The organism is Streptomyces sp. NPDC018045 (assembly GCF_044327445.1).
In the GTDB taxonomy this organism is placed as follows: Bacteria; Actinomycetota; Actinomycetes; order Streptomycetales; family Streptomycetaceae; genus Streptomyces.
Window position 1 is genome coordinate 1 of sequence record NZ_JBIRFL010000037.1, and the last position, 52,554, is coordinate 52,554.

Annotated in this window: 55 protein-coding genes and 2 pseudogenes; 40 read left to right on the top strand and 17 right to left on the bottom strand. The window is 70.5% G+C overall.

Annotated features, from left to right (window positions below; all coding sequences use genetic code 11):
- A partial coding sequence (locus ACH4EB_RS35855; protein WP_398352633.1) for a transposase occupies positions 1–444 on the bottom strand: 444 nt, incomplete at its 3' end.
- A gap of 165 nt (positions 445–609) precedes the next feature.
- On the opposite strand from ACH4EB_RS35855, the gene ACH4EB_RS35860 reads away from it, so the two are divergent.
- Positions 610–1,221, top strand: coding sequence for a class I SAM-dependent methyltransferase (locus ACH4EB_RS35860; RefSeq protein ID WP_398352568.1), 612 nt, complete (start codon positions 610–612; stop codon positions 1,219–1,221).
- Between the two features lie 123 nt (positions 1,222–1,344).
- Here the strand turns inward: ACH4EB_RS35860 and ACH4EB_RS35865 are convergent.
- From ACH4EB_RS35865 to ACH4EB_RS35875, 3 genes and pseudogenes are all read right to left on the bottom strand, one after another.
- Positions 1,345–1,791, bottom strand: a pseudogene (locus ACH4EB_RS35865) (transposase).
- Positions 1,792–1,853: 62 nt separating this feature from the next.
- Positions 1,854–2,408: pseudogene (locus ACH4EB_RS35870) on the bottom strand (winged helix-turn-helix domain-containing protein).
- 29 nt (positions 2,409–2,437) lie between these two features.
- Complete coding sequence (locus ACH4EB_RS35875) at positions 2,438–2,584, bottom strand: hypothetical protein (RefSeq protein ID WP_398352570.1); 147 nt, start codon at positions 2,582–2,584, stop codon at positions 2,438–2,440.
- Between the two features lie 601 nt (positions 2,585–3,185).
- Between ACH4EB_RS35875 and ACH4EB_RS35880 the strand changes: the two genes are divergently transcribed.
- Entirely contained in the window at positions 3,186–3,524 is a 339-nt protein-coding gene (locus tag ACH4EB_RS35880; RefSeq protein ID WP_398352571.1) for a hypothetical protein, read from the top strand.
- A gap of 5 nt (positions 3,525–3,529) precedes the next feature.
- On the opposite strand, the gene ACH4EB_RS35885 is transcribed toward ACH4EB_RS35880, so the two are convergent.
- The 4 genes from ACH4EB_RS35885 to ACH4EB_RS35900 form a co-directional block, all read right to left on the bottom strand.
- The gene (locus ACH4EB_RS35885) at positions 3,530–4,783 is read right to left on the bottom strand and encodes an MFS transporter (protein WP_398352572.1); all 1,254 of its coding nucleotides are present in this window, start codon (positions 4,781–4,783) and stop codon (positions 3,530–3,532) included.
- A gap of 536 nt (positions 4,784–5,319) precedes the next feature.
- A complete protein-coding gene (locus tag ACH4EB_RS35890; protein ID WP_398352573.1) occupies positions 5,320–6,027 on the bottom strand; it encodes an ANTAR domain-containing protein in 708 nt (235 codons plus the stop codon).
- A gap of 581 nt (positions 6,028–6,608) precedes the next feature.
- Positions 6,609–7,385 (bottom strand): glycosyltransferase family 2 protein, encoded by a 777-nt coding sequence (locus tag ACH4EB_RS35895; protein WP_398352575.1) that lies wholly within the window; start codon positions 7,383–7,385, stop codon positions 6,609–6,611.
- A gap of 188 nt (positions 7,386–7,573) precedes the next feature.
- The gene (locus ACH4EB_RS35900) at positions 7,574–8,152 is read right to left on the bottom strand and encodes a hypothetical protein (protein WP_398352576.1); all 579 of its coding nucleotides are present in this window, start codon (positions 8,150–8,152) and stop codon (positions 7,574–7,576) included.
- Positions 8,153–8,254: 102 nt separating this feature from the next.
- Here ACH4EB_RS35900 and ACH4EB_RS35905 point away from each other — a divergent pair, with 102 nt between their 5' ends.
- Both ACH4EB_RS35905 and ACH4EB_RS35910 read left to right on the top strand, forming a co-directional pair.
- Positions 8,255–8,887 carry a hypothetical protein gene (locus ACH4EB_RS35905; protein WP_398352577.1) on the top strand — a complete coding sequence of 211 codons (633 nt, stop codon included), beginning with the start codon at positions 8,255–8,257 and terminating at the stop codon, positions 8,885–8,887.
- Between the two features lie 341 nt (positions 8,888–9,228).
- Positions 9,229–9,438, top strand: coding sequence for a hypothetical protein (locus ACH4EB_RS35910; RefSeq protein WP_398352579.1), 210 nt, complete (start codon positions 9,229–9,231; stop codon positions 9,436–9,438).
- Between the two features lie 344 nt (positions 9,439–9,782).
- Here the strand turns inward: ACH4EB_RS35910 and ACH4EB_RS35915 are convergent, their stop codons facing one another.
- The 4 genes from ACH4EB_RS35915 to ACH4EB_RS35930 form a co-directional block, all read right to left on the bottom strand.
- Positions 9,783–10,265, bottom strand: coding sequence for an SAM-dependent methyltransferase (locus ACH4EB_RS35915; protein ID WP_398352580.1), 483 nt, complete (start codon positions 10,263–10,265; stop codon positions 9,783–9,785).
- Positions 10,266–10,334: 69 nt separating this feature from the next.
- Positions 10,335–11,765 carry a Tat pathway signal protein gene (locus ACH4EB_RS35920; RefSeq protein ID WP_398352582.1) on the bottom strand — a complete coding sequence of 477 codons (1,431 nt, stop codon included), beginning with the start codon at positions 11,763–11,765 and terminating at the stop codon, positions 10,335–10,337.
- Between the two features lie 268 nt (positions 11,766–12,033).
- Entirely contained in the window at positions 12,034–13,209 is a 1,176-nt protein-coding gene (locus ACH4EB_RS35925) for a helix-turn-helix domain-containing protein (protein ID WP_398352583.1), read from the bottom strand.
- A 24-nt stretch (positions 13,210–13,233) separates the two neighbouring features.
- Entirely contained in the window at positions 13,234–13,668 is a 435-nt protein-coding gene (locus ACH4EB_RS35930; RefSeq protein ID WP_398352584.1) for an NUDIX domain-containing protein, read from the bottom strand.
- A gap of 168 nt (positions 13,669–13,836) precedes the next feature.
- Here ACH4EB_RS35930 and ACH4EB_RS35935 point away from each other — a divergent pair, with 168 nt between their 5' ends.
- From ACH4EB_RS35935 to ACH4EB_RS36055, 25 genes are all read left to right on the top strand, one after another.
- Entirely contained in the window at positions 13,837–14,619 is a 783-nt protein-coding gene (locus ACH4EB_RS35935; RefSeq protein ID WP_398352585.1) for a TauD/TfdA family dioxygenase, read from the top strand.
- A gap of 158 nt (positions 14,620–14,777) precedes the next feature.
- Entirely contained in the window at positions 14,778–15,194 is a 417-nt protein-coding gene (locus ACH4EB_RS35940; protein WP_398352586.1) for an ATP-binding protein, read from the top strand.
- 52 nt (positions 15,195–15,246) lie between these two features.
- Positions 15,247–16,044: a hypothetical protein gene (locus ACH4EB_RS35945; RefSeq protein ID WP_398352588.1), complete on the top strand. Its 798-nt coding sequence runs from the start codon at positions 15,247–15,249 to the stop codon at positions 16,042–16,044.
- A 3-nt stretch (positions 16,045–16,047) separates the two neighbouring features.
- Complete coding sequence (locus ACH4EB_RS35950; RefSeq protein WP_398352589.1) at positions 16,048–16,665, top strand: hypothetical protein; 618 nt, start codon at positions 16,048–16,050, stop codon at positions 16,663–16,665.
- Positions 16,666–17,124: 459 nt separating this feature from the next.
- Complete coding sequence (locus ACH4EB_RS35955) at positions 17,125–17,556, top strand: LuxR C-terminal-related transcriptional regulator (protein ID WP_398352590.1); 432 nt, start codon at positions 17,125–17,127, stop codon at positions 17,554–17,556.
- A gap of 216 nt (positions 17,557–17,772) precedes the next feature.
- The gene (locus ACH4EB_RS35960; protein WP_398352592.1) at positions 17,773–20,013 is read left to right on the top strand and encodes a nitrate- and nitrite sensing domain-containing protein; all 2,241 of its coding nucleotides are present in this window, start codon (positions 17,773–17,775) and stop codon (positions 20,011–20,013) included.
- Positions 20,010–20,492 carry a roadblock/LC7 domain-containing protein gene (locus ACH4EB_RS35965; protein ID WP_398352593.1) on the top strand — a complete coding sequence of 161 codons (483 nt, stop codon included), beginning with the start codon at positions 20,010–20,012 and terminating at the stop codon, positions 20,490–20,492. Before ACH4EB_RS35960 ends, ACH4EB_RS35965 begins: the two co-directional genes overlap by 4 nt.
- Positions 20,489–20,851 (top strand): DUF742 domain-containing protein, encoded by a 363-nt coding sequence (locus tag ACH4EB_RS35970; RefSeq protein WP_398352594.1) that lies wholly within the window; start codon positions 20,489–20,491, stop codon positions 20,849–20,851. Before ACH4EB_RS35965 ends, ACH4EB_RS35970 begins: the two co-directional genes overlap by 4 nt.
- Positions 20,835–21,425 carry a GTP-binding protein gene (locus ACH4EB_RS35975; RefSeq protein WP_398352595.1) on the top strand — a complete coding sequence of 197 codons (591 nt, stop codon included), beginning with the start codon at positions 20,835–20,837 and terminating at the stop codon, positions 21,423–21,425. The genes ACH4EB_RS35970 and ACH4EB_RS35975 overlap by 17 nt, the downstream gene beginning before the upstream one ends.
- A gap of 21 nt (positions 21,426–21,446) precedes the next feature.
- Positions 21,447–22,682, top strand: a complete 1,236-nt coding sequence (locus tag ACH4EB_RS35980) for a cytochrome P450 (protein ID WP_398352597.1) — start codon at positions 21,447–21,449, stop codon at positions 22,680–22,682.
- Positions 22,683–22,786: 104 nt separating this feature from the next.
- The gene (locus tag ACH4EB_RS35985) at positions 22,787–24,100 is read left to right on the top strand and encodes a GntR family transcriptional regulator (RefSeq protein WP_398352598.1); all 1,314 of its coding nucleotides are present in this window, start codon (positions 22,787–22,789) and stop codon (positions 24,098–24,100) included.
- Between the two features lie 13 nt (positions 24,101–24,113).
- Positions 24,114–27,209 carry a lantibiotic dehydratase gene (locus ACH4EB_RS35990; RefSeq protein WP_398352599.1) on the top strand — a complete coding sequence of 1,032 codons (3,096 nt, stop codon included), beginning with the start codon at positions 24,114–24,116 and terminating at the stop codon, positions 27,207–27,209.
- On the top strand, positions 27,206–27,664 hold the full coding sequence (locus ACH4EB_RS35995; RefSeq protein ID WP_398352600.1) for a hypothetical protein: 459 nt from the start codon (positions 27,206–27,208) through the stop codon (positions 27,662–27,664). Before ACH4EB_RS35990 ends, ACH4EB_RS35995 begins: the two co-directional genes overlap by 4 nt.
- Before the next feature lie 52 nt (positions 27,665–27,716).
- Positions 27,717–28,205, top strand: coding sequence for an NUDIX domain-containing protein (locus ACH4EB_RS36000; RefSeq protein ID WP_398352601.1), 489 nt, complete (start codon positions 27,717–27,719; stop codon positions 28,203–28,205).
- A gap of 93 nt (positions 28,206–28,298) precedes the next feature.
- Positions 28,299–28,799 (top strand): hypothetical protein, encoded by a 501-nt coding sequence (locus ACH4EB_RS36005; RefSeq protein WP_398352603.1) that lies wholly within the window; start codon positions 28,299–28,301, stop codon positions 28,797–28,799.
- 88 nt (positions 28,800–28,887) lie between these two features.
- Entirely contained in the window at positions 28,888–29,112 is a 225-nt protein-coding gene (gene tgmA / locus ACH4EB_RS36010) for a putative ATP-grasp-modified RiPP (RefSeq protein WP_398352605.1), read from the top strand.
- Positions 29,106–30,158, top strand: coding sequence for an MvdC/MvdD family ATP grasp protein (locus ACH4EB_RS36015; RefSeq protein WP_398352607.1), 1,053 nt, complete (start codon positions 29,106–29,108; stop codon positions 30,156–30,158). The genes tgmA and ACH4EB_RS36015 overlap by 7 nt, the downstream gene beginning before the upstream one ends.
- A complete protein-coding gene (locus ACH4EB_RS36020; RefSeq protein WP_398352609.1) occupies positions 30,155–31,144 on the top strand; it encodes a hypothetical protein in 990 nt (329 codons plus the stop codon). Before ACH4EB_RS36015 ends, ACH4EB_RS36020 begins: the two co-directional genes overlap by 4 nt.
- A 353-nt stretch (positions 31,145–31,497) precedes the next feature.
- On the top strand, positions 31,498–32,022 hold the full coding sequence (locus ACH4EB_RS36025) for a DUF6879 family protein (protein WP_398352610.1): 525 nt from the start codon (positions 31,498–31,500) through the stop codon (positions 32,020–32,022).
- 33 nt (positions 32,023–32,055) lie between these two features.
- Positions 32,056–32,904, top strand: coding sequence for a helix-turn-helix domain-containing protein (locus ACH4EB_RS36030; RefSeq protein ID WP_398352611.1), 849 nt, complete (start codon positions 32,056–32,058; stop codon positions 32,902–32,904).
- 62 nt (positions 32,905–32,966) lie between these two features.
- The gene (locus ACH4EB_RS36035; protein WP_398352613.1) at positions 32,967–33,368 is read left to right on the top strand and encodes a hypothetical protein; all 402 of its coding nucleotides are present in this window, start codon (positions 32,967–32,969) and stop codon (positions 33,366–33,368) included.
- Positions 33,365–33,532, top strand: a complete 168-nt coding sequence (locus ACH4EB_RS36040) for a hypothetical protein (RefSeq protein ID WP_170251608.1) — start codon at positions 33,365–33,367, stop codon at positions 33,530–33,532. Before ACH4EB_RS36035 ends, ACH4EB_RS36040 begins: the two co-directional genes overlap by 4 nt.
- Before the next feature lie 68 nt (positions 33,533–33,600).
- The gene (locus tag ACH4EB_RS36045; RefSeq protein WP_398352614.1) at positions 33,601–35,172 is read left to right on the top strand and encodes an asparagine synthase; all 1,572 of its coding nucleotides are present in this window, start codon (positions 33,601–33,603) and stop codon (positions 35,170–35,172) included.
- A gap of 29 nt (positions 35,173–35,201) precedes the next feature.
- Positions 35,202–35,753, top strand: a complete 552-nt coding sequence (locus ACH4EB_RS36050) for a GNAT family N-acetyltransferase (RefSeq protein ID WP_398352634.1) — start codon at positions 35,202–35,204, stop codon at positions 35,751–35,753.
- A 181-nt stretch (positions 35,754–35,934) separates the two neighbouring features.
- Entirely contained in the window at positions 35,935–37,935 is a 2,001-nt protein-coding gene (locus ACH4EB_RS36055; protein ID WP_398352615.1) for an ABC transporter ATP-binding protein, read from the top strand.
- Between the two features lie 107 nt (positions 37,936–38,042).
- Here ACH4EB_RS36055 and ACH4EB_RS36060 read toward each other — a convergent pair whose 3' ends face one another.
- The 3 genes from ACH4EB_RS36060 to ACH4EB_RS36070 form a co-directional block, all read right to left on the bottom strand.
- On the bottom strand, positions 38,043–38,669 hold the full coding sequence (locus tag ACH4EB_RS36060) for a ScbR family autoregulator-binding transcription factor (RefSeq protein ID WP_398352635.1): 627 nt from the start codon (positions 38,667–38,669) through the stop codon (positions 38,043–38,045).
- A gap of 283 nt (positions 38,670–38,952) precedes the next feature.
- Positions 38,953–39,357 (bottom strand): hypothetical protein, encoded by a 405-nt coding sequence (locus tag ACH4EB_RS36065; protein ID WP_398352616.1) that lies wholly within the window; start codon positions 39,355–39,357, stop codon positions 38,953–38,955.
- On the bottom strand, positions 39,282–40,334 hold the full coding sequence (locus ACH4EB_RS36070; RefSeq protein ID WP_398352617.1) for a helix-turn-helix transcriptional regulator: 1,053 nt from the start codon (positions 40,332–40,334) through the stop codon (positions 39,282–39,284). The genes ACH4EB_RS36065 and ACH4EB_RS36070 overlap by 76 nt, the downstream gene beginning before the upstream one ends.
- Positions 40,335–41,519: 1,185 nt before the next feature.
- Here ACH4EB_RS36070 and ACH4EB_RS36075 point away from each other — a divergent pair.
- The 10 genes from ACH4EB_RS36075 (at position 41,520) to ACH4EB_RS36120 (ending at position 49,854) form a co-directional block, all read left to right on the top strand.
- Entirely contained in the window at positions 41,520–42,410 is an 891-nt protein-coding gene (locus tag ACH4EB_RS36075) for a helix-turn-helix domain-containing protein (RefSeq protein ID WP_398352618.1), read from the top strand.
- 7 nt (positions 42,411–42,417) lie between these two features.
- The gene (locus tag ACH4EB_RS36080) at positions 42,418–43,125 is read left to right on the top strand and encodes a hypothetical protein (RefSeq protein ID WP_398352619.1); all 708 of its coding nucleotides are present in this window, start codon (positions 42,418–42,420) and stop codon (positions 43,123–43,125) included.
- 147 nt (positions 43,126–43,272) lie between these two features.
- On the top strand, positions 43,273–43,911 hold the full coding sequence (locus ACH4EB_RS36085) for a WhiB family transcriptional regulator (protein ID WP_398352620.1): 639 nt from the start codon (positions 43,273–43,275) through the stop codon (positions 43,909–43,911).
- Complete coding sequence (locus tag ACH4EB_RS36090; protein WP_398352621.1) at positions 43,908–45,413, top strand: hypothetical protein; 1,506 nt, start codon at positions 43,908–43,910, stop codon at positions 45,411–45,413. The genes ACH4EB_RS36085 and ACH4EB_RS36090 overlap by 4 nt, the downstream gene beginning before the upstream one ends.
- Positions 45,410–45,601 (top strand): hypothetical protein, encoded by a 192-nt coding sequence (locus ACH4EB_RS36095; protein ID WP_398352622.1) that lies wholly within the window; start codon positions 45,410–45,412, stop codon positions 45,599–45,601. Before ACH4EB_RS36090 ends, ACH4EB_RS36095 begins: the two co-directional genes overlap by 4 nt.
- Before the next feature lie 87 nt (positions 45,602–45,688).
- Positions 45,689–45,922, top strand: coding sequence for a hypothetical protein (locus ACH4EB_RS36100; protein ID WP_398352623.1), 234 nt, complete (start codon positions 45,689–45,691; stop codon positions 45,920–45,922).
- Between the two features lie 104 nt (positions 45,923–46,026).
- Positions 46,027–46,551 (top strand): plasmid mobilization protein, encoded by a 525-nt coding sequence (locus ACH4EB_RS36105; protein ID WP_398352625.1) that lies wholly within the window; start codon positions 46,027–46,029, stop codon positions 46,549–46,551.
- Between the two features lie 279 nt (positions 46,552–46,830).
- Positions 46,831–48,549, top strand: coding sequence for a relaxase/mobilization nuclease domain-containing protein (locus ACH4EB_RS36110; RefSeq protein ID WP_398352626.1), 1,719 nt, complete (start codon positions 46,831–46,833; stop codon positions 48,547–48,549).
- An 83-nt stretch (positions 48,550–48,632) separates the two neighbouring features.
- The gene (locus tag ACH4EB_RS36115; RefSeq protein ID WP_398352627.1) at positions 48,633–49,079 is read left to right on the top strand and encodes a hypothetical protein; all 447 of its coding nucleotides are present in this window, start codon (positions 48,633–48,635) and stop codon (positions 49,077–49,079) included.
- 79 nt (positions 49,080–49,158) lie between these two features.
- Positions 49,159–49,854, top strand: a complete 696-nt coding sequence (locus ACH4EB_RS36120) for a hypothetical protein (RefSeq protein ID WP_398352628.1) — start codon at positions 49,159–49,161, stop codon at positions 49,852–49,854.
- Positions 49,855–50,216: 362 nt separating this feature from the next.
- On the opposite strand, the gene ACH4EB_RS36125 is transcribed toward ACH4EB_RS36120, so the two are convergent.
- Together ACH4EB_RS36125 and ACH4EB_RS36130 are read right to left on the bottom strand one after the other, a co-directional pair.
- A complete protein-coding gene (locus tag ACH4EB_RS36125; protein WP_398352629.1) occupies positions 50,217–50,489 on the bottom strand; it encodes a hypothetical protein in 273 nt (90 codons plus the stop codon).
- A gap of 157 nt (positions 50,490–50,646) precedes the next feature.
- Complete coding sequence (locus ACH4EB_RS36130) at positions 50,647–50,982, bottom strand: cupin domain-containing protein (RefSeq protein WP_398352630.1); 336 nt, start codon at positions 50,980–50,982, stop codon at positions 50,647–50,649.
- Positions 50,983–51,053: 71 nt separating this feature from the next.
- Between ACH4EB_RS36130 and ACH4EB_RS36135 the strand changes: the two genes are divergently transcribed.
- Positions 51,054–51,989 (top strand): GlxA family transcriptional regulator, encoded by a 936-nt coding sequence (locus ACH4EB_RS36135; protein ID WP_398352631.1) that lies wholly within the window; start codon positions 51,054–51,056, stop codon positions 51,987–51,989.
- Positions 51,990–52,554: the final 565 nt, after the last annotated feature.

Genomic DNA, 52,554 nt, shown 5'->3' on the forward strand with positions numbered 1-52,554 from the left:
CCATCGCCGGCCTCGTATCCGACCGCAGCGTCCCCCTCTGATACCAGCGACCGCGCGGCCCGGCACGTCCCACCCGCTATCACGCACCAACTCGTAAGCGAAGTCGATGTCGTCCGCGCTGACGCCGATCGCGGAGGACCACAGCCAGACCGGCGGGGCGTCGTGGTCGCCGGGCAAATGATCGACATCGAGGCGAATCAACGTGCCTTCGATGACGGGCAGTTCCTTGGCCTTGCCGTAGCGAGGCGTGTCGTTCACCGTGACCACGGACGGTTCCGGCCACGAGGCGGGGCGGGCCAGGCTGAACTCCTTGCCATGCCGGGCCGGCCGGCCGCCCTCGGGAGCGTAGACGTGTGGCGGCTTCGGCAGCCGCAGCACGCGGTCCGAGCGCAGGCGCCCGACCAGCTCGACGGGCAGGTCACGCAGGAGCCAGGCCAGCCGCATCACGTCGTGGCGGGTAGTCGTTACTGACCTCTGCGCTTCAGGGTGACGCTTATTGTGTCCTTCGGCGCACTGTCGCCTGTATGGGTGAGGTGCGAGCGTATGAGCTTGATCCCTTTTCGTTCTGGCCACTGGATACTGATGCAGCGGCAGGTCAGGGTAGGTGGAATGAAGTCACGCACCACATCCGGCAGGGGACAGTTGGACCCAGTAGCTGAATCAGTCGCCGTCTACAGCGGCCATGCCGACGACTACGCGGCGGTGCACGCTCCGAAGATGGCGGATCGTGTCGAGCGGTTCGCGGTGTCCTTGCCTGCGCCTTCGCTGATCCTCGACGCCGGGTGCGGTCCGGGCCGCGACCTTGCGCGATTCCAGAAGTATGGGCATGTGGTGCGTGGTGTCGACCTCAACCCGGTGTTCGTGGCGATGGCCAATGCCCACGCGCCCACCTCACAGTGCGACCTGCGCGAGGTCGCGACGCGGTTCCCGACCGGAACGTTCGATGGGATCTGGGCCTCCGCCTCGCTTGTCCACCTCGACAGGGCGGACGCGACGGACGCGCTGGGGCAGTTCGCCGGGCTACTGCGGCCTGGGGGCAGGATGTATGTGTGTCTCAAGGCCACAGGCCGCACGGGATGGCTTGACGAACCTGACGGCCGACGGTGGTACACGGTCTGGGACCCCGACGAGTTCGCCTCCGCTGTGGCCGGTGCGGGATTCGCGGTCGACTCTGTGGACCGGGGCCCGTACGTCGAGGTCTGGGCCGCCCGCAGCCGCTGACCTCCAGGATCGGGCGGTGCCGGGAGGACGGGCAGCATATCCAGGAGATGCGCTGTCCGGATGGGCGGCCTGAGCGCCCGACAGCGGTGCTAGCGTGAGCAAGCACGCTTCGAGATCGCCGAGTTACTGTCCTGGTCCCAGGGGCGAAGGCCCGGTGTCTGGGGTGAGGCCGGTTCCGGCGATGAAGCCGTCGAGGGTGCCAGGCCGGTACTGGAGGCGTTTGAGCCGGTTGCGGACGAGTGTCTCCAGGCGGTCGAGGGCGACGACAGCGAGGTTGGCCAGACTGCGTTTGACGTGCGCCCATACCCACTCGACCGGATTCAGGTCGGGCGAGTAAGCAGGCAGCAGGAACACCGTCAGCCACTCGCGCTCGTCGATCAACTTCCGCATTGCCCGGGAGACATGGGTGTTGAGCCGGTCCCAGACCAGCACGATCGGCGCCTAGAGGAGCTGGTGGGCGCCGTCGATCAGCGCGATGAAGTCGCGTTCGCCCATGCTGCGGCGCTTGCCCTTGCCCGACGGGTGACAGATCAGCCGGTGGCACAGTCGGGTACGCGAGCCCGGCCGCATCGCGATCAGCCCGGCCACCGACAACCGCCCCGAGCGGCGTCCGCTGACCGTGGCGACCGGCGTCACGCCGCGCCGGCCCCAGGTGGTGCGTCCTTTGGGCGGCTTGCGGGTGAAGCCTGCCTTGTCCTCGAAGCAGAGGTAGTCCCCGCAGGCCGCCCGGGCCCTTTTACCTCGGCCCAGGTCGCCTCCTTCCACACGGTGACGGCCTGCTCGTCGCGCTCGGCCACCTTCCGGGCGGGCACCTGCGGGGAGAAGCCCAGCCGGTGCATCAGCCGAGTCGCGCCGGAGACGCTGTAGGAGACGTGGAACTTCCTGCCGATCAGCGTGGCCACCCGAGCGGCGGTCCACACCTGGTCCTCCACCCAGCCGTGGGCGGCCGGCCCCTCCTCGAGGTACATGGCCAGCTTCTCCAGGCAGCGCGGGGACAGACGGCACCGCGACCCGCTCGCTCCACGCGAGGCCAGGCCCTGCACGCCGCCCTCCCGCCACAGCTATTGCCTCCGGTAGGCCGATTTTCGGCTCACCCGCAGCCGCCGTGCGACCTCCGGCGGTTTGACCTTCTGCTCGAACATCTCAGCCGCCTGCATCCGAAGCGACTCCCGGCGCTGACGCCCCATGACAGTCAACCCACCCCCATCCGCGTATCTCACACACCCCGGAATACAGCCAACACCCCAGCCCCATCAGTAACTTCGACGAGATCACCCTGACGAGCCGAAGTCAGTAGTGCGGCGAGCCCTGGACCTGCCAGACCGGTAGCGAGCGCGCCGCGCAGGATGTCGCGGCGCTTCATGGGGTCGTCTCCTTCGTCCTCAAGGGCTTGTGGAGTTGGGGTCGTTAGTGCGGAGGTTCGTTCCCACGGTCTGTCGGCCAAGCCTAGGCGCTTGCCGGGGATTCGGAGGCCGTCGGCAACCCGCTCCAGCACCAGCAGCGAGGTGGCCTCTCCGGCGCCCCGTGCCATCTGGCTTACCCGCCGCGGGCGCATCCCGCACGCCTCACCGAGCCGGTTGTAGCTGATGCGCGCCTCCTGGTGGGCCACGGCGAAGACCGCTCCGATGTCGCGGCGGGACAGCGTCCGGGAGACACGCGGGTCGGCGAGCAGCGGCTCGGGAAGTGCTGCTGGCGACGATGGGTAATCCGTATCAGGTCCCCTTCCGGCTCCGGCAGGCCCCTCGGGGGAGGCACAGGAGGGGCCTGCCCTCGGGGGCTTACCGTGCGCTGGCTACGGGTGGGTGATGCGTTCACGGCCCGTGGAGTATCGGGCCGCGGCCGTCTACGGACGCGTGCGCGGTCATGCCTCCATACCCGGCCCGTGCCCGTACATCCGCTGCCTCACCCTCCTCGTCTCGGTGTCGGCGGCTCCGCGCCGGGACGGGGAGCCTTCGGAGGTTGCCGTGCACCTCGCTCCCCAGACCCTGGCCGAGGACACCACCGACTGGACGGCCCTGCGCAACTTTGCTGCTCTGCGCGGCCAGTTACGGGGCTCGTTGACGCCCCGCTGCAACCTGGCGTGCTGGTTTTGCCACAACGAAAGCGATGTGCCGCCGCCGCTGACCCGCCGCGACCGCACCCGCCAGCCGCGGGCCCGCTCGCTGTGCCCTGAGCACTACCTGCTGATCATTACCGCGCTTCCTCCTGGCCGCCCGGCTGGATGCACAGCCCCTGCACACCCTGTACAGCACGAGGGCAGGCCGTACCGCACCCTGGTCATCCGGGCCCGCCGCACCGGCTGAACCGCTCACCTCCGGACGAGGTCCGGGCCGGCCTCTTCCGTGAGGACCGGCCGCCGGACCCGGGCCGCCAGCCAGGCCACTGCACCGGCGCAGGCGGTGGCCGCTCCCGCCGCCGTGAAGGACACCTTCGGCGCACGCTCCAGCAGCGCGGGCAGCACCAGCATGCTGCTCATGCTCGTCACGTGCAGCTTGACGGAATCGGCGGTGAACACCCGCAGCCGCTGCGGCCCCGGCAGCGAGCCAATCTCCGCACTCAGACTGATCGAAGCCAGCGGCACCAGCGCGCTCGCCACTGCGGCGAGGGCCGCCACCTCCATCAGACTGCTGCTCAGCGCGAACGCAGCCAGCAGCAGCCCCCGACCCACCCACACCATGCAGTACGCCGCCGGAAACCGGCCCGGCAGAGCCACGAAAGTCACGTTCCCGGTCAGCAAGTTCCCGACGACCGCACCGATCCCCATCGCGGACAGCACCACCGCGTACGCCCCGGCCCCGGCGTGCAACTGGCTGGTCAGCCAGATCGGAACGCCGATGGTCCACGCGGTGGAGAAGAACTCTCCGACACCGCTGAGCGCGAGCGCGCATCCGATCCGCGGGTGGGCCCGCAGTACCGCCAGTGCCCGGGGCGCCTCCGACGTGTCGGCAGGCCCGACCTCTTCCTCTCGGGGCGGTGCCGTCGGCGAGAGCGGTGCGGCCGTACGGCCGAGCCAGGCGAACGCCACGGCGGAGACGGCGAAGGTGGCAGCGTCGATAAGGAACAGCTGCTCGGCGGGCAGGAAGGCCAGCAGCACCGCGGCCGACCCGGGACCGAGGAACCAGGTGAGCCGGTTGGAGACATCCATCAGGCCCGTCACCTGCCGTACCTGCTCCGTCTTCACCATCCCCGGCACCAGCGACGCAAGGGTCGGACCGGTAAGCGCGTCGCAGATCCCGACCAACACGATGACCACCAGCACGCCGGCCAGGCCGAGCGAAGGCCACAGCCAGGGCATCGCGCCCACGATGACCACCTGCACCGCCTCCACCACAGCGAGCGCGCGGAACGCGGCGAACCGTGCGATCAGCTTCCGGCCGAAGGTGCCGATCAGCAGGTGCGGCACCGACTCGACCACCACCAGCCCCATGGCGACCGCGCCGGAGCGCTGCCAGGCCGTCCACGCCAGCGCGAGGGTGAAGAAGCGGTCGCCGAAGACGGACAGCGTCTCGGCGAGCCACAGCACCAGGACCGGACGCTGCCGCAACAGGCTCAGGTAACTCACCCGCGCGACTGTAGGGGCCCAGTGAACATCGAGAAGCGTGTTCGGCCGCTTCTCCCCCCAAGTGACCTCACGGATACTCGCGGTAATGGACACTCGACCGGGTTCACCATGCCCCTGGATGCCGACCCGCGCCGACTGGCGCCGACGGCCGGGTGACGAACCTGGACGGGTCCGTGCTGGAAGGTCACATGATGGTGCTGGCCACCGGCCTGCTTCACGAAACGGTTGCGGACCTGGGTTCGCCTGTCGCCAGTGGTGCCGAGCTGGGCCCGCTTGGCCGAGCTGCCGACCCGGCAGGGTGCGTGCTACCGGATGGAACAGCAAGCTCTGCCGGTCTCGGGCGCGGTGCAGAGCCGGGCAGGGGGTCAACGCCCATGGTCGTCGGCCCCCGGCGCGCCGACCACTTCCAGGGGCTGGGGAAGCGGCTGCTTTGAGTATTGCCGCTGGCCGTGTCGGTGGCCTACCCCTGTACCGGACACGCGCCCTCCCCGCCCCCGGGTAGAGGGCACCGGCCGGGACGGGTGCTCGGTTGCGGGTCAGGAGTCCGGTTCGGGCCGAGGGAAGGGGCCGCGGTCGGCGGGCCCGAAGACGACCTGGTGCGCCACCGCAGTGAGCTTTCGCTGGTGGGCTCGGGCATAGGTGCGCAGCCGGGCGAACGCCTCCTGCGGGGACAGATGCAGACGCTCGGCCAGCAGGCCCTTGGCCTGTTCGATGATGACGCGGGAGTCCAGGGCCGTTTGCAGCTGGGCGTTCTGTTCGCGTACCCGGGCGAGTTCCTGTTCGCGGGCCAGGGCCCAGGCGGTGGTTTCGGCCAGTATCTGGCACGCGCCGATGTAGGCCGCTTCCAGGCGGTGGTGCTGGTGGAAGAGGTTGAGGGCTCCCAGCAGCCGCCCGTGGTGCTGCAACGGCACGGCGGTAGTGGCGGTGAAGCCTTCCGCCAGCGCCTGCGGGGCGAAGCGCGGCCAGCGTGCCTGGCTGCGCGGGTCGGCCAGCTGCACGTCGGCCAGCAGGGTGCCGGTGCGGCACGCGTCCCGGCACGGGCCTTCGGCCAGGTCGACCTGGAGCCGTTCAAGGCGGTCGGCGGCCGGGCCGGTGGCGACAACCTCCTGGCGCAGCCGCGGCCCGTCGGCCAGCAGGAGGCCGCTGGCCTGGACGCCGGGCAGGTGCAGGCAGTACTCGGCCAGCCGCCGTACCGGCGCGGCAGTCTGGTTCGGGTGGCGGCAGGCGGCGCCGGGCTCCGGCAAGTGGCCGGAAGGTGCAGAATCTGATCCAATCTCGGACATGGCGTAACACACCCACTTCAGCGGCCCGCGGGCCGCAGCCGACAGGCACTAACCCGCCACGAGTGCCCCGAAACCGGCAGCCTACCCGCGGCTACGGGAGCGCACCCGCCGCCGCGCGCCCCCTTGGCCCGCCGGTTCACTCCGGGCGGGGGAGACGACCCTGCATGCCAAGGTGTCTGCGGAATGAACTGACCCAGGCCAGGCAGACTCGGTGGTGCTCAACAGAGTGTGAGTGGCGATCCGCCGAACGGGGAGAGAGTGGAACACCGCGCACTGCGATTCCAGTGGGAGCACGGATTCCCGCGCGCGCCGGGCCCCGCAGACCGTGGCAAGAGCAACGCTGAGGCTCAGCACCCGCCTCTTACATGCCTTACGGACATCCACACGACGCCCATGCAGGACTCGGTGCGGGCGAGGACGGCCTTGGACAGTCACGCAGCGCGGTCGACACGCGCCGGCCCTTCAGTTTGTCCGTGTGCTGGACCGTACTGAAGTCTGCCTGACGTGGTCGGTGTTCGGCCCCGGAAACTACTTGGTGCTGGTCAGAAGATCGGTGGGCGGCCGGCGCGGGTCAGCCGGGCGACGGTGCGCCAGCTTATGGGCGAGCGGGTGCCGGGGTGGGTGTGCAGGCCCTCCTTGAGGCCGGTGAGCGTGGCGTGCCAGGCGTCTCGGCCGCGCACGCGCCATACCGTCAGGAGGGCCCAGGTGGCGAGGTTGGCGGGGATCAGCAGGGCGGGGAGGGTGCGGCGGGCGAGCCAGACGCGGTTGCGGGCGGTGAGGCGGTAGAACTGGGCGTGGCGGGCCGGGTGGGTCGCTGGGTGGTGGACGACGATTTCGGGCCGGTAGAGGCCCGTGTAGCCGTGCTGCCACAGCCGCCAGGCGAGGTCCAGCCCCTCATGGAAGAGATGGAACGCGCCGGGCCACTGCCCGGCCAGGTCGAACGCGGAGCGGCGCACCATGACGACGCCCTCGGCCATGACGGTCACGGTGCCCGGGCGCTGCGCGTCGGCGGCGAGCCGGGCCAGCACGTCGCCGGCGGGCAGGACGGCGTCGTTGTCGAAGAAGAAGAGCAGGTCGCCCTTGACGTGCGCGGCCCCGACGTTGCGGCCTTCTGGAATGCCCACGTTCTCGGGCAGGTGCACGGTGCGTACGTCCTCGGGGGTATGGGCCGGGGTGACGCCGTTGCCGACCACCACCACGTCGAGGTCGATTCCGTCTTGGGCCAGGAGCGAGGCCAGCGCCCGCGGTTCTCCGGCCGGGCGGTCGTTCATGGTCAAAACGATGGCTCCGACGGCCGGGCGGGGGGCTGCTGTGCTCACGAGGAAGAGGTCCTTCGGTAGCGGCGAGGTCACCTGCTGGCCACCTCACGGTAATGCACGTCGCGCACTCCTCAGGTGGTTCCGGGGGCGGCGGTCAGCGTGGCGAGTGCGGCCCCCACACCCGCTCAGCCCTCAGCGCCCCGGCCATACAGAGAAGATGCCCAGTTCATGGCCTTGTGCGACTCGCTTCAGGACGCGACGGCTCCGGTGCGCAGAGCGAACTCACGCAGCCCGGGAAGGTTTCGATGGCTGTACAGGAGGTCCGCCGTGAGGGCTTGGATCGCGGGGCGCCGGGCTTCTTCGGGGGCTTCGCGTTCGACGGCGCGCAGTGCGGTGTAGGCGCGGTGGGAATCGCCGATCTGGTGCCACATGCGGGCAGTGTCGGTGTGGAAGCGGGCACGGCGTTCGGCGGTGGGCAGTTGTACGGGGGTAACGCTGTTGACGTGGCGTACGCCTTCGTCGGGGGTGTGCAGGGCGGTGTGGGTGCTGATGGAGTACATCGCGCACTCGGCGAGGCTGGCCTGGATGGTGAAGAGTCCGAGCGGCCGGCCGGTGGGGATGCGTGCGGAGGTTTCGGTGGCTTCCTGGAGGAGGTCGAGTGCGGTGCCGCGCTGGTTCGTGGAGGCAGCGGTGTAGGCGGCGGTGAGCATCAGGCAGGTGCGGGCGGCCAGGGCTTCGGGGGCAGGGGTGCCGCGGTCGGCGCCGAGGGAGGTGGCGGTGTTGGTCAGGAAGTCGACGGCGGCGGGGCTGCGGCCGGCGCGCCGCATGGTGATGGCCGTGACCCGGGCGGCCTCGGCGATCGGAACGGGGTCGCCGCTGGCGCGGGCGGCGCGCAGGGCGAGGACGGAGGTAGCCCAGGCCGAATCAGCGTGCTGTTTGACGGCCAGTTCGGTGGCCAGTACGTACGCGCGGGCGACGAGGACCTGGACGCGTTCGCGGGCGCGGCCGGTGGCCGCATCCCGGGTGGCTTCGGCGGCGGCGATGAGCGGGGGCAGTGCCTGGCCGAGGGCGGTGTAGTGCGCCGCGGTGAAGTCGTCGCGGACGGCGGCGAGCGCGGCGGCGAGCTGCTTGTAGGGGGCGGGCTGCGCGTCCGGAGGGTTGAGCAGCGCGTGTTCGAGGGCGGCGGCCGGGTCCCGGGGGGGGCGGCGGTGGCCGCTGCTGGTTTGGTCATCAGCGAGGCGCCGATTCCCAGCGCGCTGGCCATCATGGTGCGGCGTCGCACATCGTCCTCCTGGGCCTGGGCTGCCAGCGTCAGCCTAGTCTCCTCGTCCGGTGCCTTTGGGGGCGAACTGATCACCGTGGCGGGTGAATCGCTGATGCCGAGCAGAGCAAGCGGGATGTGCAGGCCCTCGGCGATGCGGATGAGCACGCTGAGACTCTGCACCTGGCGCAGGCCCCGCTCGATGTCGGAGACATCCGACTGGGCGAGCCCGATGAGGGAGCCGATCCGGGTCTGGCTGGCGCCGGTATTCGGTGCAAGCCCGCGCGAGGCCGCTGCTTAACTGATCGGTCCGCTTCGGCGGCCAACCTGGGGGCGAGCCGCGCGCACCGGGCGGCGTACTCCTGAAGGTGGCGGGCCTGGAATCCCACCGCATTCCCAGTTCTCTTCGCGGACTTCAGCGTCCGGCCAGATTTGCGCGAAGCCGTGGCCTCCGGAGGCCAGCGTGATCTTGCGGAGGTCGTAGCGGTGGTCCTCGAATGCGTCGAGGATCGCTCGCTCACTTCGGTTGAGGTCGGTCAGCTACAGGCCCGGGGCTGTGGAGCCGGAGACTGGCACGAGTCCCGGGTAGACGAGGAGCGGTGCGGGGGCAGTGACGCGCGCAGTTGCGCTTGGTTGGCGCACGTGATGCTCGAAGGCTGGGATAACCGGGATCTGGACGACCGCCCCGACGACCTCGATCACATGGAGTACCTGATCCGGGAGAGCGGCGTCCTCGCGGGCAACGGCGCGGCGGCGGAAAGCGGCGTGCTGACGGAGGACGACCTGCACCGGCTCCTGGCCGTCGCCCGCAACCCCGTCTCGTGGAACCTTCTAGCTGCCCAGAGGCGGTGATCAGCTTGCCGAACTGCCGTGGGCCTTAGCCCGTGAGCGGGGCTACCCACGAGGGCTCTGAAGCGGTAATGACGCCAGCCATATCAAGATCATGACAGGCGGTTGGGGGCACCCTGCCCCAGTTCAAGAAGTTTCGAAGGCTGGGGATAGGTTCGCGCCCGTATACGCTTCCGCGCTGCTGAACACGCTGCCGCACGCCGGGCACTCCGCGGCCGAAGACGTGCCTGATTCTCTCGGCGAGTCGCTGCTGCCCGTCCCGGACGGCTGACGGCTGTGGCGCTTCGACGCGGCGAGGTGCAAGCGTCGCAAGGAGGTGGAGCAAACGATCCGTGCCCCGTTCGAAACTACGCGCCCGCGTCGTCCCAATAGTGCTGGAGCATCTCCGTCGGCCAGCTCGGCTGGCTGATCTCCCCCCGGGGGCCCATCTCCTTGAAGTAGGGTGCCAGGTCGATGATCGGCGTCCCGTCGACCGCGTCGAGGTCGGTCACATGCAGATCCCGTCCCTCGGCCTTGAGCAGCCTGGGGAACGACGTGGCCAGTTGGTTCGGGCGTCGGTGGTTTCGGTGCACGAACGTGCCGGTCGCCGGCCACTGAGGGTTATTACGTGGGCTGCGAGCGTGCAAGGCGACATCGTCTGGAGACGCCAGGTGGAAGTGCCAGGTGACTATGAGGTGTGAGAACTCATCGATGCCCTGCAGTGTTTCGAGAGGGAACTCGGGGTTGAGCCGGATGATGGAGCTCACCCCGCCCTGGTAATCGTCGCCGGGAGCGGCGTGACCGCCGACCACCGTGGCGATGGCCTGCATCTCGATCTTCTCCCCGCTCATCCGCTTCCTCCTCATACGCTCACCAGTCACTGGCGGCAGCCCGCCCCCCCCCCCCGGGTGATGTCTCGGTCAGGCTACGCGGTCCAGCACGGCCTTAGCACGAGCGTCGAGTTCAGCGACCACTGGGATTCCACGGTTCCGGAAGGGGGACAGAACGCGGCGCATGGTGACCACGGCTTCCCTGGCCCGCCCCGATTGCACTCCGTCCATGGCGTCCAAGGCACTCGACCAGGTGTGACAGGCCGCCTCCAGTTCCCCTTGCTGAGCCTGGACGGCTCCCAGGTACCCCAGCGTCACCGAGTGAGTCCGGGCGAACGGGGTGGCTCTGCGGGTTCGCACGCTACGGACGAATTCTCGCTGGGCGGCCTTGAGATCGCCCAGATCGAGCAGCGTGCATGCGGTCTCGTGGGCAAGGCTTGCCTCGCCGAAGAAGAAAACGCGCCCGGGCCCCTCACCATCGTCCGCAGTAGCGAGGTCGTCTTCGGCACGCAGCAGGGCGGCGAGCGCCTCCTGCCTCTGTCCGGCGGCGGCCAGGCTGCGGGCATGTACGACGCCCAGCAGGGCTTTCTCCCTGGGAGAGGCCAGACTGTAGCGCTTGCGTTCGAGCGAGGCGGTGGCCAGGTCGAGGGCAGGTTTCGGGTGCCCGAGGTCGACGGCTTGGTGTGCCATGGCGCGCAGGATGTGGCCTGCCAGCGGAGCGTCGTCGGCTTCCGCTGCGACCCGCAACGCGAGTTTGAAGTAGGACTCGGCGACGCCATGCCGGGAGGCATCGAAGTTCATCCAGCCGCAGAGATAGACCAGTTCCCCTGCGGCCGAGAACAGCTCGCGCCGTAACTCTTCGGAGGGAAAACGGCTGTTGAGGTACGTAGCCAGATCGGACCACAGGTAGGCGGCGAGGGCGGTGCGTCCGGCCCGGCCTCCGCGGCGTTGGTCCCGGCGGGAGAAGACGTCCATCATCTCACGGACATCGTCGACTTCGCTGCTGCCGACGACGTGCCCCGAGGCCGGCAGACGCGACCGCGCTCGTTCGGGCGCCTGTTCCCACCAGGACTGGCCTGGGAGGGACAGGCCGACCACCGAGTAGACCGACCCTTCCAGGACGTGCCGACGTTCCATGTCCAAGTCGCTGCTCCCGAGTTCCACCAGCGCGTCCAGCGTATCGACGCTCCATTCGGATGCCTCGGGTACGGTCGGGCTGGCCGACCGCAGCCCGACCTCGGCACGGGTAACAGTGCGCCGAAGGCGTCGCGAGAGCGTCTCGCACAAGGTATCGGGTGCCCGGCCACTCGGCTGCACCCCACGAACCCATTGGTTGATGTGCGAACGCGTCGTCGCCAGCAGCTCCGATGCCTGGTTCTCAGCGGCTACACGCCGGAAGTGGGCGGCGACTTGCTCCTGCGACCATCCTGTCTCCCGGATTACGGCCGCCAGGCGAGTGTTACGGGTGTGTGCCACGGTGCGCCCCAATTCAGCAAAACGATCTTTACCAGTTTTACCCATGCCTCTGCTTCCGCCGGGATACCCACCAGCGGCCTTTCACTGTTTGCTCAACGTAACGGCAACCACCCCTTGGCCAGCGAGTTTCGGACCGTCCAGCTTGCACAGCTTCGCCGCCGAACGAAACCCCATGGACGCGCCGGGCACGGTACCTCGCGGCCCCTGTTATCGGGACGGAGACGATATGACGGCTTTCTCGCGCCTCTCGGCGCACGCCATTGGAGCCAGTCGCGTCCGGCCCCCCGACGGAAAGCGTCGGCCCGCCGGCAGGCTAGGCCGCCATGTCCTGACGCAGCCGTTCAAGCGCCAGGGCGGCCGTACGGCGGGTCTCAGCAAGCCCGTCACCAGCAGCACGCATGATGCGTTGGAGCTGGTGCGGCAGCCGCTGGTGTGCCGCTGCTTCCGTGGCTTCGTTCAGGAGGTCGGCAGCACCTGCGCTGTCGCCGATCTGCAGGCGGACGTCCCCGACGGAGATCATTTCGATGACGTGCCACTGCGGTGCAGCGGTGGTGGCAGGCTTTGGGCAGGTTTCCACGAGCTGCATTGCGGCGTCGAGTTGGCCTATGGACGCCAAGCCGCGCAGCCTGATCTCGAAGACGGCGTAGGGGTTGACGAGGGACGTGTGGTCTACCTCGTCCAGCAGTGCGTCGGCCTCGCGCATGGCCTTGTGGAACAAGGGCCCGTTGTGCAATTCGCCGGCCGCGCGCGCCAGCAGCAGCAAGGCAGCGGCCCGAGCTTCACGCTCGGCCGCCAAAGCAGCGGCGTACTGCAGGCGTTGGACGGCGGCTCCGAGCAGACCGGCTTTGCGCAACTCGTTGCCGTGCATACGCAGCGCGAAGGAGCGAAAGCTCCGGTCGTCGAAGTAGTCCGCGATGGGCAGAGCCTTGGAGGTCCAGCGCGCCGCGGTGCTCAGGCGTTCTTCGGGCAGCACGTTGCCCAGGGCCGCGCCCAGACCAATGCGGGCTTGGGCCAGGAGGCGCAGGACATCGCGTTCGGCGTGGCCGTCTTCGATACGCGCCTCCAGCCTGGCAACCAGGGGCCACAGTTCGGCGACGGCTTCGAAGGAGTGGCCGCTTTGTCGGGCGATTTCGGCGAGCCGGACAGTGGATTCGCCGAACTGGAGCATCGCTCGGTGGTCTGTGTCGGCCCTGTCAGTGATGCCCAGGACGTGCGGTGGAAGCCCCAACCGGTCGCAGATGCGACGCCGGGAGGTGATGTCGTCCACGGTGCGCTTCCCCAGTTCGAGGGCGGAGATATAAGTCTTGTCGTAACCCATGAGGCTGCCGAGCTGGTTCTGGTTGAGGCGGTGCACCGCGCGGTAGAAGCGCAGGATCGTCGCGAGGTCACCGGAGGCAAGGACGTGTTCGGCCTGGGTGGTGGCCCAGCGCCACACCGCGTGCTCCGCCTTCGGCCGTGTGACCGGAAGCGGGTTGCTGTCGCTGTGCATCTGACTGCCTTTCCCGGCGGTGAGCTACCGCTGTCGGTACCACGCGGCGATGGAGTGCTTGTAGCCGTCGGGCATGGTCAGGCCCGGCACTTCGTCGGCCGCGAACAGACCGATCTGCTTGTGTTCATGGCTGAGAGCAGGCGTCCGGTCGGGGGTATGGACCGTACAGCCGTAGGTGACGATCAGGACCCGACGACCGGGCACCGGTTGGTAGATCCACACCCCGCCGTCGATGAGGGGCCCGGCTGTAATTTCCCAGCCGGTCTCTTCCAGCAGTTCCCGCTCCACGGCTTCTTCGGGAGTGCGGTCGCCCGGCGCGGCGCCAGTGTTACCGGGTTCGAGCCGGCCTCCCGGCAGTTCCCACTCCTCGCGCTCGTTCTTCAGCAGCAGGACCCGGCGCTTCGCGTCGAGGGCCACAGCCTTGACGGAGACGGGCCAGGTGGGGGGTGTGTACGTCATCGCGGTCCTCGTCGGACGGGGTCTGACCGGTGTACGCGGAACCTAGCACGGAGCTGGCAATCGCCCTCCCTCACGCACGGTTTGTCCGAGTCGACAATCTGTCGCTTTACCGCGGGGGCTGGCACTTCCAACAGTGTGGCCAGTGACCTTCGACGAGGGAGCCCAACCATGGCACGAGCCCTGTCCCGCGCATCCGCCCAGTTCACCGAGCACTATTTGGATCTCGGAGCACCGGGCGCGGTCACCGCCGTCGCTCGACAGATCACTGAGGTCGGCCTCGTCACGACGGACGGGCTGACCTCGCGGGAAGCGGTGCTGGCTGCTGCTGGCCTCATCATGGAGGTCACGGCTCACCGGGACAGCGACCCGGACGGTTTGACGGTCATCCGCGACACCCGTCACCATCAGCACCGTGCCGGGTTCGCAGGTCTGGGCCGCGACGAGTTGGCCGTGCATACCGAAAGCTCTGGTGTCCCGGACCCGCCCCGGCTGATGCTGTTGGCCTGCTTGCAACCCGCCCCCGAGGGTGGCGAGTGCCTACTGGTCGACGGCCGGGCTGTATATGGTCACTTGTCGCAGCACTGCCCGGAGGCCGCCCTGCGTCTCGGGCTGCCGCGCACAGCGTATTTCGGCGCCGGAGACGGCCATGCGACGCAGGTCTTCACCCGGCATGCAGACGAACGCGTCTCCGTCCGACTGCGCCAGGACAGCCTGGCCCGTTTCAACCCCACCATCCAGCCGCATCTCCCTCAACTGCGGGCAGCGGTTGCCGTCACCCAGCACGCCATGGCGCTGGACGTCGGGCAGGGCTACCTCATCGACAACCACAGATGGCTCCACGCTCGTCGCCGCTTCACCGGTGAACGCCTGTGCCTTCGTGCTCTCGGCCACGCCCGCTTCCCTCTGCCCGTGGGCTTCCTTCCCCACACCTCCGTGGACCGGGGGAGGTGACCCAGTTGTTTCCCACGAGAGCGCTCAAGAGATTCCGGCCCCTGGCCAGTAGCAGTCTGCAAACTGGGCAGCGCCGTCGCCCGGAGCGCATGGCGCGGATACACCGACACCTGAAACATTTGCCGGTAGTCCGCCGCGCCCTCCATCGCGATGTCTTGATGAAGGCCAAGTTCCCCATTCAGAGGCGGCTTCCTCATGAGGAGCCCGCCTCCGAGGACAGCCAGCAGGTCAGCGCCATGAGGCACCGGGCCCACGAGGTGCTTGTCAGGCGCGGTCTGGTCCACGTCGCCGACGAGGCCGAGTTGGTCGTCTGTGAGCTGATCACAAATGCCATCCAGCACAGCGGAGGACGCGAAGTCACGTTGAGCCTCGCCCTCCGTGAGGGCTTCCTGCAAATCGTTGTGTCCGACGGGGGCCTGGGGTACAAGCCACGTCCCGCTCCGCCTGGTGCAGCCGACGAGCACGGCCGCGGGCTCTTCCTCGTGCAGGCGATCGCCGACGGACGAGGTGGCTCGTGGGGCACCTGCGACGCCGGCGCCGCCACCTGGTGCGAACTCGGCCTGGCTGCGGGCTGACCCCGGCCAAAAGCCAACACCACTTCACCCTTCTACCCAGGAAGCCGACCGTATGACCACCGTTATGCCCACGCCGCCCGTTGTGGCGTGCCCGGCAGAGCAGCAGGACCCGAGTCAGGCCGTCATCGCGGCACTGGTAGCCGCCGGCGCCACGGTGGAGCCCCGTGTCCCCGAGACGCCTGCCTTGGAGGTCATGGCGTACTTGAAGTACACGGCGCTGCCCTTCGCCGGTGTGGACCTGGTCCCGCTCCGGCCGGAGCAGGCCGGTGAGATTCTGCGCCAGGCGCTGATGCGGCACGGGGTCCACGCGCACATCATCGTCAGCGACGAGCAGGACGGCGCCCGGCGGACCGCGATCCGGCCGGTCAGCGTGGAGGATGCCTTCCGGCTGGCTGACGTGATCGTGAAGCACCTGCCGCCGGTGTACGCGGCTGCGCACCGGCTACGCAGCGCCCTGGGGGCGGCGGGTCTTGAGCAGCCCTGTGTCTCGGCCAACGGCGCCCGGGTCCTGCGAGGCGGTCAGTGGACCGAGCTACCGGCGAGCCGGGTGGTACTGGGCCGTGTCCGTACGGAAGCGGCATGGAGGTTGCTCGCTGCCCTGGACCCGTACTTCGAGCCCGTCTCGGAGGGGGACACGCAGGTCGGCCGTCTGCCGGCGATGTTTTTGCAGGTGGCCGACTTCGCCACCGGCGTGCGGCTCAAGGTGACGATCGTGCAGTGCGAGCGCTGCGGCCGCACGGCCGGTCTCGACCTCGGCGACCTGGAGCCTGGCGAAGCCGTTCGGCTCGCCGAGGTGGTCGAGGCCGCGCGCGTTTCCGGTTCCGCCACCACCGAGACGGCGGAGGGGTAGGCGATGCCTCGCGCGATCATCGATGACGAGCTGCTGGACGCTGTCCTGCCCTCCAGGCGGCGGCCGGCGCCGTACGCCGTGCACCCGGTTCGGCAGGACGACCACGAGCCGGTGGCCGACCTGGACCAACGTCGTACGGCGTGGATGCGCGACCGGGGCTTGCCTGTAGACCCGGGGCGTCCGGTGCTCAGTTGCCTGAGTGAGAGCACCGCGGTCAGAGGGGTCCAACTGTGGGTGCTGTACGAGGGCACGCTGCTGCAGGGCGCTGTCGCCACGTCGTTGGCGCCCGCACTGGACGTGCAGTGGCGTCAGCAGGACGGCGAAACGTCCTTGTGGATCCTCGACATGGTCACGGATCCCAGCGCCCATGATGCACCTGGCCGCTGGATGACCTGGTGGCTCGCCAGCGCCTTTCATCGCTTCACCTGCATCTCGGCGGTCACCTGCCACGAATCTCTGGCCCGCAAGGTGGCTGGGCTGCACGTGATGGAACTGCGCACCGACGCGCGGCAGACCAGCCCGCACCTGCTGCGCCGCCGGACCAGGCATGTTCCCCGGCTGAGGAACTTCGTCGCGTGTCCTGATCCGGTGGTCACCGTCCCGGCTCACCCCCGATGCTGACGGCCCGCGCCACCCGCGTGCGGCTTCCCCGCCGTGCGCCGCGCGGGTGGCCCGGAAGCTGCGGGCCCGAAGCAGCCGTGGTTCGGCGCTACAGCTAGTCGGCCACCGGCCCGCTTCGGCAAGACGCGGCGCCAGGGCGTGGCGCCGCATCGCGACTGCTGCTCGGTAGCCGACGGCGCCGAGCAGCCGCCGTCAGCCGAGGGGGTGCGGCTGACGGCCGGGCGCTGGAGATGTTCTCGCCGGACATCTCCAGCACCCCGGTCGGGGTCTGCCCCGGCCGGTCTGGGGCGGAGAGCGCCCGGTCGGCCGGATGAGCGCCCTCTGCCCCTGTCCAGAGCTTTCACGAGCCGAGCCGCCGCACACCGGGCAGATGTCATGCCCCTGTCCGGTGAGCCGGTTTCCGCCGCCGTTTCGTCTGCGTCACCCGGGGTGTCGCCCGGCAGCCGAGGAGTGTTGTCCATGAGTGCACCGCCACAGCCGTTGACGGCGAAGGAGCGGGACCTGCTGGTGCTCGTCGCCCGCGGACTGAGCAACGCCAATATCGCCAGGAAGCTGAACCTTTCGGAGCAAACGGTTAAGAGCCACCTGCAGCACATCGGCACCAAACTGGGTGCCCGCCGGCGCGCGGCCATGGTGCGGGCCGCGTGCGCTGCGGGGGCCTTGGCGCCGAAGCCCCCTCGTGGCCCGGCTCCCGTGCTGACGCTGGAGGAGCGTTTCCTGCTGCGCCGGGCCGGCAACGGAGCGAGCCTCCGGGAGATCAGTAGGGAACTGTGCGTCTCGTACGGCACCGCCAAGGCCCGGGCGCGTGACCTGTGCAGCACGCTGCGCGCGGTCAATCTGCCCCAGGCCGTCGGCCACGCCAGTGGCTGGGGCCTGCTGTCGGCCGACTGACCGGAAGCCGCCTGCACAAGCTCGCCTCCGTAGGGCCGTGAGCTTTCCCGGCTCGCGCACGGTGCCGGGCCCAAGTTCGCCTCCTGCGCGCCCGGCTGCTGCTGAGCGGCCGGTCTGCCCTCCCGATTCACCTGCCCATCGATCTCACGAGGACCCATGACTTCCCCTCCTGCCACCGCCAGCCCGCCACCCCGTAAGCCGCGGCGTGGGTGGACCGTGCGTACCCGCCTGATCGTGGTCGCCCTGGTCGCTCTCGCAGCGCTGCTCGCCCTGGTGGCCGTGAACGGGCTGCCCGCCTGGCAGCGGCAGGACAGTCTGCGCGGAGATTCGGCCACCGGCCGGCTCGGGGGCGAGGCGAGCTTGGGACTGTTCACCGGGGCGCAGAACGAGCGGAAGCTGACGGCGGCCTTCCTGGCCGCTCCGGGCGCGAAGACCAAGGCCGCGCTTGACGGCCAGCGCAAGGCAACGGACCGGGGCATCAAGCGGTTCCGGCACCTGTCCGGTACCAGCCTGCAGGCCGGGCAGCGCCGCCGCTGGGAGCACGTGGGGCGGATCTACCAGCACCTGGACCAGCTTTTGGTGGTGCGCCGCGCGGTGGACCGGCACAGCGGCGCCTCGGATACGGCGGCCGACTACTACACCCAGTTGCTCACCCACCTGATCGAGTTCTACCAGGCGCTGTCCGCGATGGATGACGGGGAACTCGCCCTGGAGACCCGGCCGCTGGTAGGGCTGTTCTGGGCCTCGGATGCCCTGTCGCAGCAGGACGCGCTGCTCGCGGCGGCCCGGCCGGCGGGGCGGATGACGTCCGCGCAGCGCACCGCGTTCGCCCAGGCGTACGGGAGCCAGCAGGTGATGTACACCCGGTGGATCGCTCCTTACCTGCCGCCGTCGGAGAAGGCGCTGTACGACCGGATCACCGGCAGCCGGGACTGGCACACCGTGCTGCGCGTCGAGCGGGCCGTGCTCAACGCGCCGGGTGACGCGTCGGGTGCCTCCCTGGAGGACCTGCCGGGGCTCAGAGAGTGGGACGCGGCGTACGGGCGGGTCAGCCAGCGGCTCGGCCTGCTGAATCTCCAGCGCACCCAGGGGCTGCTCGCGCACGGGTTCCACCGCGCCGATGAGATCCGTTCGCAGGTGCTGGTGCTGCTCGGCTCCAGCCTGGCGGCGGTCGTGGCCGTCGGTGTGCTGATCGTCGGGCTGCTGCGTACGGTCATCCGCCGCTCCCGCGAGGCCAGTGAGCGCGCCCGCGAGGTCGCCGAAGTGCGACTGCCGCAGATGGTGCGGGATCTGCAGCACGGCCGGCCGGTCGAGACGGCCGCGCTGCCCCGCCCGCCGGCCGGGGCGCGTACCGAGTTCGACCACATCGAGGGCGCCATCGCGCAGCTCGCGCAGCAGGCCAGCGACTCCGCCCTGCTGGTCGCCGCCGAGCGCCGCGGATTCCAGCGGTTCGCCGAAGGCGCCACCGCCCGGGCCGCGGCCGTCATCCACCGGTTGATCCTGCCGGAGCTGGACGACCTGCAGCGCCAGTTCGGCGACGACCAGGCCACCTTGCCGAAGCTGTATGCGCTCGATCACCAGGTGGCCCGCGTGCGCCGGCAACTGGACAACGTCCTGCTGCTGTCCGGCGGTGAACTCGACCACCCGCACCAGGAATCGGTCCACATCGCCAACATCGTCCACGATGCGGCCGGCGAAAGCGCCGGGCTCTCGCGGGCCGTACCCGAGCTGCGGGCCGAGGTGTGGATCACCGCGCAGGCCGCCAGCGAGCTGACGCACCTGCTGGCCGAACTCGTCGACAACGCCGCCGTCTACTCACCCGCCGACTTCGAGATCACCGTGCGGACCCTGCAGGTCGCCGACGGCGTGGTCATCGAGGTCGAAGACCGCGGGCAGCCGCTGAAGGCCGAGGTCCTCGACCAGCTCAACAGTCGCCTGAACCAGGACCCGCTGCTGTACGGCGAGCTGGGCCGTGCCCCCCAGCTCGGTCTGTTCGTCGTCGGCCGCCTCGCCCAGCGCCTGGGGGTCACCGTGGCCCTGCGCCAGTCCCCGTACGGCGGCGTCCTGGCCATCGTGCGGGTGCCCTGGGCGCTGCACGACCACACCCCGCGCCAGCCCGCCGCCCCGGCCTCCGCCCCGCCGTCCCGGCCACCCGCCGCGCCGACGGCCAGCGGCCTGGTCCGGCGTATCCCCCGCCCGGCACCGGACCGGTCGGCCGCCGCTCCTGACCCGCCCCCGGCCCCGCCCGGGCCGGAACGCGCCAGCCGGTCACTGGCTCCGCTGCCCGAGCGCCGCCCCGGCCGGCACATGGCACCGCAACCGCGCGACGACACCGCCACCGCCGATGACCCGGCCTCCGGACTGGCCGCTGATCCCCGGCCGCTCGACGCCATCGCAGACGACTTCAGCGCACTGGACGACCTCAACCACCCCCGCACGGACGGAGACTCCCGATGAGCAGCGCCACCCTGGACACCTTCCCCAGCGTCACGACGGCACCCGACCCCGGCCGCCAGGCCGTGTACGACAACCTGCGCGACCGGGTCGCCCGGGACGCACCGGACATCGCCGCGCTGGCCCTGGTATCCACCGACGGGCTGCTCATGTGCGGCTACGGCCGGCCGGAGGAGGACATGCAGCACATCGCCGCGGCCTGCTCCGGCCTGAGCAGCCTGGCCAAGGGCCTCACCGGCCCCACCGGCGGGGAGGGGGTCTTGCACCTGAACATCACCATGGTGAAGGGACACATCACCGTCACCTCCTGCGGCGACGGGTCGCTGTTGGCCGTGGTCGTCGAGGCGGGCAGGCCGATCAGCCCCGTGATCCGCGAGATCGTGCGCATCGCCCGCGGCTTCGCCCCGCAGATGGGCTCCGAGCCCCGCGCCACCGCCGAGACGGGTACCGAATCCCGCGCCGCGGCCGAGACGGACCGGTGAACGGGCCGCCGCCGCGCCGTACGCGCACCTACGCCCTGACCGAGAACCGGGCGGCCCGCGCGCACGGGCACGCGGCGCAGCCGCTGACCATGCAGTCGCTGATCTGCACCGCCGACAGGCCCGGTGCCTTGGTCGGCGCGGTGCCCCAGGAGTGGCAGACCGTCCTGGCCTGGTGCTGCGGGACCGGTATCGCGGTGGCCGAGATCGCCGCTCGGCTGCAGCTTCGGCTCACGCCGACCCTGGCGCTGTTGCGCGCGATGCACGCGCACGGCCTGATCACCTCCCAGACGTCCCTGGACGCCGACGGCAACGTGGCGATCCTTCTTCGAGTCAGGAACTGCCTTGCCCGCACACAGTGACCCGCCCGGCCGCGCCGTGCCGCTGCCCAGCGTGAAGCTCCTCATCGCCGGCGGCTTCGGGGTCGGCAAGACCACCCTGGTCGGCACGGCCAGCGAGATCACCCCGCTGCGCACCGAGGAGAGGCTCAGCAGCCGGGGCATCGGAGTCGACGACCTCGGGCCCGGTCCGGCGAAGGCCACCACCACCGTCGCGATGGACTTCGGGCGGATCACCTTCGACGACGCCGTGGTGCTGCTGTTCGGCACGCCCGGGCAGGACCGGTTCTGGTTCATGTGGCGCGACCTGGTCGCCGGCGCCGCCGGGGCCGTCGTCCTGGCCGACACCCGGCGTCTGGACGTCAGCTTCGCTGCCGTGGACTTCTTTGAGACACGCGGCGTGCCCTATGTCATCGCGGCCAACTGCTTCGACGGCCGCCAGGAGCGCACCGCGGCGGAGATCGCCCACGCTCTCAAGATCGATCCCGCGCTCACGCCGGTGCTGATGGCCGACGCCCGCGACCCGGCCTCCGTGCGCGCCGTGCTGGTCGCCCTCCTGGACCGCGCCATCGCCCGCTCCCTTCCCGCCCACACCTGACTACAGACAAGGGTGACTTCGATGCCTGTCCCGGCCCCCACCAGCGAGGTGGACCTCTTCGACGACGAGGTCCTGGCCGACCCGTATCCCGCCTACGCGGCGCTGCGCGCCGCTGGCCCGGCCGTGCGCCTGGAGCGCCATGGTGTCTGGGCGATCCCCGGCTACGACGACGTACGCGCCGCCCTGCAGGACCCGCACACCTACCCCTCCGGCGGCGGGGTGGCGCTGACCGAACAGGTCAACGCCGAGGTCCTGGCCGGTACGGTGCTGGCTGCCGACGGGGACGCCCACCGGCGCCTGCGCAAGGTGCTCTCCGTCCAGCTCGCCCCGCGGGCGGTACGGCGTCTGGCGCAGAGCGTCGGTGCCCGCGCCGACCGTCTGGTCGCCGAGCACACCCGAGGCGGCGCCTTCGACGCGGCGGCGCTGGCCCGGCAGATGGTCACCGAGACCGTGCTGGACCTGATGGGCCTGCCCGAGACCAGCGAACCGACGGTGGCCGGCGGTGCCGCGGCGACGTTCGAGGTGTTCGGCCCCGCCAACGCACGCTACGAGCGCGCCCTGCCGACCGCCCGCGCAACGGTGGACTTCCTGGCGAAGAACGTCACCCGCGAGCAGGTCGCCGACGGCTCATGGATGCACGCCATCTTCCGCGCGGTCGATGCGGGCCAGATCCAGGAGAACGAAGCTGTGCCCCTGGCCTCGGCGTATACCGCCGCCAGCATGGACACCACGATCGCGGGACTGACCGAGACCCTCTACCAGCTCGCCCGCCATGCCACGCAGTGGGACCGGTTGCGCCGCACCCCGGCGCTGGCCGAGGCCGCCTTCCACGAGGCCCTGCGTCTGGAGGCCCCCGTCCAGGGCTTCGGCCGGATGGTCGCCCGCACCACGGCCCTGGGCGGCGTGCGCATCGAGGCCGGTGAGCAGGTGTGGCTGCTGTACGGCTCGACCGGCCGCGACCGCCACACCTGGGGCCCGCGCGCCGACCGCTACGACATCGCCCGCACCGGATCCCACCAGCACCTGGCCTTCGGCGCCGGGCCCCACCTGTGTGCCGGCACCCCGCTGGCCCTGCTGCAGGCCGGCGCCGTCCTGCGCGCTCTCGCCGCCCGCTGCCCCCAGCTTGCGCCGGCCGGGGAGCCGACGCGGACGGTCAACAACGTGCTGCGTGGCCGGTCGAGCGTGCCGCTGTGCGCCGAGCTGTCCCGGCACCTGCCCCCGACGGCCACCGCCCCGGCGAACAAGGCAGCGCGGTGACCCCCGGCCCGGCCGCCGCGCCGCCGCTCCTCACCGGCGACGAGGACAGGCCGATGCCCCAGTCCTCGGGCGCCGGTGACCCGCCCCCCGGTCAAGGAAACCGTGTGAAGGCCACAACCATGTACGCCCCGGCCGATGACGACGGCATTGATCTGCGCGCGCTGCGCGGTGACATCAAGCTGACGGCCCACGTCACCCGGCTCCGCGCCCCGGCCGCCGTCGCCCGTAACACCGAGCTGCTCCATGAAGCTGCCCGCACGTGGTGGCCGGTGGCCCAACGGTGCCGCCAGGCGGCGGTCGGCTCCCCCGCCGACCAGCGCCGGTGGGACCAGCTCCTGAAAGGTGCTGACCCCGGCCGGGCGGTCAAGGCGTCCTTCACCGAGCTGACGGTGCTGGCCGGTGCGGTCCGGGAGCTGCTGCGGGCGATCGAGGCCACGACGTTGGAGTGGCCGAGCGTCTGCGAGATCGCACACCGCATCGAAGACGCCCTCCACAACGAGACGTACCCGGTCGGCAGCCCGGTCGCGGTCTCCACCGTCGCCACGGCGCTGGAAGTGCCCGTCGAACTGGTCAAGCTGGCTCTGTCAGATCTCGCCGAGTCGGGACTGCTGGAGCGCCGGGGACAACGGCTGTTCGTCGTGGGCAATGAGCAAGTGTGCCGCGAGCAGACCCAGTTCGTCACCGAGCGGCTGCGGGCGCAGATCGCTTACGGTGTCTATCCACCCGGCACGCTCCTTCCCTCAGCACCCGAACTGGCCGCCGCGTTCGTCACCAACCTGACGCCGGTGCGCGCCGCCCTGCACCACCTGGCTGCCGAGCGTCTCGTCCGGCTGCGCAAGAACGCGCCGGCCATCGTCTTGGAAGCAGCCCGGCGCCTGCCCTCCCCCGCACGCCACGCCCCGGATCAACGACACGCCTCCCATCCGCAGGTCTATGACCACGAGGCCATCACGGCCGCTGCCCGGGCCGGGCGCGAGCAGTGGCGCCGGCATCCCCGGCTGTCCCCGGAAGACGTGACCGCCCAGTGGGAACGGCTGCGGGCGATGGCCCGGCAGATGCTGGGCACGCTCGAGCCGTCTCGGTCCCCGTTCCGGCACCGGCGCGATACCGCCCTCATCCGAGCAGCCGAACTGGAATCCGCGCCCCTGCCCGAGGCCCCGGAGCCGCGCCGCTGGCACACCGCGTGCCTGGCCACCGCCGTCGCCGCGCTGCTGCCCTACACCCGGGGGCACCTGCCGGTGACGCACGCACCCGCCGCGCACCAGGTCCCACCCCGCGGCCCCCAGGGCTGTGGAGCGATGGGCCCCTACACCGCGGACGACTTCGTCCTCGACCTCCGTGACGCCGAAGTGCCGGGCACCGCAGGTGCCTTCGCCTTCTTCTTCGGCGATGACCCCGACGCCCGCACCTTCACCTGACCAAGGGACAGACATGGCCACCTTGCTGCGCTACCGGTGCGAGCCGTCCGCTCTGGTGCGCTCCGTACACCACCCCGGCATCACGGTGCCGCCCTGGCCCGACCTGGCCGACACCTCCCCCGCGGGCATCGAACGCTGGGCGACGTGGATGCGGCAGGTGTGGGGGACCGCCGTCATCGCCGACGCCGTACGACACGCCAGCCCGGACCTCGCGCACGAACTCGACGCCCTGACCGCCGGCGCGGCGCCCGCCGCTGCCACCGCCTCCAAGCTCATGCTCGCCCTCGCCGGATACCTGCTGCGCGCAGAGCACCGGGCCGCACCGTTCGGCCTGTTCGCCGGGGTCAGCGAGGCCCGCTTCGGGCCGCGGACCACCGTCCGCTGGGGCACGGGGCACCGGGCCGTGGCCCGGGCCGACGGCACCTGGCTGACCCATGTGATCGCCGTCCTAGAAGCCCTGCCCGAAATCCGGGCCCACCTGACGCTCGTGGCCAACAACATCGCCGTTGTCCGCGGGGACCGCCTCGTGGTGCCCTGGCAGCCCCGGCGGCCCGGTGCCCGCACCACCGCCATCCGGGAAGTCTCCGTACGCCACACCCCCGCGGTGCGCGCCGCCCTGGAGCGGGCCAGTGCCCCCGTCCGCTACCGGGCCCTGGCCCGCCGCCTTGCCGAGGTCTCCCCGGACGTCGAGACGCGCGCCGTGTGCGCTCTGCTCGACGAACTGATCGCCCACCGGTTCCTGATCAGCAGCCTGCACCCGCCGGCCACCGAGCCCGACGCCCTGGGCCACCTCCTGGACCAACTGGAAAGCGCCGGCGCCCACCAGGTCCCGCCGGCCGCCGCAACCATCGCGGCGCTGCGCGCGGTCCATGACCTGATGGGCGAGCACAACAGGCTTCCGGCCGCCGCGGGCAGGAGCCACCGCAGGGCGCTGGTCCAGCAGATGCGCGAGCACGCTGACGTCCCCGAGCCGCTGGCCGTGGACCTCCATCTGGACGCGGAGGTGCAGGTGCCGCGCGCGGTGGCCTGGGAGGCCGAGGCCGCCGCGGCCGTCCTCGCCCGGCTCACGCCCTGCCCCTACGGCACCCCCGCCTGGCAGACCTACCGCCGCCGCTTCCTGGAACGCTACGGGCCGCACGTGCTGGTCCCGGTGCTGGAGTGCACCGACCCGGTCACCGGCATCGGCCTGCCAGACGGCTTCCACAGCGCCGCCCCCGCACCGCGCCCCCCGCTGTCGTCGCGCGAGCGTCTGCTGCTCGCCCTCGCCCAGCAAGCCGTGCTCGATGGCCGCGACATCGAGCTGGACGACCACCTCATCGGGCGGCTGGCCGTCGGCGACCCGGCCCGCATGCAGCCCCCGCCGCACACCGAGCTGCTGTTCGACCTGCACAGCCCCTCCCCCGCCGCGCTCGACCACGGAGACTTCACCCTGCTCCTGCGCGGCGTCTCCCGCGGCTACGGCCACCTGAGCGGGGGCCGGTTCGCCGCCCTGCTCGCCCAGGACCCGACCAACGCCCTGCTGACCACGCTGACCCGCCCGCCCGCCGGCACCGCGGGCGCGCTGCCGGTCCAGCTCGCCTTCCCCGCCCTGGCCTGCGGCGCCAGCCACATCACCCGCCTCCCCCGCCTCCAACAGCACCTCGTCAGCCTCTCCGAGCACCGGGCCCCGGAGCCGGACAACACGTTCACCCCCGACGACCTCGCCGTGCTGTGCGACGGCCAGCGCCTGCACCTGGTCTCCCGCTCGCGCGGCCAGGTCCTGGAGGCGTCCAGCCCGCACCCGCTGCAACGCGAATGGCACACGCCCTGGCTGGCCCGCTTCTGCGACGAACTGGCGCGCGGGCACACCGCCGTGCTGACCGCGCTGGTCCGGGCCTTCAACTGGGGCGCCGCCGGTACGCTGCCGGTCCTGCCCCGGCTGCGGCACGGGCGCACCGTGCTCAGCCCGGCCACCTGGTCCCTCGACCACGCCAACCTGCCCGGCCCCGGCGCCTGCCCGGCCGCCTGGGAGGACGCCTTCGCCGAACTGCGCGCCCGATGGCGCCTGCCCGACACCGTGCTGCTGGAGGACTTCGACCAGCGCCTGCCCCTGCACCTCGACGACATCGGGCACCTCGCGCTGCTGCGCCACCACCTCAACCGTGCCCAGCACCCCCTCGCCCTCACCGAAGCGCCGGACGAGCGGGCCTACGGCTGGTGCCAGGGCCGCGCCACCGAAATCGTGACGCTACTGCGCTCCACCGCGCCTCCGGCCCCCGCTCCGCCCGTGCCCACCAGCACCCCGCCTTCCAGGAACGAGGTGCCGGGGGCCGGCCCGTATCTGTGTGTCCGGCTCTCCGGAGTCCGCGGGCCCAGCCATGCCCCAGTGCTCGACCAGTTGCCGGCCTTGCTGGCCGAATTTCCCGGCACCGCGCGCTGGTTCCTCCCCGAGCCGGATTTCACCATGACCTTGGTTGTCCGGTTTCCGGAGGCGCGGGCCGTCGGCCCGGCGGTGCAGGCCGTCGGCGCCTGGGCCGTCCGCCTGGTCAAGACCGGCTCCCTCGGCGCGATGGAGATCGTCCCCTACCGGCCGCACCTCGGACGCTGGGGCGCCGGGGCCCAGCTCACCAGTGCCGAGAACTGCTTCGCGGCCGACTCCTCAGCCGTCCTCCACCAACTGCTCCACGTCCGCGGGGCCGACCCCCGTGTACTGGCGGCGGCCAACATCGTCGCCATCGCGACCGCGTTCCACGAGGACACCGGCACCGGCCTGCGCTGGCTGACCGCCCAGCCCAAACCCACCGCCGCCAGGCCGCTGCCGCGCGCCCTGCACCAGAGCGCCCTTCGCCTGATCACCACCGACGGCCGCTGGACAGGGCTGCGCGCCCTGCCCGGCGGAGACGGCCTCGCCGACCGCTGGGACACCCGCCACCAGGCACTGGCCGCCTACCGATCCGCGCGCGACCGGGCGGGCCGCACCGACCACGACGAGGTGCTGGCCGCCCTGCTGCACGAACACCACCATCGCACCGGCGCCGACAGCGACGAGGAGAAGAGCGCGCTGCGCCTGGCCCGCGCCGTCGCCCTCGCCCACCGCGCCCGTCACCTGGTCACCGGAGGCACACGATGACCACCCGGGCCATCCCCACCCCGCCCGCGCCGATACCCGCTGCGCGCCGCCCCGGCCACCCGTCCCACGACGCCCGTTGGCTGCGCGGTCTGCGCGAGGCGTACTTCGCCGCCGTCACCGCCGGCCTTGAACGCCCCCCGCGCGTCGGCCTGTACGTACTGGTCGATGACGGGCAGGACCCGGCGCCCCGACTGGCCACCGCCCACGGCCTGGCCACGGTCAAGAACTGGTCCATCACCTGGCGGACCTTCGATTGCACCGGCCTGACCGACCCGGCCACCCGCCCGCAACTGGCCCGCGCCTGCCACGCCGTCGCCCGCGGCGAGATCGACGGCCTCGTGATCGCCTCCCGCACCGACATCTCCCCGTACGACGACCACTACGAAACCGCCCTGCGACGGCTGCGCGCCCGCGGCGGCTTCCTCGCCCCGGCCCTGCCCGAGACCGCCACCTGAGACCACCACATCCGACCGACACCACTCCCCACTACCAGGACATGGAGATTCCGTGACCACCCCGGACACCACCAACCACTTCACCGACGCGCCTTCACGACGCATCGGGTCCCAGGGCCTGATCCGCAGCGAGAAGGGCGCGATCTTGCTGTTCGAGTCGCGCCGCCGCGTGGACCGCGGGGACCAGCTGACCTGGAACCTGCCGGGCGGCTGCGCCCAGGGCAACGAGGACCCGCAGGCGGCCTGCAAGCGCCGGATCCAGGAGAAGTCCGGCCTGCTCATAGAGCCCGGGCGGCTGCTGGTCATGCACTGGCAGCCCGCCAAGGACGGCACCGTCGAAGGCCACAACTACGTGTGGGACGGCGGTGTGATCAGCCAGCACACCGAATTCCAGCTCTCCACCGCAATCACCCAGTACCGGTTCGTGCCGCGCAGACAACTCAGCGCCTACGCACCCCAGAGCCTGGTGGAACGGATCGACGCCGCGCTGCACGCCCTCGGCCACGAACACGACGGCTACCTCGCCGGCCGTGCCGGGTAACGACCGCCACCTGCGCGTACCACCCTGCGCCGCCACCCACGGCGAGCGCACTGCCGCTCCGCGATGCTTCGCACCAGCCATCGGACGAGAGAGATGATGAAGGCACTGCGCACCCGGCCCCGCCACAGACCGCGCCGCCGCACGGCGCGGGCCGCAGGTCCTCTGATCGAAACCATCGGCGGCGCGGACTCCGGTGCCACCGTCGCGTGGGCCGGGCCCGCCCTCGCGCCGGCCCGCGACGACCAGGTGCGGTGGCGATGTGAGCTGCTGGAAACACCCACGGCTTCGCATGCAGCCCGGACACAGCGCGACGCCGGGCACGGACCGGCCCCCTCGGCGGCCGTGGCGGTCCGATGGCTGATCACCTCACTGCTCACCTGTTCCCCCTCGCTGCCCGCGCAGCGCGCCGAGGCCCTGGTGGACTGGGCCACCGATCCGTTGATCCGTGACGTGCTGATGCGCGCCCTGGACCGGTACGGACTGTCCGTCAGCGTCAGGGTCGCCGACGACCACGGCGCGCTGACCTGGCGGGTCGAGCCCGTCGCCGGGCCCCACCGCACCTGGCTCCACACCAACGAACCGGCAGTGGCATGACTCCCGCCCCCGCCCCGTCCTGCCCCGCGGGCGCTCACCACCGCCCAGCCTTCTCCGCTACCTCCGCTCATCCCAACAAGGAGTTCTCATGGCCTTTCAGCAGTGCACGAGTTCCCGTCCCTTCGCCCTGCGCCTGTTCACCGCTCCGGTCACGTCCCAGTGCCGCTCCCTCCCGGGGACGTACGACCCCCAGCTCCAGATGACCGTGACCGCCGACGGAACCCCGCGCATCGCGACCTCCTACGCCGCACGCAGTCAAACCTGCGGCGGGCTGACCACCCAGACCGAGATCGAAATCATGGACGTTTGCTGACCGGTGCCGCGCAGACCGGGCGGCTCCGCCCGGTCTGCATCCTCACCACCGACGACGACAGCACCGCTGACCGCATTGTGTGGCAGTTGGGCCGACTCCATGTCCCGGTCCACCGCATGGACGTCGCTGATTTCCCTCAGCACGCCCAGCTCGATGCCGTCCTCCGTGCCGGCCGGTGGACCGGACACCTGACCACGGCCCACTGGACGCTGCGCCTGGAGGACATCGGCGCGATCTGGTGGTGGCACCCCAGCCCCCCGCGGCTGGACCCCACCGGCATGGCGCCGAGCGAGACCGCCTGGGCCCAAGCGGAGGCCCTGGCCGGCCTGGCCGGCGTTCTGGCCACCGTGGACTGTGTCCACCTCAACCACCCCAGCGCCACGCGCGCCTCGCAGAGCAAACCCGACGCGCTACGGCAAGCGGCGCGGTGCAACCTCGCCGTCCCCGCCACCTGGATCGGAAATTCCCCCGCGGCCGGCATCCGCTTCACCCAGCAGGCACCGGCCACCGTCTGCAAATCCCTCGTCACCCCTGGCCTGACCTACCCCGACGGCACCTCCAGCTCCTTCCACACCAGTGAGGTGCGCACCACGGACCTCGACGCTTCCATCACCCATACCGCCCACCAGCTTCAGCGGGCCATCGCCACCCAGTACGCCATCCGCCTGACCGTGGTCGGCGACCAGGAGTTCGCTGCCCGCATCGACGCCCACAGCCCAGCCGCGCAGGCGGACTGGCGCTCCGACTACGACGCCCTCACCTACTCCCACGCCTTTCTCCCGGACAGCGTCCGTCGTGGTGTGCGGCGGCTGCTGCACCACTACCGCCTGGCCTACGCCGCGATCGATCTCCTGGTCGACGACCAGGGCACGCACTGGTTCGTCGACCTCAACGCGGCAGGCCAGCACGAGTGGATCCAGCGCAAACTCCCGGACCTGCACATCGCTGAGGCCCTCGCGCAGTTCCTGGCACGCACCCCTGCCCCAGGCAGCCACCACCCCACCCACCACGGCATGGTCCACCTACCCGCACAGGAGTCTTCATGACACAAGAGTTCCGGTTCGGCACCTACAACCTCTTCAACCTGGGCATTCCCCGCTCGGCTCAGGAAAAGGAGCGTTACGGCTGTCTCATCGAGACGGTGACCGAAGCGTTCCGCAACCGCCGAGGGGCGCTGGCTGTCCAGGAGATCACCGGGGACAGCCGGGCCGATGCCGGCCGGGTTCTTCGCATGTTCGCCGACGACACCGGCCTGGTCTCCCAAGCCTCTCGGCCGCGGGGGCGCCGCATCATCCCCGCCCTGGCCAGCCAGCATCCGGGAACCTGCGACAGCGTCCGCTTCCACGTCGCCCTGCTGTGGACCCCCGACGTGGAAGCCGTCCCCCACACCCTGCGCCGCTATGACGGCGGAATCGACTTCTGGCACGGCATGGTCACGGTAGTGCTCGACGCCGGCGGACCGGTCCCCACCAAGTGGGGCTCATTCCACGCGAATCCGTTCTCTCCCGTCCGGCGGGTCGAAGAGGCGCGTCGCGTCCTGTCCGCTTTCCAGGGCGAAGACGACCAGGGCGCGATTGGGGCCGACTGGAATAGCCTGGACGCCGCCCGGCGAGCCGATGGTTCCTACTACGACGCGGACCGCTACGCCGGCCAGCGGCACCGCAAACTGCGCTATCAGGTGCACTTCGACCCAGCCCGCCCCGATGCGCCGCCGGTGGCGAACCGGGACGCGGCCGTCTTGCTCAGCCAGGAGCCCGGCGGCCTGCACGACGCGGCCCCGCTGCTCGACGTTGCCTGGGAGCCAAGCTGCGGTCACTGGCTTGACGGGCAGGGCCGCCCCGATCCCTTCGGCCCCGGTCGCATCGACACCACCCGCGCCACCCTCCGCCTGGCCCGCACCGCCTACGCGCACACCACCCATCACGGGCCGAAGGCGAAAGCCGCCAGCGACCACTTGCTGGTGACCACCGACTACGACCTCGACCGGATGGCGGCAGACCCGGCGCAGCCGGGATCGCCTCCCGCCTCCTGAGCAAACGCCGTGAACACCACAAGGGTGCACCCCACATGCTTCACGGCGGTCACCAAGCCCACACGGCATCGAAGTCGCCAGGTCCCCCGATATGGCGACCAAGGCGCGTCAAGCAGTACACGGACGTAGGGAGGCAGTAATGGCATTACGGTTCATCGGTATCGATCCGGAGACAGGCGGCGGCAATTGCCCCGCGGTGTGGGTGGACGAGGCCAGAGGGGAGATCATTGTGCAGGGCTGGTGCGCTGACGGCGCGACGCTCCAGGAGTGCGCGGTGAGCAGTCCCCGGCCCGAAGGGGAGGCTGTGGTCCGTATCCCCGCCCGTATGGCGGCCCAGCTCAGAAAGGCGTGTGATGTCGCAGACGGTGCCGGACTTCACTGAACTGCTCGACGGTGCGCGGCACTCGGCCGTGCACTTGGAGATGCGCGATGTCTACGCCGTCGAGGAGGAGACGGCGACGGTGGACGCCTGGCGGCGCGAGGGAACCGTGCCGGCAGCCGACTCGGCGTTCTGGCGGCCGTGGGTGGAGCTGGTGAAGCGGACCACCGCTCGCGGGGTCACGATGCGCCGGGCACGGATCGTTTCGGAGCCCGTGAGCCCGTACATCCGCTTCGAGCACGCGATCACTCCGGTCAATGTGGCGGCCGGCGAGCAGGTGCGGTGGCTGCCCCGGGCGCACGCCTCCGGCCTGGCGCTGCCGGGCAACGATTTCTGGCTCATCGACGAGCGGGCCGTGCGCTTCAACGTCTTCTCCGGTGACGGCCGGGCCGTCGCCCCGCAGTTCACCGAGGAGGCGGCGGTGGCCCGGCTGTGCACGCAGGCGTTCGCCGCCGTGTGGGAGCGTGCCGTACCACACGACCAGTACACGCTGACCTGATCCGACCACCTCGCCCTCACTGGAACGCTGCGCGTGTCCGCATCTTCGTCTTCGGCCGTACAAGAAGCCCGCCGTGCCCTGGCGGTGCGCCTGCGGGAGATGCGGCGCGCCAGTGGCCTGACCACCGGCGAGCTGGCGGCGCGGTGCGGCTGGCACAAGTCGAAGACCTCGCGGCTGGAGAACGCCCGCACGCCGCCCTCGGACTCGGACATCCGGGCCTGGTGCGCGGCGTGCGGGGCGCTCGATCAGGCGGAGGATCTGCTCGCGGCCGCGCGTACGGCGGAGTCGATGTACGCCGAGTGGCGCCGCCTGCACCGCAGCGGCATCCGCCACCACCAGGAGGCGGCCGTCCCCCTCTACGAGCGCACCCGGCTGTTTCGGGTGTACTGCTCCAACGTCGTCCCCGGGCTGCTGCAGACCCACGCCTACGCCGCCGCGCTGCTGTCGGCGATCAACCGGTTCCAGGGCACCCCCGATGACGGCTGCGAGGCCGCTGACGCGCGGCTGTCCCGCTCGCACATCATCCGCGAAGGCCGCCATCGCTTCCTGCTGCTGGTGGAGGAAGCCGTCCTGCGCTACCGCCTTACCGGGCCGGGGCCGATGACCGCCCAGCTCGACTTCCTGCTCGAAGCCATGGCCTTTCCCGCCGTCTCCCTGGGCGTGATCCCCGTCAGCGCACGGCGCACGATGTGGCCCCTGGAGACGTTCATGGTCTTCGACCAGGAGCGGGTCCAGGTGGAGACCCTCTCCGCCGAGATCAACATCACCGCCCCCGGCGAGGTCAGCGTGTATCTCAGGGCGTTCGACCATCTGCAGCGGATGGCGGTGTACGGCGATGCGGCCCGGCGCCTGGTGCTGGGCGCCCGTGCCACCTTCGAGTGAAAGCGTGCAACTTCGTAGAACTTCCTTGAGCCCCAACGCCGCGGCCTTCTACGTTCGTTGGCATGGAAGAGGTCGCCGCGTCGCTCGCCCCTGAAGTTCCGGCCGAGGAAGCCGACGCGCTGCCCATCGATGTCTCCTCGATCGAGGGGACCTGCGCCCGCGCCCTTCGTCCCCGGCGCCTGCTGACGCAGGCCGGCCTGGCGGAGACGGCGCAGGCACTGCACGGCCACCTCAAGCTGCTCCTTGCGCAGGACCCGGGTGCGCTGACGCCCCTGGCCCAGGACGCGGCCCAGGACGCCACCCGGCTGCTGGGGCTTGCTGACTGCACCGAGGCCGCGACGGCATGCCACCGGCTCCGCGCGTTGGCGCAGTTGTGTCTGATCCTCCTCGAACCGCACCGCCCACCGGCCCCGCCTGCCGCGGAGTCCGGCCGGTGTACCCCGCCTGCCCAGGAAGGCTCATGAACGACTTCATCGCGCCCTTGCCGAAGCACCGCATCTCGCGGGTGAACGCGCTGTTCACCACCAAGGTCGTGCGCCGGGTTCAGGCGCCGTGGGAGTGCCACGAGTACAAGAAGGTGGCCGGCTCCTCCGATGCGGCGAGAACCTACGACACGACTGCTGTCTGATCCATGTTCGCGCCGGGGCGCGGCCTCGTGGCGGTGCCCCGGCCCTCTGGTGGTGGCCGGGAGGCTGCGTGATCAAGTTCCGGTTGACTCCGTACAGCAGCGGAGGCTGGCGGTGGGACGGCACCCGTTACGCCTCCGGCGGCGGGCACGACCAGGTGGTGCCCTACGCGCACCCGCTGGTGGAACAGGCCGCCGTCAGTGACGGGCGCCGCACCCTGATCATGGTCCGGGAGCGGGTAGCGGGACACCCGGCGTCACGGACTGATGTGCAGCAGGTGCCGAGGGACGAGTACGACCAGGCCCGGCGGGCGGCCGAGCGGTGGCCGGCGGACTGGGTGCTCGTCGAGTGGGTGCCGGATGAGCCGGTGCAGGTCACCGCGGGCCCGTGCCGCACTACCCCGCTGTATCTCGCCGCAGGCGGCAGTACGCTGCACGGCTCCTGGGAGATGAGGGACCTCGCACCGTTCGCGGGCGGCCTGAACGCACAGGAGGTAGCCCGGCTGCTGCTCTACCGTCCCCGCTACAGCAGCGACACCGTCTTCACCGGCATCCAGCGTCTGACCGAGCGGGCCACGGCACACTTCGGCGGCGCCCTGTTCCTGCGCTATCCCGAGCCCGCCCTGCACAGCGGCCCCCGCCAGCTCGCCGAGGACGCTGACGTGCTCGGGGCGTTCGTGGGGGCGATGGACGGCGCCTGGGACCTGCGTCCCCTCGACACGGTGACCACCGCCCTGCACCTGACCGGCGGCTTCGACAGCGGCGTCCTGGCCACCCGCGTGGCCGAACGCTTCCCGGACCGCTTTGCCACCGCGGCCCTGCTCATCGGCGGGCCCGGCCGCGCCCAGCAACTGCGCCGCCGCCAGCAGATGCGCGAGGCCGTGCGCTTCGCCGAGCCCGACCTCCTGCTGGACGCGATGGTCACCGCGCCGCTGCACCGCGACTGCGCCCGCGTCAACGCAACACTGATCAGCCCCTACGACGAACCGCTGTACCACCCGTTCCAGCGGCTGGCCGAAGGGCTGGCCGCCAACGGCGCCCGCGCCGTGGTCACCGGCCTGGGCGGCGACGAGATGGTGGCCCTGTCCCAGGACGAGTATCCGCACCGGCCCATGGGCGAGCTGGCGGACACCGCCCGCCTGCCGTGGATCGGCGAGCACGGCCGCAGCGCAGCCCAGTTCGGTGACGCCGGCATCGCCCCGCCGGCCGTGGTCAACAGCATGACGCTGCTGTCCCTGGAGACCACCGCCCCGCTCCTGCTGCGGCAGGGCATCTGGCCGGTGCACCCGTTCACCGACCCGGTCATGGTCCAGCTCGGCGAGTGGCTGCCAATCGACTGGCGCGAACTCAAGCAGCTCCAGCGCCGCCGCCTGGCCGCCCTCGCCCTGGACAAGGACGTCACCCAGCCCAGGCTGCGGGAGTCGTTCGCCGAAGTGGTCCAGCACGCCCTGACCGTCCACGCCCGGCCGCTGTTCGCCCGGATGCTGCGCGACGGCTCCCCCCTGTTCGACGACAAACTCGTTGACCCCGACGGTCTGCGCCGCGCCGTCGACCGGCTCAGCTCGGGCGACTACCGCGAGGACGGCGACGCGCAACTGCTGGAAGTGACCACCTTGCACCTCGCCGCCGAAGCCTTCCTGTGACCCCACCCGCTGGAGATCCCGTGTTCGCCATGCGCCCGGCCACCGCCGCCGACGCCCCCGCCCTCACCACCATGATCCTCAGCCGCTGCCGGTGGCAGGAGGACCGCGGCCTGCCGAGCTGGCGCGGCTCCGCCGAGAACATCGCCGACCAGGCCGGTGACGGGGACATGTGGCTCTTGGAAAAGGACGGCAAGCACCTGGTCGGCTGCACCACCGTTCAGTCCGCCGCGCCGCCCTGGGGGTGGACGGAACAGGAGCTGGCCGAGCCCGCCAACTACCTGTACACCACGTGCACGGACCCGGCCTACCGCGCCCACAAGCCCGGCACCCTCATCGCCTGGTGGGCCGTCCACCGCGCCGCCCTGCACGGAAAACAGTGGGTCCGGCGCGGCTGCTTCCACCCAGAGCTGGTCCGTTACTACCAGGCGCAGCGCTTCCGCCTGATCCGCGAAGTGCAGCGCACCACGAAGCGTGCCTACCTCATGGCCTGCCCCGCCGACCCGGTCAACGCCGAGACGATCACCGGGAAGCTGCTGCGCGCCGATCTCCAGCCTCTCCTGGACAAGGAGCCAGCGCGATGAGCAGCCAGCCCCCACGACCGCATGATGGCAACTCTCTGGATCACCTCGCGGCCCGGCAACTACTCCACGACCAGGTGGAACAACGCAACCCGGCGTCCGGCGCCAGCCGTCACCGCAAGACCGGCTCCTCACCGACCGCCTGACCGGCGGATGCCGCGTCCTCCCGACCGAAGGGGCCTGCATGAGGTGGTTTCCATTACGCACAGCAGCACGAGCTGAGGACGGCAAGGCCACCGAGGATGACGTCACCGAGTCCGAGCGACTCCTGTTCGGCGGCCGGCTGCGCCTGGATCTAGCCTGGCTGCGGCACGAGGACGCCTTCCTCGACCTGACCCTGCGAGGCATGGTCGTACGCCTCCCCCACCTGCTGACCGTGACCGCCCGCCTGGCCCACCAGGCCAACGCCCGTGCCCTGCGGCAGGTCATCGGCGCCGAGGTGGGACGCGGGGCGGTGCAGGCCGCCAGCATGATCGCCATCAACCACGTCCTCGCCGCGCTCCTGGCCGCCGGGCCGACGACGCAGCGGCTCAGCTCCGCGCTGCCCGCACTGGTGGCCGTGGCGGTGTGCAGCGTGATCGGCGCCGCATTACGGGCGGTGTCCACCGCCGGCACCGGCAGACTGGAGCCCGCGGTTGAACGCGTGGCTACCGAGATCTACCTGACCGCCTCCGCGAAAGTGGAGATGGCCGCGATCGAAGACCCCGACTTCCACCGCCGCGCGGAGTCCGCCCGCTTCGGCGCCGGCTCCGCGCGCCGCATGATCCAGTACAGCACCTCGGTCATCAACGCCCTGATGTCGCTGCTCGCCTCCATCGGCGTGCTGACCGTACTGCACCCCGCGCTGCTGCCAATGATCATGATGATGACCCTGCCCAGCGCCTGGTCCACCCTCGTCATCGCCCGCCGTCGCTACCTGTCCTTCAAGGTGTGGACCCAGCACGCCCGTGCCGGACGCCTGATCTCAGAGCTGCTGACCTCCACCCGCGCCGCGGCCGAGATCCGCCTGCACGGCATCGCCGCCTTCCTGCTCCACCACTTCCGTCGCATGTCCGAGACCGCCGAAGAAGAACACGCCCGCCTCGCCCACCTCGCCGCCCGCACCGGGATCCTCGCCTCGGCCCTGACCGGCGTCGCGTACGCGGCGACGTTCAGCGTGCTCGGCCTGCTGCTGTGGACCGGCGCCATGCCGCTGGCGGTCGGCGGCACCGCCGTCATCGCCATCCGCACCGCCACCAGCTCCCTGACCAGCCTCGTCCGCCAGATCAACTACCTCAACGAAGAATCGCTTTTCGTCGGCGACCTGGAGCACATCCAGGATGAAGCCGAACGGCGCGCCATCCCCGCCACCGGCCCCCCTGTGCCCGAGCACATCGAAGAAATCCGCTTCGAGAAGGTGTCCTTCACCTACCCGGGAAAAAACAACAAGCCCGCCCTCGACGGCGTCGACCTGCGCATCCCGGCCGGGGCGACGGTGGCACTGGTCGGGGAGAACGGCTCCGGCAAGACCACCGCCGCCAAACTCCTCGCCGGCCTCTACCTACCCGACACAGGCCAGGTCCTGGTCGCAGGCTTACCCACGAGTGAGATCGACCGGAGCGCCTGGTTCTCCCGCATCGCCAACGTCTCCCAGGACTTCTACCACTGGCCGCTGACCGCCCGCATGAACGTCGCGATCGGCCGCACCGAGGCAGCCCCGACGGAGGAACGGCTCACCGCCGGGGTCCGGCACGCGGACGCCGAAGAGCTGATCGAGGACCTGCCGCGCGGTTGGGAAACCCTGCTGGCCCGCGGCTACCAGGACGGCCACAGCCTGTCGGGCGGGCAGTGGCAGAAACTCGGCATCGCCCGCGCCCACTTCCGGGCCGGGCAGGTCCTCGTGGTCGACGAGCCGACCGCCGCCCTCGACGCGAAGGCCGAACAGCGGGCATTCGCCCAGATCCGGGCCCTCGCGGCCGGCGGGCAGACCGTCGTCCTCATCACCCACCGCCTGCACTCCGTACGCACCGCGGACCTGATCTACCTCCTCGAAGACGGCAGGGTCGCCGAGTCCGGCACGTTCACCGTACTGATGGACCCGACCACGGCCCCGGGCGGCAGGTTCCGGGGCATGTACGAGATCCAGCGCGCCCAGTTCGCCGCAGAAAACGAGCCCGCCGGGAAGGGCGGCCCAACCGTCACGTGAGGAGCCATCGCACAACTACGCGGTAGGGCGCCGAGACCACGGCGCCGACGAACACCCGGGTTCGGGGCTGGAGTTACTGGCAGTGGCTCCCGCCATGACGGATCGGGTCATGAAGCATCCCGATCGCTAGGTGCACTGAACCTCAGGAGCGGTTTGACAGCGGGGGCTGCGATTCCGGGCAAGAGATAGCGCCAAAGGGTGATCACTCGATGGTGCAAGTCGGCTCGTCCGGCGGATATGTGGGAGAGGAGCTGTGTCCCGGAGTAGGAACTGACCAGCAGCCAGGCCACTTCCTCAGCGTTTGCGTCCGGCAGGAGGTCTCCCCTTTTCTGGGCGGCGTGGAGCTGTGCGGTGAACATCTCTGCCCAGTAGCGGTAGGCAGAATCGTCCTGGCTGCCCCAGTCCCCTTGTTCGATGGCAAGGCGGACGCCGGCCCGCAATCTCGGATTTCCCTGCAGCTCGTCGGCAAGGTACAGGGTAATGTCGATGAGCCGTTGCAGGCCGTCTTCGCCTGGCGGCATTTCCAGACCATCGCCCTGCTCGATCATCACAGCGTGGGCCAGGTCACTTTTCGACGAGAAGTGGAAGTACATCGCTCCCGCCGTGACCTCCGCACGTTTAATGATCTTACTGATGCTCGCCGCGGAGTAGCCATACTCGTCGAACAGCTCGGCTGCCGCCCGGAGGATCGCCTCCCGCGTCTTGACTGCCCGTTCCTGCACTGTGCCGCTCATCCCTTCGACGATTGCGTGGGTGGTACGAAAAATGCCGAGCGCCTGCCGCATTGCAGAGGTGGAGGGAGGTTGATCTTCGCAAGGCTGGCGGTTCTGCATTCCCGTTTCCCATCGACCTCGGCCGCACAGTCCGAGCCGTCAGGGCCGCGGCGCCGCATACCATCAGCCCAAGAGGGCGTCTCGGGGAAGGCCACGCCTACACCGGCTGGCCGCGGCGACTCACCGGGCCCCCTCCGGCTCGATGGACGTCTGTGCGCCTGCCCCATCGAACCGGAGGTCGCCATTACTGGCTGGCCGGAATTCGGGCATGCGGCAGCAAATCGTCCTGCTCGTACAGGTCCCGCCACACCTCACGCAGCAGGAGGATCCGCTTCTGCAATTGCGGGAGCAGTTGCTGTATGTGCTCGATGGCCGCGTCCGGGGCGGTCGGCAACGCGCAGCGCGTGAGCAGCTTCACCTCGTCATGCGCCTCGGCGAATAGGACCGCCTGCGGCATGCGGGCGATCACCGCGTTCGCGTCGACCTCGGAAACTGCCCATTCGCCCGGCGCCTCCTCGATCGCCCAGATGACCGAGTGATGGCTCGGTGACAGCGTCAGACGGCTGTCCGGGCCTACCAGGCGGCTGAGAACAGGCAGCGGGATTCCATCCTCCCCTGCGAGGTCTGCCGCCTCTTCTGCCGTGTCCACGACGAGACGAGCGGTGAGCGAATGCGCGTGGCTGCGGCGCCGTGCATCGGCCCCCCTTCGCCCTTTTGACTCTGAGCCGACGCGCCTTGGACCTTTACGGCCGCTGAAGTTTCGGCCCAAGCGTTGCGGGTGCCCCCGAGGGCGTCGTGCTCGTCGTCAGCGTGGTCGTCCTCGACCCAGGTGATCACAACGAAGCGGCAGCCGGGCATGCTCGCCGGGTACAGGACGTGGCTGACGACTTCAACGGTCTCCCAGCCCAGGGCCGGCACGTTCATGCGGAAGACATGGCCGTCGCGGGTCTCGCCCATCTCGTCCTCGGTTTCCCAGATGTGCCGCACATCGGGATCCTTCTTGACCTCGTCGATCAGCCGGCGAAGCTCCGCGTCGCCCTCGTTGGTGGCCTCCGCGAATTTGAGCATCTTCACGTAGGCCGCAGCGTGCTTGTGCCAGTCGTGATACTGAATCCGCGCTTCGGAGCTGGTCAGCGCCCAGCGTATGAGGTTGGCGCCGGGCTCCATAACCCACGGCCACCACTCTGCCATCGCCGCGTTGAAACTGATGATGTTCCAGTACCGGTCACAGAGGTAGGTCGGGCTGGGCATCTGCTGATCGATCAGCAACCGCAACGCTCGTTGTAGTGCAGGACGGCCGTCGGTGCTCGGCGTGGCGAGAGACGTGCCGACGTTATACAGCACCAGTGCGTGGCGTTCATCACGGTCCAGTCGAAACAGAGCCGCCAGCGAGTCGCATTGAGACCGGGTGAATCGTGGCGGAGTCGCACCACGTTCAATCTTCCGGTACGTGCGCACCCCCATCCCCAGGGACTTAGCGGCCGGCGCTTGCGTGATGCCGGCAGCCTTGCGCCACCTTCGCAGAATCGCGCCGAATCCCATGAACTGACCGGCGAGCTGTCCAGCGTCGCGCCCTGATGAGCCTTCCCGGGCGGCACCGTCGGGGTCCGGTTCCTTCGCAGCCATGACCCTTCCTCATTCCTTCGACTTCCTTTTGAAGGCACCTGCATTCGGGCATGAAAAAAGCGGGTCAGCCCTCAATGGCCAGCCCCCGCCCTGTCGCCTCCGCCCTAGACCATACGCAATATCGCAGTGATCTTGACCATCTGTGCGACGGGCCACATGCAGGCGCGAACGACCTGTTTAACACCGAACAACCTTCGGGGATTTGGTGCGTTCGTGCGCGAATCGGGCATCTCTATCGGCATTTCATGATCGAATCCGGTAAGCGGCAAATGTTTGCCGCTTTTCATTTCCGGACGAGCCAGCCGGTCTAGACCATGCTCGCCGGGTTCATCGGCGGTTCACCGGAATGCTGATTCCCCTTACGCCGCAGGCGACTTGCAGCCCGACCGCCCGCGCCGCACCCCCGCTGAGCGCGGGAAGCTTTTGCGGGCAAAAACGGGCAAACGATCTACGTTGACGGCGCCCCGCCTCTTGGCTTGAATCGTGGCGATCGTTCGTTTTCTACGGAACGTTGCAGCAGCAGACGCAAGGGGACACGGTGAAGACCAGGTTCGGAGGGCGCAGAGCAGCCCGACATCTGCCTGCGTTCCGTCCGGCCGCCTCTCCGCATCGACGCTGGCGGCAACGCGCCTCGCTGCGCCGCGCGGGCGGCTTGTTAGCAGCCGAGGGCTTGCCCAGGCCCTGTGCCGGGATGCGGCCCGCGCCGCCCCTTCCGTGCGCCTACGGATGCGTATTGCTCGTCACCCTCTGCGACCAGTACAGAGGTTTAGAACCAACTCTGGATCTTGACACGGATCCGTGCGTATGTTCGTCGTCGTCATCCGGGCCCCTGCCCGGCAGGACGAATGCGGGAGGAACGCGGCAGATGCCAACAAGCACGTAGGACCGAATGCAGCGGCGGCGCCCAAGAGCGGGAACTCTCGGACGCCGACGCCTAACGGCATAACCCGCCCCGGGAAGGGCGGAGATTGCCCACCTTCACCACGCTGATCCCTTACCACCGGGCGCTTCAGCGTGGTCACACTACAGAGGGGATTGTTGCATGCCTCCTGCCCTGCGCAAAAGGCCCGCCCGCCTGGCCTGCGCGGCAGATGTCTACGCCTCGGCGCCTTTCCGCACCGCGCTGGAGCACAACACCACGGCCTCGGCGAAACGCCGACCCCGCCTCGCGGACGGGAGCGGCCGATGAGTGTCGATGCCCGCGAGTGGGTGTGGGAGCACAGCTCCAGCCGGGGAACCGCGCGCTTGGTCCTGCTGTCGATCGCGGACCGGGTAGCCGACGAGCAGTGCATTGCCTGGGCTTCGCTCACCAGTCTGGCGGAGCGTGCGAACGCCTCCCGGTCAACGGTGCGCGACGCCCTCGACCGGCTGCTCGACAGCAACGAGCTGGAGCAGCTCGACGACCTCACGGGCCCGCAGCGCAGCACGGTCTACCGCCTGCCTCTGGCCGCGATAGCCGCGGCACAGGTCACGAGGGAGCAGGAGACGGACGACAGCGACGCATCGACGGGCGAGCCCGACACCGGCCCGACGCTGCGGGTCTCGGCCCTGCGGCGGTACGGCATCCGTCCGCGTGAGGTACCGGAATCCCCCCGCACGGGCTGGAACCCGGTCGGTCCGGATACCGGTACCTCCCGACGGAAACCGGCACAGCGGCGTCCCGGAAACCGGCACAGCGGTGTACCGGAATCCGGCCCCCAGAACCGTAGTGAACCGAAGGTGAACCGTAGGTACAGCAGTAGGGGTGCCGGCGTCATCTCGGCCAGCGAGTGGCAGGTCGACCCAGACACCCACGCCTGGGCCCGCCAGCAAGGTCACCTCGACCGCCTCGGCGAGGAGGGCCTGGCCGCCGCCGACGAGAAGTGGCGGGTGCACCGCGCCGACTGGAAGCCCCGCTCGGCAGGGGCCTGGGCTGCCGACTGGCGCTCCTGGGTCGCCCGGGAGCACGCCCCGGGACGCCCGAACCTATACGCCGTGCCCGGCAACGGCCCCGCCAAGCCGGGCGGCATGACCCGCGCCGAAGCCCACACCGCAGCCCTGCTCGCCGCCCTCGACGAGCCGACCGGAACGGAGTAGCCACACCTTGGATCGCCGCGAAATCGCCGCCCTTCTGGCCTACATCGGCCGGCTCGACCCCCGCACCATCCGCGTCGAGGGCGAGGCACGCGACCAGCTCGCCCAGTGGCACGACCTGCTCGGCGACGTACCGATGGTCACACCGCACGGCTGGGACGCCCGCGTCGCCGCCCGGCAGCACATCCGGGTCTCGCCCTACCCGATCCTGCCCGCGGACATCGCCCGTCCCTGGGAAAGCTACCGGCGCGACCGTTTGGCCCGGCACACCGACCCGACCCCGTCCGTAGACCCGGACGACCAGGCGGCTTGGGCCGCCGAGCTGGCCGGCACCCGGCGTGCCGTGGCCACCGGCACCGCTCAGCCTGCGCAGTACCGGGCCATCACCAGCGGTCGGAACAACCCGGAACTCGCGGTGCGACTGCGCCAAGTCGGCTCCTGCATCCCGCCGGAGGTCCGAGCCGCCCTCGCGCCCTACCGGCCCGCCCGCGCAGCTCGCGAGACGGCCGTCGCCCAGGGCCAGCCCGACGCGCTCACAGTCCGCTGCGAGTGGTGCCTGGCGCAGATCGGCGATCCGTGCCGCCGTCGGCGGACCGGGCCCGACGGCGGAGCACGCGGAACCGCCCCGCGTGTCAAACCGCACCCTGGCCGCTTCGACCTCGCCGCCGCCCGGCAGGCCCAGGAGACCGGACAGGCTCAGCAGCCCGCGATGGTCTGACCAACCTGGCTCCTCGGTGCGCCCCGTTCGGTGCACCTCCGCCCCGCCCCGGCTGCGGCGCCCGCCCTGCGCCGCAGCCGCCCCGACGCCGCGTCCGTCCGCCGCCGGTCCCGACCGGTCCGACGCGGCAGCACATCGGAGACCACCTTGCGCCACATCACCACCCACGAAGCCCCGGCCACCAGCCTGCGCGGCATTAGCGACACCAGTTGGCACAGCCGCGGTGTGTGCCACGGCATGGACCCCGAGGACGCCGACGCCGTGTTCTTCCCGCTGCCCCGGGACCATGAGGCCATCACCGAGGCGAAGGAGATGTGCGGCCTGTGCCCGGTGCGCCGCGACTGCCTCAACTACGCCTTGGAGAACGTTCTCAAGGAGGGCGTATGGGGCGGGCTGACCGAGGCCGAGCGACGTCCCTGGCACGACGGGCTACCCCAGCGCCTCGACTACCGGCGCGTGATCGCATTCTTCAACGGACGCGACGTGCATCTGACCGAGTCCGAACGCCAGGTCGTCATCGACCACGCCTACGTCCGGGGATGGCGCCCCGACCGGCTCGCCGGCGCTCTGCAGATCAGCCACAAGCACGCCCGTGACCTGCTGCGGCAGGCCGCCAACAAGGTCTTCGACCGTGACCGCACCTACGGCGTGCCCAGGCCCAAGAACAAGCGGAAGAAGCCAACCCCGCACCCCGGCGACGTGCCCGTCAAGCCCGGCACGCGTCAGCCGGTGTCCCATCCGGTGACGTCGACTTCGGCGCCCGCCCCTCTCGGAAAGGCCGCATGACCCACCCCGTCCTGTCCCTCGGTGCCGCTCCGGACCTTCCACTCACCCTCACGATCGGCGTATCCGCCACCCTCGCTCTGGTGCTGTCCGGCTGGGCGTTCCGGCGCCGGGAGACACGTCCGCAAAAACGTCTCGGCAGCCCGGCCGTTAAGGTCGCCGCACTGGCCGCACTCGGCTGCACCGCGTACAGCGCCGACACGAGCTGGGCCTTCGCCGCCGACTACCTCGGCATGAACGGCACCGCCGAGCGGACGGCACTGTTCGCCGTCGCCGAACTCGCCCTCTACGCCACGGCTCTAATGGCCCGGCAGAACCTGGCCATACAGGGCGCGCCCGGACTGCCGGGCACACTGGTCTGGGTCATCACCGGAGTGCAGGTGATCCCCGCCTACGCCGAGAGCGGCCCCATCGGCGGCACCGTCAGGGCCTTCGTCGGCCCGATCATGGCCGCTGTCCTGTGGCACCAGGCCATGGGCATCGAACTACGCCTGCGTACTCCGGGGGCCACCTCACACGGACTGATCGCCACGCTGGGACGGGAGACACGCGAGCGGCTGCTGTCCCGCCTCGGCATCGCCGCACGAGACCGCGACGCCGCGCAGATCACCCGCGACCGGGCCACCACCCGCGCGGTCGCCCTGGCCGCCCGCCTCGCTGAGCGCACACCTGAGCAACAGCGGAGCTGGCGCGGCCGGCGGCTCACCCGGCGGCTGTCGAGAGCGGTTGGCAGTGCCTCGGTCGGCACCGACCCTCTCCAGCGCACGCAGATGCTCGACCTACTCGCCGCCCGCCGGCACGCACTCGCGCTCGCCACGGTCCCGCTGCCTTCGCCCTGGTCCCCGCAGCATGGCAGTGACACGGCCGCAACGGCTTCCTTCCAGAAGACCCCGAGCGCGCCGGCCCCCACGGCCGGTCCCCGTGTTCCCGCCGACACGGTCGGGAATCGGGGACCGGTCCCCGATTCCGGGGACAACAAGCTGGGGACCGGAACGGAGACCGAACCCGGCAAGACGGAACCCGACGAGGGGCCCGGCGGTAGCGCGGGGACCCCCCGCTCTGCGATTGAAGTGCCGGCTCAGGCCCAGGTATCGCCCCGGGGGCTGGCCGGCACCGAGACGGGGACCGAACCCACCAGGGACCGGGAACCGACCGACACCAAGACGGGGACCGAACCCACCAGGGACCGGGAACACAGGGTCCCCCTGAGGCGTAAGCCGACCACGAAGGCCAAGAACAAGCGTGGTGGCCAGTCTCATAGCCAGCAGACGCAGCGTCCGCCGCGCGTTCCGGAACAGTCCGTGGAGCAGCTCGTCCAGCAGGTCCGTCCCCACGTCCCGGCCCTGCTCGAACGGGACGGCAACGAGGCCGTCACCCGAGTCCAGCTACGGGAGATCCTCGGGCGCGAGGGCCTCAAAGGCGGCCGAAACGACCGGCTGAGCCTCGTCCTGCAGCATCTGCGGAGCGAAGCAAGCACCACGACGACAAGGAGCAGCACCCCATGAAGACCTGCCCGCGATTCGCGTCCCTCCGTGAGGAGTACGAGCGGGAGATCGGCTTCCTTGCCGCTCACTCCGAGCGGCACGCCGGAAGGCCAGCGGCGAAGTCCAGCGCGAGACACGCCGCATCAACGAAAGCACGGATGGCCCGCGCGCTCAGCGGCCACGTCGGGCGCTGTCCCGAGTGCGGCTGACCCGAAAAAGCAGCAGCTCAAAGCCCTGAGCCGTTGGTGGCCCGGCTCCGTGCCGGGCCACCAGCCCTTGCAATGAAGGAAATTGCCATGACACATACAGCCATACCCGAGGAGTTCGAAAGCCCCCTGACCTGGGCATTCCTGCACCCTACCCTCCCGTACGGTCTGCTCCATCCAGCGGTCGACGGCCCCGAGGGGCAGTGGTTCGCCCAGATCACGGCCGGCGAGCGGATCCACCACCTGGCGGACGCGGACGATTCCTTCGACTTCGTCCGCGACATCCTGGAAATCGCTCACGAGGCACGGGACGGTGGGCGGTGACGAGCCCGAACGGTCCCTCTTCCACCCCGCAACCCGACATCGACGCCAACCCGGTCTCAGGGCGAGCAAGTTATCGGCCAAGACACTCTTCCCCGTCGGGGAAGGTGTCCTGGCCTGAGCCCGCCCCGGGGGTGGCGGGTGCGGACCAGCACCAGGGGGTGCTGGTCCGCGAGGCAGCGACCGAGGGCGGGTCGCAGCCGGAGGAGAAGCCGTCGCCGCGCAAGCGCCGCGATGCTAAGAAGTCCGCGCGCAAGCGCCCACCGAAGCCGTCTGCACGAAAACGTAGTTACGTGTGCAGCGTCCGCCTGAACCACGGCGAGAAGGCCATGCTCGATGCCGCGGCAAGCGCGACCCGTACGAGCCTGCCCGCCTTCCTGGCCCGCAGCGGTCTCGCAGCCGCGCACGACCTCAACTACACCGCCGCCCCCATCGCCGGCCATCGCGAGCTGGTCGCCGAACTGTTCGCCGCCCGCCGCCACCTCGGACAGGTCGGCAACAACCTCAACCAGGTAGCCCGCGCCATCAATTCCGGTGGCCAGCCGACGGAGATCGACGCGGTCATCGCCGCGGTCCAACGCACCGTCTCCCGCGTGCAGGCGGCCACCGACCACCTGCTGGAACAACAGTGATCGCGCTGCTTCCGCTGGCCGTATGGCTATGGCGCGCAGGTCCTGGCCGCCCCGTTGCTTCGCCGGCAGCAGGTAGTCGCGCGGGCGTCCGAGACCACCAATGACCGCCGAAGCCGGACGTGGACGCGCTGCCGAGGGCCGCCGAGGCCGACAACCGCCGCTCGCGCGTGAGAGGCAGGCGCCGCCATCCACTCTCCGTTTTGCGGCTCCCCGCCACGAGGGGCCGGAACACCCCTCCCGCTGGGCACCCCAGTTGATTGATCGGTTGAGGACAGCAGCATGATCCCCCGGATCCAGAAGCGCGGGCAGCGCACCATCGGCCTCCTCTATTACCTGTACGGGCCGGGCAAGTTCGAGGAGCATACCGACCCGCACCTGGTCGCCTCCTGGGACCACAATGCTCCCGACCCCGGCCGCGACGCGGCCGCCACCCTCAAGCAGCTCCAACGGCTCCTGGACCAGCCCGTCGAGAACACCGACCAGGCAAAGCGGCCGAGCAAGCACGTGTGGCACCTGTCTGTCCGCAACGGCGCCGAGGACCGGGTCCTGACGGATGAGGAGTGGGGCGACGTCGCCCGCCGTATGGTCGCCGCCGCCGGTATCGACGACCCCGAGCAAGGTGCGGGGTGTCGGTGGGCGGCCGTCCGGCATGCGGACGACCACATCCACATCGTCGCCACCCTCGTCCGCGAGGACGGCTACAAGCCCGACCTCGACCATGACGCCGTCCGCGTACAGTCCCAGGCGCGCATTCTCGAAGCGGAGCTGGGTTTGCGCCGTCTGAACAAGGGCGACGGCACCGCCGCGAAACGCCCGACCAGCGCCGAGCGGCACAAGGCCGAGCGTCAGGGCCGTGAGCGCACTGCTCGGGAAGAACTGCGCGAGACCGTGCGCCAGGCGGTGGCCGGTGCGCACAGCGAGGACGAGTTCTTCGGCCGGCTGGCCGCCGCCGGCCTTCTGGTCCGCAAGCGCGCGGCCCCCTCGGGTGACCTGCTCGGCTACAAGGTCGCCCTGCCCGACGACCGCAACAAGGACAACGAGCCCGTGTTCTACCCCGGCGCGCGCCTCGCCCCGGACCTGTCTCTGCCCAGGATTCGGGAACGCTGGTCCGCCGGCGCCCGCGACCAGGACGTTGCAGCAGACGCTCCCCTCCACACAGCTCCGGCCAGTCCCTCCAGCGCACGCCGGCGGACCGCATCGGCCGCCTGGACCGCGGTCATGCTCATCGAGCACGGTGACGACGCCGTCGCCTCCGCTCACGTCGCGGCGGCTGGCGAGGTCCTGGACGCACTCGCTAAGACCTCCCCCGCCAGCAGCAGCCGCGACCTGCGCGATGCCGCCTTCGCGTTCGAACGCGCATCCCGCTCCCACATCCGCGCGGAACGCGGGCACGACGGGGGCCTGCGGCAGGCCGCCCGTGACCTCGTCCACAGCGGCCCAGCTCTCGGACGCGGTGAAGACGGTGCGACGACCGCGATGGCGATCGACATGCTGTTCTTCGTCATCACCGCCGCCGTGCACTGGCATGCGAAGAAGGGGCACGCCCAGCAGGCAGCCGCTGCCCGCCAGGCCGCCGAACACCTGCGCTCCGCCTACCAGGCAGCCGCGGCCCAACCTCTCGGCGTGCTCTACCAGCGTGGCCGGCGCCTGGGCCGCCCCCTGGTCCAGCGGCAGACAGCGGCGCTACGCGAAGCCGTTCCGGCGCTGGCCGAACGGGTCCTCAGCGAGCCTGGGTGGTACGCGCTCGCCGCGACCCTTGCCGATGCCGAGACCGCCGGCCACGACCCGGCCGCCCTCCTCGCGCACGCCGCCGGGCGACGGGAACTCGACACGGCGGACTCCGTCAGCGACGTCCTCGTGTGGCGGCTGCGGCGGAGCGCGGGCCTGCCCGCCGATACCAGCGACGAGGTGATCGACACACCCACGCCACAGTCCTCGGCCTACCAGACCGCACAGCGGGCACCGGGGCGGTCGGGGCCACGGCGCGGGCGGCCGTGACTGTGGGACTTGTGAATTGAAGCAAGCCGTGGAACTAGGGCACGATCATGATGCATGCAGAACGAGGTGAGGAAGGGTGCGAGGTGTTCGAACGAATGCGCCGCCGCCGGACGGCGGAATCCAGCGAGATGCAGCGTCGCTACTTCGAGATGTGGGCGCGGCTGGAGGGCCGGGTGCCGCCGGAGGTCGAGCGGATGCGGGCCGAGCTGCAGCCCGTTGAGCCGGCCGCGCTGGTGGACGACTTCATCCCGCCGGGGCTGCGCGTCCCCAGCCATGACCAGCTCGACGGCCGGATGATGCCCTGGGCGCAGCCGATCGTCCTGGACGGCGAGATGGTCATCTGCACCGGGTGCGGGGCGTACCGGGACTGGCTCGTCCTGTCCACCCGCGACCAAATCTGGCTGCGCTGCCGGGCGGGCCACCAGCAGCACGAGCCGCGCCTCGACACCGCCTGGTACAACCGGCACGCCGGCCCCGCGGACGCGACGCACGCCACGTTCGAGGACTGCCTGCGCCACCTCGGCCACTGACCCCCATCCCTACGACCCCACCGGGCCCCCGGGCCCGTACTGACCACCCGTCGCCTAGCACCAAGGGGTCAGTTCCACCATGCGCGTTCGCGTCGCCGCCGCCCTCGGCCTCACCGCCGTCACCATCCTCGCTCTGCCCGCCTGCTCCACCCACACCACCGAAGCCAAACCCGCCTCCACGCCCTCCACACAGAACAGGAAGTCGGCTAGCCCTAGCCGGAACGCTGCTCCGCTGTCTTCGGCCGCGCTGAAGGAGCGCCTGCTCGACGTGAGCGACCTCGGCGCCGGGTATGCCCGTAAGCCCGAGCAGCCCGCCCACCACGACGACGTCACCGTCCTCGGATGTCCCGCCCTCAACGGCCTCGGCGGTGACGCGGCCAGGGGAGGCTCGCTCGACTTCCCCCACCGCGCGAAGGCCACCTTCGCCTACGGCGGCGGCAGCGACTCGGAGGTTTCTGAGGAGCTGTACAGTGACTCCGCCGACAAGCTCTCCACCGGCACCGGCCGGATCTTCGAGGCGATGACCGGCTGCCCGAAGTATCAGGTTCTCGTAGGCGGCACCGCGGTCGACATCGCCACACAGAAGTCGGACTCGCCCCGGCTCGGCGACGAGCGGTGGAGCCAGTTGATGACCTTCTCCGCAGGCGGGCGCGACACCGTGGTGAAGCAGACTGCGGTCCGTGACGCCAGCACGCTGGTAGTGGTGTCCGGCTCACCGGCCCTCGTCGACCAGCACCTCGCCCAAGCCCATGCCAAGGCCACAGCGGCCCGCTGATTCCGGAGGCCATCGTGCGTCCCCCTGTGCCGCCGTGCCGGGGCGCCGAGGACCCGGCGGGCGGTGCACGCGTCCTCGCCACCCCCTGGCGAGCCACGCCGCACCTCGTACGGAACAACACGGTTGTCCTCGCAGGCGTCACACGCGAACAAGCGCGACGCCCGGCCCCATGTTCAGGGGCCGGGCGTCGCCGGTTTCGGACAGGCACAGAGCTTTTCTACACACCGCCCGCGGGCTTGCGGGATGCACGAGACGGGCGGGCCCTTGGGGGCCATTCCCACGTTGGGGCTCAGAGCCCGGGGCTGTCTTCCGGTGTGCCACGGTCCGTCCGCCTCTCCCGCTCCGGCCGAGAGCGGGGGCCTTCACCCCATACGGTGAATGCCTCCGACTTCGGCCAGGAGATAGGCGCCGAGAACCGTGCCGATCCCCGGAACTCGGGAGACCACCCAGTGGAACGGATGCGCGGCATAGCGGTCGCCCAGCTCCTGCTCCAGGTCGTCGGCCCGCCGGACAGCCTGGTCCAGAACAGTGACAAGGTGCTCGATCCGCAACGCCTCGGCGGCCTCCACCCGGGGATCGAGCAGCATCACCGGACGGCAAAAGATCACGCCGAGCCGCTCGGCCTCGTCCTCCACCGTCCGATTCCTGCCCGCCGCCAACAGCGCCGCCAGGCGCTTGCGGGTCAGCCGGGCTGCGGCCCGAGGGCCGAAAGTGGCAGTAAGGACGGCTCGCGCCTGGGCGCTGCGCAGCCCGCCGACGCTGGCCGGCCACGCGGATACGGCCGAGGGCTAGCTAGCCCTCTGGGTAGAAGAGGAACAGCGTGCAGCCGGTGGCGGTCGAGGGTACGTGCCACGACCCGGCCGGGGCGTGCAGGAACGTGCCGGCCGGGTAGTCGCGTGCTCCGTCGTTGAAGGTGCCGGCGGCCACGTAGACCTCCTCCGGGCCCGGCTCGTGGACATCGCGGTGCGGCCAGGAGGTACCCGCCTCCATCTCCAGCACGTTGGCGTGTGCGCCGGTCGGCCCCCGCCACAAGGGGCGCAGCCGGATCCCGGGGAACAGCTCACGGACCGGGGATTCGTCGACAGAGACGGAGGTGTAACCCTCCTGAGCGAGGATTTCAGGGTGCATGCCTGCAACAGTGCCGTGCGCGGGCCGCGGCAGACAGAGACTGTGATGACGCCATGGGGTACTTTTCTGCCATGCATCGCGTGGTGGCTCTGGTACGGCCGGTGCAGTCGGTCTTCGAGCTCGGCTGCGCCGTCGAGGTCTTCGGCACGAAGCGGCCGGGGGTGCCGCAGTACTACGCATTCGAAACGTGCGCGGAGACGCCCGGTCCCGTGCCGACCACGGGCGGGTACGCGATGACCGTGTCGCAGGGCCTCTCGGCGCTGGAGACCGCGGACACCGTGATCGTCCCGGGCTGGCTTCCGGTGGAGGAGCCGCTCTCCGACCCGGTGTGCCGGGCACTGCTGCGGGCGCACGCGCGTGGGGCCCGGCTGGTCACGATCTGCTCCGGGGTGTTCGCACTGGCCCGCACCGGACTACTGGACGGCCGCTCAGCCACCACGCACTGGGCGCGTGCCGAGCAACTGCGGCGTGAATTCCCCCGGGTGCGCGTGGAACCGGACAGGCTCTACGTGGATCACGGTGACGTCGCCACCAGCGCCGGCGCGGGCGCCGGGTTCGACCTGTGCCTGCACCTCGTCCGGAAGGATCACGGGGCCGCGTACGCCGCTGTGCTCAAGCGGCACATGGTGCTGCCGCCACACCACGAGGCCGACCGAGCGCCGTACGCGCCGCCCCCACCGCCCGGGAACGCCTTCGACGGCCTGCTCAAGTGGGTCGACGAGCGCCTCGGCACACCGCTGTCGGTAGCCGACCTGGCCGCGTACCTCGGTGTCTCGTCCCGCACCCTGGCCCGGCGCTTCACCGACCAGCTCGACACGAGCCCGGGTGCGTGGTTGCTCTCCCGTCGGGTGGCCGCAGCACGCGCCCTGCTGGAGGAGACGGAACTGCCGGTCGAGGCGATCGCAGCCCGCGTCGGCCTCTCCTCCGCGGTCAACCTGCGCCGCCGCTTCCGCTCCGCAACGGGCACGACCCCGGGCGCCTACCGGCGAGCGCTCCGGGCCCCGTGATCCGCCGGACTGCCCGCCACCGGGCTCGGTCTCGCGGGTGGTCTTACCTCGCCGGGCCAGCGGGGCGACAGCCCCATGCTCTGGCCGGTGCTTCAGACGCTGCGCATGGTCCGGCGCGGGCCCGGCCGCCCACGCCGCCGTCAGCACCGACCTTCGGGTTCCATTAGGCGTACTCCAGCCGTGACAACTGCGCCTACCTGCGCCGTCGGGGCATCAAGGCAGACCATCGCCGAGCCGGATGACCAGCGGGCCGACCGCCTCAACCGTGGCCGGCGGGTGGCCGGCCACCCGCCTTCGACAAGGCCCAGTATCGGCGGCGCAGCGCGGTTGCGCGCTGCGTCAGCAAGTGGAACCAGTTCCGGGCGGTGGCCAGCCACTAGGACAAACGCGACTACATCTTCAACGACACCCTCACCGTCACCGCGATCGTCATCTGGCTCCGCGACACCGTCCAAGAGCCATCAGAAACTACCTAGTGACCTGAGTCAGAGATTCGGTGGCAGTAGGCGGCGAATTTGTCGAGGATCTCGTCGGCGGTCTTCGTCCAGACGAAGGGTTTGGGGTG

Bases quoted from the DNA above. Each gene is read 5' to 3' on its own strand.
- ACH4EB_RS35860 (WP_398352568.1), top strand. From the start codon at position 610: ATGAAGTCACGCACCACATCCGGCAGGGGACAGTTGGACCCAGTAGCT.
- ACH4EB_RS35875 (WP_398352570.1), bottom strand. From the start codon at position 2,584: ATGAAGCGCCGCGACATCCTGCGCGGCGCGCTCGCTACCGGTCTGGCA.
- ACH4EB_RS35900 (WP_398352576.1), bottom strand. From the start codon at position 8,152: ATGCGGCGCGCCGGCCGCAGCCCCGCCGCCGTCGACTTCCTGACCAAC.
- ACH4EB_RS35915 (WP_398352580.1), bottom strand. From the start codon at position 10,265: ATGAGCGGGGAGAAGATCGAGATGCAGGCCATCGCCACGGTGGTCGGC.
- ACH4EB_RS35920 (WP_398352582.1), bottom strand. From the start codon at position 11,765: ATGGGTAAAACTGGTAAAGATCGTTTTGCTGAATTGGGGCGCACCGTG.
- ACH4EB_RS35925 (WP_398352583.1), bottom strand. From the start codon at position 13,209: ATGCACAGCGACAGCAACCCGCTTCCGGTCACACGGCCGAAGGCGGAG.
- ACH4EB_RS35930 (WP_398352584.1), bottom strand. From the start codon at position 13,668: ATGACGTACACACCCCCCACCTGGCCCGTCTCCGTCAAGGCTGTGGCC.
- ACH4EB_RS35935 (WP_398352585.1), top strand. From the start codon at position 13,837: ATGGCACGAGCCCTGTCCCGCGCATCCGCCCAGTTCACCGAGCACTAT.
- ACH4EB_RS35940 (WP_398352586.1), top strand. From the start codon at position 14,778: ATGAAGGCCAAGTTCCCCATTCAGAGGCGGCTTCCTCATGAGGAGCCC.
- ACH4EB_RS35945 (WP_398352588.1), top strand. From the start codon at position 15,247: ATGACCACCGTTATGCCCACGCCGCCCGTTGTGGCGTGCCCGGCAGAG.
- ACH4EB_RS35950 (WP_398352589.1), top strand. From the start codon at position 16,048: ATGCCTCGCGCGATCATCGATGACGAGCTGCTGGACGCTGTCCTGCCC.
- ACH4EB_RS35955 (WP_398352590.1), top strand. From the start codon at position 17,125: ATGAGTGCACCGCCACAGCCGTTGACGGCGAAGGAGCGGGACCTGCTG.
- ACH4EB_RS35965 (WP_398352593.1), top strand. From the start codon at position 20,010: ATGAGCAGCGCCACCCTGGACACCTTCCCCAGCGTCACGACGGCACCC.
- ACH4EB_RS35980 (WP_398352597.1), top strand. From the start codon at position 21,447: ATGCCTGTCCCGGCCCCCACCAGCGAGGTGGACCTCTTCGACGACGAG.
- ACH4EB_RS35990 (WP_398352599.1), top strand. From the start codon at position 24,114: ATGGCCACCTTGCTGCGCTACCGGTGCGAGCCGTCCGCTCTGGTGCGC.
- ACH4EB_RS35995 (WP_398352600.1), top strand. From the start codon at position 27,206: ATGACCACCCGGGCCATCCCCACCCCGCCCGCGCCGATACCCGCTGCG.
- ACH4EB_RS36005 (WP_398352603.1), top strand. From the start codon at position 28,299: ATGATGAAGGCACTGCGCACCCGGCCCCGCCACAGACCGCGCCGCCGC.
- tgmA (WP_398352605.1), top strand. From the start codon at position 28,888: ATGGCCTTTCAGCAGTGCACGAGTTCCCGTCCCTTCGCCCTGCGCCTG.
- ACH4EB_RS36020 (WP_398352609.1), top strand. From the start codon at position 30,155: ATGACACAAGAGTTCCGGTTCGGCACCTACAACCTCTTCAACCTGGGC.
- ACH4EB_RS36025 (WP_398352610.1), top strand. From the start codon at position 31,498: ATGTCGCAGACGGTGCCGGACTTCACTGAACTGCTCGACGGTGCGCGG.
- ACH4EB_RS36035 (WP_398352613.1), top strand. From the start codon at position 32,967: ATGGAAGAGGTCGCCGCGTCGCTCGCCCCTGAAGTTCCGGCCGAGGAA.
- ACH4EB_RS36040 (WP_170251608.1), top strand. From the start codon at position 33,365: ATGAACGACTTCATCGCGCCCTTGCCGAAGCACCGCATCTCGCGGGTG.
- ACH4EB_RS36050 (WP_398352634.1), top strand. From the start codon at position 35,202: ATGCGCCCGGCCACCGCCGCCGACGCCCCCGCCCTCACCACCATGATC.
- ACH4EB_RS36055 (WP_398352615.1), top strand. From the start codon at position 35,935: ATGAGGTGGTTTCCATTACGCACAGCAGCACGAGCTGAGGACGGCAAG.
- ACH4EB_RS36060 (WP_398352635.1), bottom strand. From the start codon at position 38,669: ATGAGCGGCACAGTGCAGGAACGGGCAGTCAAGACGCGGGAGGCGATC.
- ACH4EB_RS36070 (WP_398352617.1), bottom strand. From the start codon at position 40,334: ATGGCTGCGAAGGAACCGGACCCCGACGGTGCCGCCCGGGAAGGCTCA.
- ACH4EB_RS36075 (WP_398352618.1), top strand. From the start codon at position 41,520: ATGAGTGTCGATGCCCGCGAGTGGGTGTGGGAGCACAGCTCCAGCCGG.
- ACH4EB_RS36090 (WP_398352621.1), top strand. From the start codon at position 43,908: ATGACCCACCCCGTCCTGTCCCTCGGTGCCGCTCCGGACCTTCCACTC.
- ACH4EB_RS36095 (WP_398352622.1), top strand. From the start codon at position 45,410: ATGAAGACCTGCCCGCGATTCGCGTCCCTCCGTGAGGAGTACGAGCGG.
- ACH4EB_RS36100 (WP_398352623.1), top strand. From the start codon at position 45,689: ATGACACATACAGCCATACCCGAGGAGTTCGAAAGCCCCCTGACCTGG.
- ACH4EB_RS36110 (WP_398352626.1), top strand. From the start codon at position 46,831: ATGATCCCCCGGATCCAGAAGCGCGGGCAGCGCACCATCGGCCTCCTC.
- ACH4EB_RS36120 (WP_398352628.1), top strand. From the start codon at position 49,159: ATGCGCGTTCGCGTCGCCGCCGCCCTCGGCCTCACCGCCGTCACCATC.
- ACH4EB_RS36130 (WP_398352630.1), bottom strand. From the start codon at position 50,982: ATGCACCCTGAAATCCTCGCTCAGGAGGGTTACACCTCCGTCTCTGTC.
- ACH4EB_RS36135 (WP_398352631.1), top strand. From the start codon at position 51,054: ATGCATCGCGTGGTGGCTCTGGTACGGCCGGTGCAGTCGGTCTTCGAG.